Source organism: Streptomyces sp. NPDC039609, assembly GCF_055596705.1.
Map to the genome: position 1 here is coordinate 759,277 of NZ_JBVIUJ010000001.1, position 56,475 is coordinate 815,751.

Here is a 56,475-nt window from a genome sequence, read left to right on the forward strand (position 1 = left end):
ATCTGATCAACGACTACGAGGGCATCACGGGCTACGAGCAGTACCGCGACGACCTGCGGCTGCTCCCCGTCGCCGCGGTGAGGCCCGAAGACGGCGGACTCCAGGAGGTGCGCATCATTCCCCTGCGGGCCCGGCGCATGAGGCTGGAGCACGCCCCCGGCCGGGATGCGCGGTGGCTCCACGACGTACTCGGCCGGACGAGCCGGCCCTACGGCGCGCAGGTCGCCCTCGACGAGGACGGAACCCTCGTCGCCCGTCCCGCCTGACGGGACGCGGCACGGCACCGACCGCGCGCACGCTCCGGACCAGGGAGACGAGCGGGACATGTACTTCACCGATCGTACGGACGCCGGACGGCAACTCGCCGCCCGCCTGGACCATCTGAAGGGCCACGACGTCGTGGTCCTGGGCCTTCCGCGCGGCGGCGTGCCGGTCGCCGAACAGGTTGCCGACGCACTCGGGGCGCCTCTCGACGTCTGCCTCGTACGCAAGTTGGGAGTGCCCTTCCAGCCAGAGCTGGCCATGGGCGCCATCGGGGAGGGAGACGTGCGGGTCCTCAACGAGAACGTGCTGATCGAGACAGGCGTCTCGGACCGTGACGTCGCCGCGGTCGAGGAACGGGAACGGGTGGTGTTGCGCCAACGGGCCGAGCGTTATCGCGGGACGACACCACCGGCCCGCCTCGACGGCCGTACGGCCGTGGTGGTCGACGACGGGCTGGCGACGGGCGCCACGGCACTGGCCGCCTGCCGGGTCGTCCGCGCACGGGGGGCCGAGCGGATCGTGCTCGCGGTCCCCGTCGCGCCGGCCGGCTGGCCGGCCCGTATCGGCGGGGAGGCGGACGAGACGGCCAGCGTGCACGAGCCGGAGTTCTTCTACGCGATCGGCCAGTTCTACGAGGACTTCTCGCAGACCGCCGACGAGGAGGTCCTCGCCTGCCTGGCGCGCAACCGTGCCGCGCGCGGATCCGGCGCGACGGACGCGGAAGTGCGCATCCAGGTAGGGGAGTTGGAAGTAGCGGGGCATCTGGTGGTGCCTCAGGGAGCGGCAGGAGTCGTCCTGTTCGCCCACGGCAGCGGCAGCAGTCGGCACAGCCCCCGCAATCGCGCCGTCGCGGAAGACCTGAACCGAGCCGGCCTCGGCACGCTCCTCTTCGACCTGCTCACCGAGGAGGAGGCAGCCGACCGCGCCAACGTGTTCGACACCGAACTCCTGGCCGACCGTCTGGCCCGGGCCACGGCGTGGCTCGGCGAACAGCCCGGCATCGGCGGGCTGCGCACCGGCTACTTCGGCGCCAGCACCGGCGCGGCGGCCGCCCTCTGGGCCGCCGCCGACCCTGCCGCGACCGTGTCCGCCGTGGTCTCCCGCGGCGGACGCCCGGACCTCGCCGGTCCACACCTCGCAGCCGTACGCGCCCCCACTCTCCTCATCGTGGGCGGCCACGACCCCCTCGTCGTGGACCTGAACGAGGAGGCACAACGTCAACTGCGCTGTGAGAACGAGCTCGTCGTCGTCCCCGGCGCCACTCATCTCTTCGAGGAGCCGGGCACCTTGGAACGCGTCGGTGAACTCGCGGCCGGTTGGTTCGGTGACCATTTCTGAACGACCGTAGCGTTCAGCGCACATCCGTTGCAACGAATAGCGTGACAGTCGTTGCGTTAGGCGGCAGAGCCGTTGCAACGATTTCCCTCAATTGATCTGCAGTGATGGCAATTCTGCGCAACGAGTCTGTTGCCAAGTCTATGAACGCAACGTAGCTTTCCATCATCAGAAACAGCGGGCCGACGGAGTGCACGCTGCTGACACGAGGAGAGCACCATGCAGAAGTTCGCCACCACCGCCGCGATCTCCGCCGTCCTGGACATCCCCGCCGGGCGCGTCCGGTTCGTCGCCGCCGACCGGGCCGACGTCACCGTCGAGGTCCTGCCCGCCGACGCCTCCAGGAGCCGTGACGTGACGGCGGCGGAGCAGACCACGGTCGAGTTCACCGGCGGTGTCCTGCGGATCCAGGCCCCGGAGGCGAAGAGCCAGGTCCTCGGCGGCTCCGGATACGTCGAGGTCACCGTCCAGCTGCCGGCCGGCTCCCGCGTCGAGGCCAAGGGCGCCGACGCCGAACTCCGCAGCACCGGACGGCTCGGTGACGTCGCCTTCGAGGCCGCGCAGGGCACGGTCGAGCTCGACGAGGCCGCGAGCGCCCGCCTGACCCTCCAGGCCGGCGACATCGCGGTCGGCCGCCTGGGCGGCGACGCGGAGATCCGCACCCGGAAGGGCGACCTGAAGGTCACCGAGGCCGTGCGCGGCACCGTCACCCTGCACACCGAATCCGGCGGGATCTCGGTCGGCGCCGCCCACGGCGTCTCCGCCTCCCTGGACGCCGGCACCGCCTACGGCCGGATCCACAACGCCCTCCAGAACACCGACGGCACCCCCGGCCTGAACATCCACGCCACCACCGCCTACGGCGACATCACCGCCCGCACCCTCTAGAAACGCCGGGTCGGCGCGACCTCGATCAAGATCAACACCGATCAACACCAAGGACGGACACGAAGCATGACTACCACTCAGGACTACCAGGCCGCCGAGCAGCTCCTGCGCCGCCCCGCCCGCCCCGGCGAGCTCGTCGTCGGCGACAAGGTCAGGCCGCAGTGGATCGACGATGGCGCCCGCTTCTGGTACGCGGTGAGCAATGGTGTCGGCAGGCGGTTCGTGCTCGTCGACCCGGCGGCGGGCACGCGCGAGCCGGCCTTCGACCACGCCCTGCTCGCCACCGCACTGGCCGATGCCTCCGGGCAGCAGGTCGACCCTGAAGCCCTGCCGTTCATGGCCATCGAATGGGCCGGGAACGCCGTGGAGTTCTTCGCGCTCGGCGAGTACTGGCGCTGTGGACTGGACAGTTATGTCTGCGAGCGGGCCGAGTTCACCCCTCCGGGAAACCCCCTTGAAGTCCCGTCGCCCGACGGGAAGGTAGCGGTGTCCCGACGGGGGCACGACCTGTGGGCGCGTTCGCTCTCCGACGGGCGTGAGTGGGCGCTGACCACCGACGGCGGACCCGACCACGGGTACGGCTACGGCCCGGACTGTACGAGCAACGGCACCCTGCTGCGCAAGATAGGGCTGCCGTACCTGCCGCCGGCGGTGGCGTGGTCGCCCGACTCGACGAAGGTCCTCGCGCACCGCACCGACGAGCGCAGCGTCCGACAGACGCACCTCGTGGAGGCCCGGCCCGCCGACGGCGGCGCGCCCCGCCTGCACACCCAGCGGTTCGCCTACGCCGGGGACGAGAACATGCCGCACGCCGAACTGGTCGTGCTGGACGTCACCGAGGGCACCGTGGTCCGCGCGCAGGCCGACCCGCTGCTCATGCCGGTGATGTCGCCGATCATGGCCAAGTGGGCGTGGTGGGCCCCGGACGGCTCCGCGGTGTACTACCTCGGCCGGCCCCGCGACCTGCGCACGCTCACCCTGTACCGCCTCGACCCGGTCACCGGCGAGGTCACCACGGTGCTCAGCGAGACCGGGGCCACCCGGGTGGAGCCCAACCAGTCGATGTACGAGCCGCCGATCGTGCGGGTCCGTGCCGACGAAGTCCTGTGGTACTCGCAGCGGGACGGCTGGGGCCACCTGTACCGGTACGACCTGCGCACCGGCGCGCTGCTCGGGCAGGTCACGTCCGGGCAGTGGGTGGTTCGGCAGATCCTGCGCGTCGACGAGACCGAGCGGGTGGTGTACTTCACCGCCACCGGTCTGGTGGACGAGGATCCCTACCGGCGCACCGTGTGCCGTGTCGGCCTGGACGGCTCCGGCTTCGCCAAGGTCACGGACGACGAACTTGACCACATCGTCACCATGGGGGACGACCAGGAGTACTTCATCGACTCCGCGTCCACCGTCGACACCGCGCCGGTGACCAGCGTGCGTGACTGGAGCGGGCGGGTCCTCGTCGAGCTGGAGCGTGCCGATATCGGCAAGCTCGTCGCCACCGGCTGGACGGCTCCGGAGCGCTTCCGCGTCAAGGCGGCCGACGGCGTGACGGACATCTACGGCGTGCTGTACCGGCCGCGGGGGTTCGACCCCGCAGAGCGCTACCCGGTGGTGGACAACGTCTACCCCGGCCCACAGGTCACCCGGGTCGCCCCGTGTTTCGACCCCGGCGGCATGGGCCTCGACGCGGAACCCCTCGCGGCACTGGGCTTCGTCGTGGTGGCGCTGGACGGGCGAGGCACCCCGGGGCGGAGCAAGGCCTTCCACGACGCCTCCTACGGTCACTTGGCCGACGCGGGTTGCCTGGCCGACCACGCTGCCGCGCTGCGGCAGCTGGCCGAGACCCGGCCTTGGATGGACCTGGACCGGACGGGAGTGTTCGGCCACTCCGGAGGCGGGTTCGCCGCGGCGCGGGCGATGCTGGACTTCCCCGAGGTGTACAAGGTCGGAGTCGCCCTCTCCGGCTCGCACGACGCCCTCCACTTCAACCTGGGCTTCGTGGAGACGTACGACGGCGCGGCCGATCCCGAGGCCTGGGCACGCACCTCCAGCCTGGAGCTCGCGGACCGGCTGGCGGGCAAGCTGCTGCTCATCCACGGCGAGATGGACGACCAGGTCCACCCCGAGCAGACGCTGCGGCTCGCCGACCGGCTCCTCGCCGCCGGCAAGGACTTCGAACTGCACATCGTGCCCGGCGCCGAGCACACGTTCATCGACTGCCTGGCCCATGTCCGCACCCGCTGCTGGGACTTCCTGGTGCGCGAGCTGATGGGTACGCAGCCTCCTGCGTACCGCCCGGCCCCCATCGCCATCGGCCCCGAGCTGCTCGGCGAGATGTTCGGCTGAGCGTGCCACGTGCCGGAGGAGAGCGTCTTCACTCTCCTCCGGCACAACGGCAATGGGCGAGTCGCACATAGGCCGCTGATGCGCGTGTGATCAACAACCCGTAACCTCCACCCCGCAAGGGGTAGCACGGGGTCCGATCACAGCGGGGGACGTACATGACATACCGGCGCGCGGCGATACCGGCACTGGTGGGTGGGCTGCTGCTCACGGCGTTGCTGTGGTGGGCGGGAGCGAGTGCGCAGGCACTTCATCTGCCGGGCTCCACCGGCGTCCTCGGCGGTCAGGCCACCGCCGAGCTCGAGCGCTGGCTGCTTCCCTGGTCGTACGATCCTCCGGCCTCGGTCCGGTTCGGAGCCGAGGTGGCCGGAGGGGTCGGGGACACGGCCGGGACCGACGCCGGCCGCTACCTCGGGCTGTACGGCACCGGGATGCAGATCCGGTTCTTCGCGGTCTTCGCCTTCTTCGTGCCCGGGGCGCTGCTCCTGATCCGCAGGCTGCCGCCGGTACGGGGCAGGCTGACCGCGGCGCTGCTCGCACTGTGGGCCTGGGGTCTCGTGGCCGGGACGCTCGCGGTCACCGTCTCCGCACCGTGGCTGATCGCCTCGCACGGGCGCGGCAGTTACCGCTTCCTGCCCCAGCTGGCGAGCGTGATCTCCACCGGGCGGCAGGCCTTGGTCGCGACCGCACTGGTCACGGCGGTCGTGACCGTGCTCGTCGCGCGCGTCACCGCGAAGGGTGCCGGTCCGCTGCCGCAGGAGGTGGTCCCCGCGCGGGCCGCCCGCCTCGCCGCCACCGTCGGGACCGCTGCGATCGCCCTGTCCCTGCTGGTCCTCTCGTACCAACCGGTCGCCGCCGCCATCCAGACGGTCTCCCCGGACGGCGGGCTGTTCGCCGAACCGGGCGACCTCCTGCGGCAGTGGCTGCTGCTCGGCGCATGGGACAGCCCGGCGGGCGTGCAGCTCGGCGACTGGCTCCTGTACCGCGCCGCCGACGTGCTGGTTCTCGTCGTCGTGTGGTGGGCACTGCGCCGGCTGCCCGTGCTGCTCACCCGGGTCACCGTCCCCGCGATGGCGGCGGGCGCGGTCTGCGCGACCGTCCTCGCGCTGCTGGCCGGCCAGCTCCTGGGGATCGCGACGGACGGGGCGGGCCTGCGCTGGGGGCTCCTGCACATGTCCGCCGTCCTCGGCGGAGGCGTTCCGGCCGCCCTGACCTGGGGCGTGGTGGCGGGGGTCGCGGCTGCCGTGACGCTACGGGTGGCCGTGGGCCGCACGAAGACCACGGACGCCACCACCTCCGTACCGGAGTCCGCCCGGCCCCGGCTCGACGCCTGACCTGCCGACGTCCGACCTCCCGACGCCCGACCTGTCGGGGTGCGGACCTGGCGTGTCCTGTCCGCACCCTTTACCGGTCAGGGGCGCGGACGCACTCCGGTCCGGCCCGTCCGCGCCCCGATGTCGCCTGCCGCCGCTACGAGCCCGGGGGCACGTACGCCTGTCGGCTCGCGCAGTTCCAGATCACCGGACGGGCGACCCACGACGCGTCGACGGCGACTCCGCCCACCCGGTCGTCGTCCGACACGGCGCGGGCCGTCGCGTCACGGTCCGCCTCGAGCGACGGCAGCGCGAGCACCGGGCCGTGCCCCGGCCACAACTGGGCCTGGGAGGGCAGGAGCGGGGCGCCCTCCCGGTGGGTCGTCGCCGTACCCACCGCGACGCCCGTCGTCGGGCTGATCGCACCGAACTCACCCTCCTCCTGCCCGGCAACGAGGCCGGGGGACGAGCCGTGATCCTGGTACGGGGGCGTCCACGACCAGGGCTCGCTCTCCGGGTCGAACCGGTCGCTGACCGAGACGTACCCGACCACCCGCCCCGCGTCGTCGATGCCCTCGGCCATGTTGTGGACCAGATACTCGGCGCGCGCGACCGGCAGCGCACGCGCCGGACCGCCGTCCCCCGGCCACAGGACCGGGAAGGAGCTCCAGGTGAAACCGTCGGGGCCGTCGTACGACTGCTCGGCCGCGCCGATCACATCGCCGCGCGCGTTGACACTGGTGATCCGCGTCACGACCGTGCCCGGTCCCGCGTCCGGCGGCAGCGCCAGGGTCCGCGTGACCTTCCCGTCCCGCCACACCTTCGCCGTGCCGTCGCTGTCGACGGCCGCGATCCGCCCGGCGTCGTCGACGTCCACATCGGACGCGCCCCGTGGCACCCCGTCGGCGAACAGCCGCACCGACGAGGCCCCGGGGCGGTAGCTGAACAGGGCGGTCGAACCGTCGGAGCGGCGCCCCACCCAGCCGGCCATGAGTCCCTGCCGGTTGACGGCTCGGACAGCACCCTCGTCGTAGCCCTCGGGCAGTGGCACACGGTGCAGCCGCTCACCTCGCCAGTACACCGGCAGGCCGCCGCTCGCGCCCACGGCCAGGCCGCGCGGGCCGAGATCGTGCACGCCCTCGGTGGAGATCCCGCCACGGGCGTCCGGCGGGAGCGAGGGAAGTACGGTCGGGCCGGGCGTGCACCGTGAGGCGGCGGCGGCGGCGCCGGGCGTCTGGGCGACGGCCGGACCGGCAACCGTGAGCAGACCGGCCATGGCGGCGGCGGCCGCGCACACGGCAAGCGTTCTCTTCATACGTCGTTCCCCCCAGGGACGGGATCCGCGATCCCCATCGCGGATCATCAGTCGCCCATGGTGCACGCCATGAACGCGACATGGGGACGGAATGCCCCAGACCGCTTGGCGGGACGCCGAAGCCCCGGCCCATGAGGGACCGGGGCCGGGGCGTGGAGTCGACGCGGAGCGGGGATCAGTACGGCCCGTTGACGTTGTCGATGGAGCCGTAGCGGTCCGCGGCGTAGTTGCAGGCCGCGGTGATGTTGGCGACGGGGTCGAAGAGGTCCATCGACGTGCCCGGCACGTGGTAGGCGAGGAAGGTCGGCTCGATGACCTGGAGGAGACCCTTGGACGGCGTGCCCTTGACGGCGTTCGAGTCCCAGAGGTTGATGGCCTGCGGGTTGCCCGAGGACTCGCGCATGATGTTGCGGTGGATCCCGTCGTACGACCCCGGGATGCCGTAGCGCGCCATGACGTCCAGCGACTCGCGGATCCACCCGTCGAGGTTGTTGGCGTAGGTCTTCGCCGGGGCGGCCTTGGGGGCCGCGGCGGCGGCCTTCCCGGAAGCCGCGGCGGCGGGCTTCGCGGGAGCGGCCTTGGCGGGAGCGGCCTTGGCCGGAGCGGCGCTCCGCTGCTGCGAGCGGTCGGCCCGGTCGGCGTCCGAACGGGCCGAGGACTTCGACTGCTTGGGCTGCTTCGGGGCGGTGGCGGAATTCCCGCTGAGCGTCAGTTCGAGGCCAGGGTGGATAAGTGACGGGTTGTCACCAACGGCGCTGCGATTCGCGCGGTACAGGGCCTTCCAGCCGCCCTGGACGTCCTGCTCGTGCGCGATCACCGAAAGGGAGTCGCCGCGGACGACCTTGTATATCTTGGCGGCAGAATTCTGGGCGGCCGGAATTGATTCCGCGATCTTCGCCGGGGCGCTGAAGACGGTCTTCTCGGCGGGGGCGGTCGCGGGGGCCGTCTGGGGCGTCGCATGAGCGGTGGCCGTGGCGACCAGGGGCAGGGCCAGTGCGGCGCCACCCGTGCTCGCAAGGGCGATACCGCGGGTCAGGGGACGTCGCTTGGGGCGCCGGTGCTTACCGTGTGCGGGCATGATGCATTCCTCTCCGGCGCCTGCGGGGTGAGCTGTCGGGTTCGGGCTGGAGATGCCCGGCCGCACACGTGCGACTTCACCCCGAGCCGCTCCGGAGAAATCCGGACCGGCGAATAGTGGGTCCCCCGCTCCTGCCTTCGGGTGAATGATCGGTCTTTTCGGACGGTGGCAGGATTCGGCGATCCGTCCGGGTCGAGGTGACCGTAGGCGAGAAATGTCGACAGAAACAAGACGTCGCGTACGTGGGTAATTCGCCGAGGGGATTTCCGCCGCGTCCACCCCGCCGAACTTCCTTGAGCGGCAAGGGGACGGAAGGTGCGAGGAGATGGTTGCAGGCCCTTTGCGTGATTCATCTCACCAGGGGTGCCAAATCGGTCATTAGGGTAAATTCAGGTGAGTTGAGAAAAGGGACACAAGGGATGGTAAAGACTCTTGTGTCCCTTTTGATAGGAAGTGCGGCTGTGTGTCAGCCGGTGATGCTCGCGGTGCCGGTCTCGATGTGGCCCGTGTAGCGACGCGACCAGGTGCCGTCGATGTCGGCGAGGACGGTGAAGTCGTACCAGCCGTTGTGGTACGCCACGGCGTTGAAGTAGTCCTCGCGCGAGGAGTTCGCCGCCACCGTGTACGTCCACGGCCCGTCGGAACGATAGGCGTTCGAGCGGATGGTGAAGGTCACCGGAGTGGTGGAGGTGTTCTTCATCGCGAAGCAGATCGCCGTCTTCCCGGTGCCCGGCTCGGTCGCGAAGCGCGCCGCGACCTCGATCGCCTGCCCGGCTTCGAGGCGTCGCCGATGAAGCGGCGCAGGAAGCGGTTGGGGCCCATCATCGAGATGTCGTACTTGCCCGACCCCGAGCCCGTCCCGATGTTGAAGTAGTCCGTGGACGTCGTGCCCGCGTCGACGGTGTACTGCCAGGCCGCCGTGGACCGGTGCTGGTGCGGATGGATCGTGAAGTGCGCCGCGCGCTTCGCCTGCGCGCCCTGGTTCGTCATGGAGAACCAGGCCAGGATCTTGCCCGCGGCACCGAACTCGAACCGGTCGAGGTTGCCGTTCACCTGGTACGGCAGGGCGCGCGCCGGGCGGGTGCCGGCCTCCTGCGCGGGCAGGGCGTTGTCCTGCGGGACCGGGTTGGGCAGGGGGGCGCAGGTCGACTGCCCGATCACCTTGGCGGTGGACGGGAGCCCCGAGGGAACGCCGAAGACGGGGTTCCCGAAGTCGAAGACCCCGGTCAGGTCGCCCGTGACCTTGCGCCGCCAGGCGCTGATGTTCGGGCACGCGGCGGGGGTGCCGAGGGCGGCCGTCCAGGTCTCCATGAACCGCAGGACGGAGGTGTGGTCGAAGACCTCCGAGCTGACCCAGCCGCCACGCGTCCACGGGGACATGACGAGCATCGGGACCCGGAAGCCGAGACCGATCGGGACACCGTCGAGGTACTCGCCCGGGGTGCCGGGCGGGGCGACCGGCGGCGGGACGTGGTCGAAGAATCCGTCGTTCTCGTCGTAGTTGAGGAAGAGGACCGTCCCGTCGAACACCTCGGGATTCGCGGCGAGCGCGCGGTAGACGAGGTCGACGAAGTGCGCGCCGTCGCCGGGCGGGGCGTACGGGTGCTCGGAGAAGGCCTCGTTGGCCACGACCCAGGAGACCTGGGGGAGCGTGCCGGCGACGACGTCGGCCCGGATCGCGGCGGCGATGTCGTCCGGGGTCGATCCGGTGACCTTGGGAACCGACCCCATGCCGCGGTCGTACAGCGGGTCGCCGGGCCGCGCGTCGGTGAACTTCTTGAAGTACGCGAGGCCGTTGTCGCCGTAGTTGTCCTGCGCGTTCTGGTAGACCTTCCAGCTCACCCCGGCACGCTGGAGCGCCTCGGCGTACGTCTCCCAGGTGAGCCCGGACTCGTCGCCGCCGTCCTTGCTGGAGGCGTCGATCCTGCCGCTCCACAGGAAGGTGCGGTTGGGGCCGGTGGCGCTGAGCGCCGAGCAGAAGTACGCGTCGCAGATCGTGTAGTTGTCGGCGAGGGCATAGTGGAAGGGGATGTCACCGCGGTCGAGATAGCCGAGGGTGCGGGTGTTGCCGACGCCGGTCACCCAGTTGTCCATACGGCCCGCGTTCCATGCCGCGTGCTGCGAGGTCCAGCTGTGCGGAAGGTCGCCGTTGCACTGGGCCAGGGTCTCGCCGTCGACGCCCCCGGCGGGCGGGGTGGCGCTGAGCTTCCACGGGTACTGGCGGCCGCCCCAGTTGGGCTGGTTGAACGTGCCCCAGCCGCCCGGGATGTTGCCCGCCGCCCGGTCGCCGAAGCCGCGGACGCCGCGCAGCCGGCCGAAGTAGTGGTCGAAGCTGCGGTTCTCCTGCATGAGGATCACGACATGCTTGACGTCGGTGAGCGTGCCGTTGGCGGCCGCGGCGGTGGCCGATGCCGTGCCCGTGGGGAGGGCGGCGCCCGCCATGAGACCTGCCCCGATCCCGACGAATCCCCTGCGGCTGATGGGAGTCATGCCCCGCCTCTCGCGTCACTGCGTGCCCCAGCGGCACACCGTGGACAGGATGAGGGAGGGTGGCTTAAAGGTATAGATCCGTGCGGTAATTCTTGGGTGAACTTCCGACGGGCGGTTGTTGCTTGGTGGGGATTGGTGGGATGTCGAACCAATGAAGCACGGCGATCGCGTGGGGCTGCGGCACGACGGAGCCTCGCGCGCGACGAGTGAGGCTCTGCCCTGCCCGGTTCGCCTCACGGCCTCCTGACGGGCGGCGCGGACGCACCGACGCGCTCCGTGGCCTCCTCGGCGTGCTTTTCTGCCGTTCGGGCCGCGAGCACCTGCGTCAGGGGGGTCGGTGCCAGGGTGCGGTCCAGGTTCGTGCGCATCGTGGTCGCCGCGTCCAGGACGTAGTTCTGGCGGACCTTCCACGGGCTCCGGTCGCCCTGACGCGGGAAGGCGTCGATCGAGCGCCGGACGTAGCCTGACGCGAGGTCGAGCAGAGGGCGCTCGCGCAGGATGCCCTCCGGCTTCGGCACCACCGCCGCGTACCGCCGCTCGCCCATGTGGTTGAGCACCTTGCAGACGAGGCGCGAGGTCAGGTCGGCGCGCAGCGTCCAGGAAGCGTTCGTGTAGCCGATGCAGAAGGCGAAGTTGGGCACCGACGTGAGCATCGTGCCCTGCCACACGAACTGGTCCGACAGTTTCACCGGCCGGCCGTCCACCGTCGGCTCGATGCCGCCGAAGGCGAGCAGTTCGAGTCCGGTGGCCGTCACGACGACGTCGGCCTCCAGCACCCGGCCCGATGTCAGCCTGACCCCCTCCGGCACGAAACGGTCGATGTGATCGGTGACGATCTCGGCCTCGCCCCTCTTCAGGGCGTGGAAGAGATCGGCGTCCGGAACGGCGCAGAGCCGCTGGTCCCAAGGATCGTAACTGGGCGTCAGATGCTCCCGGATCAGCCCCTCGTCCCGCAGGACACGCTGGTTGAGGCCGCTCAGGACACGCCGTGCCGTCCTCGGCGCGCGGCGGCAGAACTGGTACACGCCGATGGTGAACAGGATGTTCTTCGTACGGACCACCCGGTGCGCCGCCTTCGCCGGCAGCACCGCCCGCACGGCATCGGCCACCACGTCTCTCGACGGCAGCGAGCTGATCCAGGTGGGGGTGCGCTGGAGCATCGTGACGTGCGAGGCCCGGCCGGCCATGGCGGGCACGAGAGTGACAGCGGTCGCCCCACTGCCGATGACGACCACGCGCTTGCCGGTGTGGTCGAGGTCCGCGGGCCAGAACTGCGGGTGCACGACCCGCCCCTCGAACGAATCGATCCCCGGGAAGTCCGGGGAGTGGCCCCGCTCGTAGTTGTAGTAACCCGCGCAGGTGTACAGGAAGTCGCAGGTCAGCGTCTGCCGTGTCACCTCGCCACGCGCGTCCGTGAGCTCCAGCGTGAGCGTCCACCGGGCGGTCGGCGAGGACCAGTCGGCGGCCAGGACGCGCGTGCCGTAGTGGATGTGCCGGTCGATGCCGAACTCGGCGGCGGTCTCCTTGATGTAGCCGAGGATGGACGCGCCGTCGGCGAGCACCTTGGAGTCCCGCCAGGGCTTGAACGGGTACCCCAGTGTGAACATGTCCGAGTCGGAGCGCACACCCGGGTAACGGAAGAGGTCCCACGTCCCGCCCATGCTCTGCCGGGCTTCGAGGATCGCGAAGGAGCGGTCGGGGCACTCCGTCCCGAGCCGGTAGCCCGCGCCGACGCCGGACAGGCCGGCGCCGACGACCACGACATCGATGTGCTCGGGCAGTACGGAGGAGGGAGAGGGCGTGGTGGATGGACCGGTGCTCGTCGTCATGTTCTTAGTGTCGGAAGCAACACGGAGCAGGAATTGACTCCGGACGACAGATTCTTGACCCTGGGCGACATGCCAGTGATCAGGTCGGCCGGCCTGCGGGGCTTCCGCGCGACCGTCGCGGAGCTCGGCGGCGACGCCGAGGAGTTCGTAAGCAGGGTGAACCTGCCCCTCGCGGCCCTCGACTCCGACGACCTGCTCGTCGAGGACGAGGCCGTGGCCACGGTCCTGGAGCTCGCCGCCGCCGAACTCGGCTGTCCCGACCTCGGCCTGCGCATGGCGGCACGTCAGGAGCTCGGAATGCTCGGCGCCCTGGCGCTCGCCATCCAGAACTCGCCCACCCTCGGCGACGCCCTCGCATGCACCGTCCGCTATCTCTTCGTCCACACCGAATCGATGCGGTTCGGCCTGGAGCCGGATCCGTACGGGACACCGGGCATCGTCGCGCTCGGCCTGGGCGTCGCGCCAGGGCGGGAGTTCCCGCCGCAGGCGCTGGACCTGAGTCTCGGCTTCATCCACCGCTCGATCATGTTCCTGACCGGACCGTACGGGCTGTGCACGGTGGAGCTGCCGCACGTACCGGCCGCTCCCCTGTCCGCGTACGAGGACTTCTACGGCGTGCCCGTGCGCACGGGTCGGCCCGCCGCCCTGCTGCGCGTGCCGCACACGCTCGAAAGCCGTCCGCTCGCCGGCGGTGACACGCATCTGCGGGATCTGGCGGTCGCGTTCCTCGCCGAGCACACTCCCGGCGGGAGCCCGGACCTCCCCACCCGCGTCCGGGCCGCGGTCCGTCAGTCGCTGGGCACCTCGGCACCGACGATCGCGACCGTCGCCGACCTGCTGAACCTCCATCCCCGCACGCTCCAACGCAGGCTCGCGGAGCAGAACACGACGTTCGCCGCGCTCCTCGACGAGGAACGCCGGCGCGCCGCCCGCCGCTATCTCACGGCCACCGACCTTCCCTTCGGCCAGATCGCGGGTCTCCTGGCTCTCTCCGAACAGTCGGCCCTGAACCGTTGCTGCCGCAGATGGTGGGGCACGACCCCCAAGGAAGCCCGCCGCCACGGCCTTCCCGCCTGAAGCACGGCCGCCCCGCCACCCGAGCCCCAGCGGTCACGGCGTGTCCCGGCGCAGCATCAGCAGAGCGGCGTCGTCCTCCGCGTGCGGGCCCGGGGTGAGCGTGTCGAGGAGGTGGTCGGCGAGCTCCTCCAGATCGTCCGGGCCCGCCGAGAACGCGGCGCTCAGCCGGGCCAGGCCTCGGTCGATGTCCTCGCCCGGCCTCTCGACCAGGCCGTCGCTGTACAGCAGCAGGGTCTCGCCCGGAGCCAGCCGCGCCGAGGTCGGCGAATACGTCGTGAGGTCCCAGTCGGCGGGGAGCCCCAGCGGCGGACCGCCGGCCAGCTCCAGACGGTCCACCGTGCCGTCGGTACGGCGCAGCAGCGGTGGCGGATGGCCCGCGTTGGCCGCGTGGACCGCGCCGGTGGCGAGAGCGATCCGCAGATACTGGCAGGTGGCGAAGCGGTCGGCGCCCAGCTCGGCGAGAAAGGCCGACGCCTTGGCGAGGACCCACTCGCACGGATGGCCCTCCGCCGCGTACGCGGTCATGGCCACGCGCAGCTGCCCCATGAGCGCCGCCGCCTCGGTGTCATGGCCCTGCACGTCGCCGATGGCGACGCCCACCCCGCCGTCGGGCAGCGTCACCGCGTCGTACCAGTCCCCGCCGACCCGCACGCCCTGCCGCGCGGTCCGGTACCGCACGGTGATCCGTCCGCCAGGGGTCTCGGGGATCCTGCGCGGCAGCATGGCGTTCTGCAGACCGGCGGCGATCTCCCGCGATCGGTCGAGCATCGTGACCCGGTGCAGGGCGCGCGCCACCGCCCTCGACCACGCGGTCATCAGGGTGTGGTCCGCGAGCGAGAACGAGCTCGTGTCCTCGTAGAACATGCCCATGGCGCCGAGCGGCTGCCCCTGCTCGACCAGCGGCAGGAACGCTGCGGCCGTCGCGTGGAAGCCGTGCCGGTGCGGCGCCAGCCGCGGGTAGCGGTCGAGGAAGTCGGGCACCGATGTGAAGAAGAGTGGCCTGGCGGAGCGTACGACGTCGTTCAGCGGCCACGAGTCGGCGAGCCGGGACTTCTGCGGGGGCTCGGCATCGTCCAGGGACAGCACGGTGCGGACGAGCCGGAGCCGGCCCTGTTCGAGCACGGCGAGTGACATGGCTTTCACCCCGAGCCCGCGCAGGCACAGCTCGTCGCCGAGGACTGCGGCGACCTCGTGCACGCTCATCGCCCGGGCCAGGGCGATCGCCGCCTCGCCCAGGGTGTGCAGGTGATCGCTGTCCTCGTCGGCCGGCGGCCGCAGCGAAGAGGGGGACAGATCCAGAGTGGCGTCACGGACCACCCCCACGACCCGCGTGACCCCGTCCGAGCCGTCACGCACGACGTTCCCCCGAACGTGTGTCCAGCGGCTGCGACCGTCGTGGAGGGCGACGCGGAAGTAGGCGCTGTACGCGTCCTTGCGGCCGCCCCGCAGCGCCGCGGAGAGACCCGAGAGCAGTGTCCAGTCGTCCCGGAGGATCTTGGGCCGGAGGTCTTCCGCCAGCCCGCGGTACTCCCCGGGGAGCAGATCGAGCGCGTCGCGGCCCACGGGGTCCAGGATCAGCTGCCCGGTGGCCGGAACCCACAGGAAGCAGCCCACGCCCGTGGCCGCGAGGGCCTCGCCGCGGTCCAGCCGCGGTTCCGTGTCGCCCATGCGTGCTCAGGTCAGCGCCGTAGGCGCCGACGGGCGATGTACAGGCCGAGAACGACTCCCACGAGGAGCGTGACCGTGAGGACGCTCCAGAGAGGCAGGGTGACGGTGGGGATCCACAGCCTGATCGTGACCGACCCCGTGTTCGCGGCGATGAACCAGATCGCCAGACCCGCGAGGATCACGAAGGCGATCGTACGCAGACGCATGTCCCGGCCCTTGTAGGACAGAGTCGAGTGGGGATGGTTCGGAGCTGCTGCCTTACGGCTCATGAGGTCCATTATCGGCTGTTTTGCCCAGGACCTCGACCTCACCCGGACGCGCTGCGCGGAGCGGGTGCCACGGCGGCCGGCGCCGTACGGGCCTCGTCCCGCGCCCACAGGGACCGTACGTGGCTGAGGTGGCGGACCATGCAGGCCTCGGCGCCCATCGCGTCACCCGCCAGCATGAAGTCGAGCAGCTCCAGATGCTCCTCCGCCGACGGCAGCAGCTCACCGCGCTCGTCCAAGGCCGTCAGACCGTAGAGTCGTGACCGTTTGCGCAGGTCGCCGACCGTCTCGACCAGGCGTTCGTTGCCGGAGAGGCCGAGCAGCGTGAGGTGAAAACGGCGGTCGGACTCCAGATAGCCGATGAGGTCGTGGGCGCGCGCCGCCGCCACGATCTCCTCGGCGATCGGACGCAGCGCCCGGAGCTCGTCGCGGTCCGCGGTCAGCGTCACCCGACCCACGGTCGGCACCTCGATGAGCAGCCGGATGTCCGTGTACTGGTCGAGGTCGCGTTCATTGACCTCGGTGACCCGGAAGCCCTTGTTGCGCACCGGCTCGACCAGGCCCTCACGGGCCAGGTCGAGCATCGCCTCCCGTACCGGAGTGGCCGAGATCCCGAAGTCCTCGGCCAGACCCGGCGCCGAGTACACCTCGCCGGGCTCGAGCTCGCCGGAGATCAGCGCCGCCCGCAGAGCGTGGGCCACCTGGTCGCGCAGGCGCTCCCGGGTGGTGATCAGATGACTCTGCTTCAGATGGCCCATGTGCCGTTCTCCGACTTCCGCTTGTCGCGCCGTCCGGCCGCCGGGGCGTGGCGCCGCACCACCGTACAATTTCACGTTTTCACGGCGCGTGACAGCTCACAGCAGGAACCCACCGGGGAACGGGTCCTCCGGGTCGAGGAAGTACTGCGCGGTTCCCGTGAGCCACGCGCGCCCGGTGATGGTCGGCACCACCGCGGGCACACCTCCTACCTCGGTCTCCTCGATGAGCCGACCGGTGAACCGGGTGCCGATGAAGGACTCGTTGACGAAGTCCTGGTGCAGCGGAAGCTCCCCGCGGGCATGGAGTTGTGCCATGCGCGCGGACGTGCCCGTGCCGCAGGGGGAGCGGTCGAACCAGCCGGGATGGATGGCCATGGCGTGCCGCGAGTGGCGCGCGTCCGAGCCGGGCGCGGTGAGATGGACGTGCTTGACGCCGCCGATCTCCGGCCGGACCGGGTGGACGGGGCGCTCGGCGGTGTTGATCGCCTCCATGATCGCAAGGCCGGCCCTGAGCAGCTCGTCCTTGCCGTCCCGGTCGAACGGCAGCCCGAGCGCGTCCAGATCGACGAAGGCGTAGAAGTTGCCGCCGAAGGCCAGGTCGTAGGGGACGGTGCCGAAGCCGGGCACCTTCACCTCCCGGCCCACGGCGGAGCAGAACGCGGGCACGTTGGTCAGCGTCACCGCCTTCGCGACACCGCCCTCGACCCGTACCTCCGCACGCACCAGGCCGGCGGGGGTGTCGAGGCGGACGGTCGTCACCGGTTCGACCACCGGCACCATCCCGGTCTCCACCAGCACGGTCGCCACCCCGATCGTGCCGTGCCCGCACATCGGCAGCAGCCCGGACACCTCGATGAACAGCACGCCGACATCGGCGTCCGGCCTGGTCGGCGGCTGCAGGATCGCGCCGCTCATGGAGGCGTGACCGCGGGGCTCGTACATCAGCAGCGTTCGGAGATGGTCCAGGTGCTCGATGAAGTGCAGCCGGCGTTCGGCCATGGTGGCGCCGGGGATCGGCGTGACTCCACCGGTGATGACACGGGTGGGCATTCCCTCGGTGTGCGAGTCGACGGCGTGGAACACGTGACGGGTGCGCACGACGGGGCTCCTCTCAGTGCCGGCCGTCTGCGACGGCCTTCTCGGTGGCGGCGCGGACCTCGGCCTCGGTGATGCCGGTGAGAGGCGAGCGCGGCGGGCGGCAGGGTCCGCCGGGCCGGCCCGCGATGTCCATGGACAGCTTGATCGACTGGACGAACTCCGTCTTCGAGTCCCAGCGCAGCAGAGGGTGTAGCGCGCGGTAGAGCGGCAGCGCCCGCTCGAGGTCGCCGGCGACGGCGGAACGGTACAGCTCCGCACAGGAGGAGGGGAAGGCGTTCGGGTAGCCGGCGACCCAGCCGACCGCTCCCGCGACGGCCAGTTCGAGCAGCACGTCGTCGGCCCCGATCAACAGATCGAGCTCCGGGGCGCGTTCGGCGATCTCGTACGCCCGGCGCACGTCGCCGCTGAACTCCTTCACCGCGACGATGTGGCCGTCCGCATGCAGCGCGGCCAGCAGATCGGGGGTGAGGTCCACCTTGGTGTCGTGCGGATTGTTGTACGCGACGACGGGCAGTCCGACACCGGCGACCTCGGCGTAGTGGGCGCGTACGGCGGAGGCATCGCACCTGTAGGCGTTGGGCGGGAGCAGCAGGACCGATCCGCAGCCCGCCTCGGCGGCCTGTTCGGTCCAGCGGCGCGCCTCGGCGCTGCCGTAGGCCGCGACCCCGGGCATCACCCGCGCCCCGTCACCGGCCGCCTCGACGGCCGTACGGACGACCCGGGCGCGCTCCTCGGCGGTGAGGGTCTGGTACTCGCCGAGCGAACCGTTGGGCACGACTCCGTCGCAGCCGTTGTCGAGCAGCCATCGGACGTGCGCGGCATAGGCGTCGTGGTCGACGGTGAGGTCGTCGTCGCGGAAGGGGAGGGCGGTGGCGACCATGATGCCGCGCCAGGGGTGGGTGGCGGTCCAGTCGGCGGGTGCGGGGGTGACGGTCACGTGAAGCCCTTCGTCAGTGAAATGTGACATGTTACTGATGTCAGTTGCGTCCCTTGTCGGTACGGGATCCAGCCCGAACGGGATTCAGTCGCCGCCCCACGAACGGTCCGGGTCCGGTTCGAGTGCGGCGAGCCCCCCCAGCGTCACCGGGACGGCCAACGGGCGGCGTTCGGGGGAGCCGGGGAGTGCGACGTCCCGCGCCCCTCCGCGCGCCAGGCAGGCGACGGCGGGCCCGCAGACCCGGCCCTGGCACCAGCCCATGCCCGCCCGGGTCAGCAGCTTCACCGTACGGGCGTCGCCCGCGCCCAGGTACTCGACCGCCTCGCGGACGCGCCCCGCGTCGACCTCCTCGCAACGACACACCTCCGTCTCGTCGTCGAGCCAGCCGCCGGGGCCGTACCAGCCGTCGCCCGGTGCGTGCGCCGTCGCCATCAGCGAGGCGAAGGCCCGCAGCCGGGCACGTGCGCGCAGCAGGGAACGCGTCCGCGCGGGCCACCCTCCGACGGATGATCCGCCCAGCCGTGCGGCGATCGCGGTGCCCGCCAACTCACCCTCCACCATGGCCAGTCGGGCGCCGCCGACACCTGCAGTCTCGCCCGCCGACCACAGGCCCGCGATCGTGGTCCGCTGACCGGCGTCGACCACGAGGGCCGTCGCGCCGTCCGGAGTGGCGCGGGTCGCGCAGCCGAGGGCGGTACCCAGGTCGATCCGGGGAACGAGACCGTGGCCCACGGCCACCGCGTCGCAGGGGATCCGCCGCTCGGTCCCGGGCACCGGGCGCCAGTCGCCGTCCAGACGGGCGACGGTCACCGCCTCCACCCGCTCGGCTCCGTGCGCACGGACCACGGCGTGCCGCGCGTAGGGCCGCACACCGTGCAGCGCCAACGGCGCCATATGCCCGAGCGCCTCCGCCAACTTGCCCGGGCCGGCGGCCAGCACACCGGGCCGCCGTGCGTAGCCGAGATAGCCCGCCGCCTCGACCACGGCGGGCACCCGGGCTCCCGCCGCCACCAGGGAGGAGGCCACGGCGAGCAGTAGCGGACCGCTGCCCGCGACCACGACCCGGCCGCCGGGCAGCACGAGCCCGGACTTGAGCATCGCCTGCGCACCCCCGGCGCCGATCACACCCGGCAGGGTCCAGCCGGGGAAGGGCAGGTGACGCTCGGCCGCACCGGTCGCCAGCAGCACGGCACGGCCCCGCACCACCACGGGCCGGTCACCGTCCCCGTCGGGCCCGGTGACGGCGTGCACGGCCCATGAGGCGCCGTCCGTGCCCGCGCCCGGCACCCCGCTCCGCTCCGAGGCGACGGTCCAGACGTGGTGCCGGGGCAGATGGACGCCCCGGCTCGCCTCCCACCGCCGCCGCAGCCCGTCGAAGGCTGCCCAGTCGTGGTGCAGCGCCTCAGGCCGGGCGGCGCCGAGCGTGGCCGCGGGTTGCCGGTAGAACTGGCCGCCGAGCCCGGCGTCACCGTCGAGCAGCGCCACCGAGAGGCCGCGCTCGGCGGCGGCGACGGCACCGGCGATTCCGGCGGGACCGGCACCGACGACCACGACGTCGTAGCCGGCGGAGGTCACCGCGGGATCCCCATCGCCGCTAGCGGGCGTCGAGTTCGGCACGGCCGTGTCCCTCCTGGGTGGTGACGACATGGCCCGGCTCGGCCGGGACGAGACAGGCACGCCGATTCGGACGGCCGTCGACCGTGACCAGACAGTCGAAGCACTGGCCGATCCCGCAGAACACCCCGCGCGGCTTCCCTCCGGCGCGCGTCGTCCGCCAGGAGAGGATCCCCGCCGCCCACAGGGCGGCGGCGAGCGACTGCCCCGGCAGGGCGGTGACGGGCCGCCCGTCGAACGTGAACGTGATCGCCGGACCGGGCCGGGCGTCGACGAGTGACCGAGGGGTACGGGCCCGGCTCACGCGGTGCCTGAAGCGACGGATCATGCGCAGTCCCAACGGAAGGGGAACGGTGGACGGGTCGTCCCGGGTCATGTGGCCTCTCCGAAAGGCCGGGCGGAGCGCCGCTCCGCGTCGGAGAACCGTTCCGGTCGGAAGGGGCGGGCGTCCATCGACGGCGCGGTCCCGGTCAGGAAATGGGAGATCAACAGGCCCGTCGCCGGGGCCAGTCCGATCCCGGCGCCCTCGTGTCCGCAGGCGTGGAGGAGCCCCGGTACGCGCGGGTCGGGTCCGATCGCCGGAAGATGATCCGGCAGATACGGGCGGAATCCCGCGTACGCCCGCGTCACCCGCACGCCGGCGAGGACCGGGAACAACCGCGCGGCGCCCTGGGCCAGCCGGCTCAGGGCCGGTGTCGAGAGCGTACGGTCGAAGCCGACCCGCTCCCGGCTGGCGCCGATCAGGACCGGCCCCGCCGGCGTCCCCTCGACGACCGGAGAGGTCTGCAGGGCGGCCGAGTCGCTCGCGACGTCCGCGACGTAGTCCGCCGCGTACACCTTGTGCCGCACCACCCGCGGCAGCGGCTCGGTGACCAGCACGAAGCCGCGGCGGGGAAGGACCGGAAGCTCCGCGCCGGCCAGCCGGGCAAGGTCGCCGCCCCAACTCCCGGCCGCGTTCACCACGTACGGGGCGTGCTGCACGCCGCCGTCGGCGGTCCGTACCCCGCGTACGGAACCGTCCGCACCGGTGAGTACGGAGGTGACCTCCGTGCCGGTGCGGACGGTGGCGCAGGAGGCGCGCAGCAGCCGGGACGCTGCCAGCGCCGGTTGCACCTGCGCGTCCTGGGGGTAGTGGAACGCGCCCGCGAGGCCCGGTGCGAGATGGGGCTCCAGGTCGTGGAGCCCTTCACCGGGGATCTCGTACGCCTCGACGCCTGCCGCGCTCTGCGCCTTCGCGAACCGTCGCAGGGCCTCCAGGCCGTGCCCGTCCGAGGCGACCACCAGGCCGCCCTTGGGCTCGAACTCGGCCTCCGTCCGAAGAGCGGGGGAGAGTTCGCGCCACAGGCGGTTCGACAGCAGCGCCAGATCCAGCTCGGGCCCCGGCTCCTTGTCGGAGACCAGGAGGTTGCCCTCGCCGGCGCCGGTCGTGCCGCCCGCGACGGGGCCGCGGTCGAGGACGGTGACGGTGAGGCCTGCGCGTACGGAGTAGTACGCGCAGGCCGCGCCGATCATTCCGGCGCCGACGATGATGACGTCGGTCGCCGCGGAGAGGTGTCTCGTGGGCACGTCGGTAATATTTCACATGCCACCGTGCTCGCCAAGAGGTCCAACATGCGCTGATGGCAACGGCTTTCGTGGGTGTTCCCGCCCTCTCATTCGTTCCCGTGAACCCTCAAGCGGCCCATGGGTAACGGAAACTGACGGTGCGCAAGGCTTCTCAGTGCAATTTCACATTGCTATGTTACATGTCATGTTCAGGGCAGCGTCACGTCAACAGCCCTGCGCTCAAGGGAAGTTCACCACTTCACCCCCCATCACAGGAGACTTCGTGTCCCAGCACAGAGCCGTGCGCACGACCCTTCTCGCCGCAGTGCTCGCGACCGGCCTCACCGCCCCGCTCGCGTACTCGGCCCAGGCCGCCGCCCCCATGAAGACACCGGCCACCTTCGCACCGCGGAACGCCGGTCCGACGGCCCCGGCGGCCTACGCCCCGAACCCGCACGACGAGGTGGACCGCCTCGCCGAGGCGCCCGCGGCGAAGACAGGACCCGCCGCCGCGCCCCGCGGTGTCACCGCCGGACGCGTTCCCGGACCGCAGAGCGACCCGAGCTCCCAGGACCGGGCCCGTATCGGAAGCGCGGCCACCACCCGGGCCGGTGTTCCCTGCACGCTCGACGGCATCACCGGACTGACCCCCGCCCAGTTCGCCGACTTTCTCGCCGACCCCGCCGTCGAGGCCGACGGCTGCCTGCGCGGTCTCATCTGGACCTGGGACGCCCGCCTGGCCCCCGTGATGTCGGACGCACATGTGCAGGCCGTCGCCAAGCGGATCAAGAGCCTCGCCGCCGACCACGACGGCACCAACTCCAGCCACCTCCTGGAGATGTTCACGTACCTCCACGCCGTCGCGTACCACGACTTCAGCCGGTCCGAGATAGACATCACCGACGCCCCCACCGTCGAGACCATGCGCGCGGCCACCGCGGCCTACGCCTATGCCTCGCACACCTTCGACGTCACCCCGGAGAACGCCCAGACGCTCCGCGAGGCCCTCTACACCGGTAGCGCTCCCGGCCTGCGGCAGCACCAACTCGGCCTGATCGCCCAAGTCCTCGCCCGCATGGGCGCCGGCCACCCGCAGACCTCGGGAGACCCCGGCTGGGGCGGTGCGGCCCTCGCCGCGCTCTCCGTCAACTACCTCGGCGTCTACCCCGGCAACCAGGACACCGCCTTCCGTGCCGCCGTCGCCCAGAACGCGGGCTACCGCGCGGCGTTCAAGGACTTCTCCACCCACACGCACCTCAAGAACACCGCCAACGCCTGGGTCGTCCGCGACGCTCTCGGCGAGTACGGGCGCTTCGGCCAGATCGACAGCCTCAGGAGCAGGATCGTCGCCGACCTCGGCGGGCTGCTCGGTCCGGTCGAGACCGGCTTCGGGACGGGAAGCGCCCCCTGGGCCTCTCTCGTCGGCTGGCTCAACTTCTACGACGCCTGCGCCCCGTACAAGGTCTGCAAGGCCGACATCGAGGCGAGGATCTTCCCGTACACGTACACGTACGACAACGGGGCGATCAAGGTCCGCACCGGCCTCGCCCGCGCCACCGTCGACCAGCTCTACTACGCGAGCAAGCAGGTCAAGGCCCAGTTCCACCGGGTACTCGGCACGGAGCAGCCGCTCGCCGGCGATCCCAACACCGCCCTGAACATCGTGCTCTACGCCTCCCGCCAGGACTACGAGACGTACCACCCGATCCTGACCGGGATGGGCACCGAGAACGGCGGCATCTACATCGAGCGCGGCGCGACGTTCTACACGTACCAGCGGCGCGTGCCGCAGGACTCCAGCCTCACGCTCGAGGAGCTCTTCCGGCACGAGTACGTCCACTACCTCAACGGCCGCTTCGCCGTCCCCGGCTTCTTCGGCGAGGGGCCGTGGTACGAGAACGACCGCACCACTGCCATGGACGAGGGCACCGCGGAGTTCTTCGACGGCGCCACCCGCGACGACGGCATCGCGGTCCGCAAGTCGCTCGTCGAGAGCGTCATCAGGGACACCGCCTCCGGCGGCCCGCGCATGACCGTCGACCAGATCCTGCACGCCACCTACGACGGCGACGGCTTCCGTTTCTACAGCTACGCGGGCACGTTCTTCGAGTACCTGTGGACCGAGCGCCCCGCCCTGCTCCGCGCCATGTACGGCTACCTCCGCGCCGGAGACGTCCGGGGCTACGACACCTGGCGCGACACCGTCGGCAAGGACGCGGGGACACAGGCCGCCTACGACGCCTTCCTCGACCGGCAGATCGCCCGCGTCGACGAGCTGTTCGTGCCCGACACCACCCACGAGCCGACCGCCGGCCTGCGACACGCCACCCCCGACCAGATACGGTCCGCCTTCGCGGCCGCCACCGGCAACACGCCCACCTGCACCGGAAGCGGCGACCCCTTGCTGCCGCGCTTCCTCTGCACCGGCCGGATCACCGCCAACCTCGCCGACGCGACCGACCCCGACAAGGTCTTCAAGGACATGTCCGAGACCGTCGACTACTTCGTCCTCGACCGGAGCCGGAGCGGCGGAGACAACTTCAACGACATGAACTGCTCCTTCGGCCCGGTGGAGATCTGGACCGGCGGCCGCGCCGGAACGGCCGGCTTCACCTGTGAGGGTCCGCTGCGCCGCTGACCCCGCCCGCACCCTCCAGGGTCGGACCCGCCTCCTCCAGGGGGCGGGTCGCGGGCCCCTGGAGGACCCGCCCGTCGGCCGCCGCGAAGCGCGAGCCGTGACAGGGGCACTCCCAGGTGTCCTCCAGCTCGTTGAAGCCGAGCTCACAGCCCATGTGCGTGCAGCGCGGCGCCCGTGCGACCAGGTAGTGCCGGGCCACGGACGCCTGCGCCCGCACCACGTCCGGGAACTCCCGCAGGGGCAGATGACGGCGCGGATCGAAGAGTTCGGTCCAGTCCGGGCGTGGGGCGCCGGTCACATGGGCGGCCAGCAGACGGCCCGCCATGACCCCGTTGCTCATGCCCCAGCCGCCGAAGCCCGTGGCGACGAAGACATGCTGCGTGTCCGGGTGCTCATGACCCACGTACGGAACGTGGTCCGCCGACCGCACGTCCTGGGCGGCCCACCGGAAGGTGGTCCCCGACTCACCGAACCCCGGGAAGGCCCGGCGGGCCCACCCGGTCAGCCGCTCGAGCCGGTCGCCCGCGTGATCGGTACCGGGCTCGAAGGCCTCGCCGGTGACGATCAGCAGCCGGTGGCCGTCGTCGTACGGGGCGGTGCGCACCGACCGGGTGCCGTCCTCGGGCGTCAGGTACATGCCCTCGGGCGCCGTCGCCGTGGGGACAGGGGCGGCGACCACCAGTTCCCGGCGAACCGTCAGCCTGGTGATCAGCGAACTGTGCACGATCAGCGGAAAGTTCGTCGCGACCACCACATCCTCGGCGTGCACGGTCACACCGCCCTCCGTGACCAGCTTGCACGCCGCGAGCTCCCGCAGCTCGGTGACGCGGGTGTGCTCGTGGACGGTGCCGCCCCGGGCGACGAAATCCTCGGCGAGACCCAGCAGGAACCTGCGCGGGTGGAAGAGGAGCTGGCCGTCCAGCCGCACCGCCGCCGCCACCGGGAAGGGCAGATCGGTCTCCGTCACGTACGAGGCGTCGAGCCCGGCCTCCAGGGTCGCGGCCGCCTCCGCGCGGATCTCCCCGGCCCGCTCCTCGTCCGTGACATAGGTGAAGGCCGGCGCCCGCTCCAGCTCGGCGTCGATGCCGAGCTCCGCGCACAGGCCCACCACGTGGTCGAGCGCCTCCTGCTGCGCGCGGGCGTACCGGGTGGCGGCGAGGAGGCCGTGGGCGTCGCGGAGCGCCGCGTAGGTGAGGCCGTGCAGGGCGGTGAGCTTGCCCGTGGTGTGGCCGGAGACCCCGCCGGCGACCCGGTCGGCCTCCAGCAGTACGACCTCACGTCCTGCTCGGACCAGCTCGTGCGCCGTACACAGGCCCGCGATGCCGCCCCCGATGACGACGACGTCGGCCGTCAGGTCGTCGGTGAGGGCGGGGCGGTCGGGAGAGGGTGTGCCGTGCATCCAGTACGAGGTACCGATGTGCGCGTCCGCGGGCATGGCGCACTCCTTCCCGAACGGGGCTGCTGCCCCGCGCGTGCCCCGCCCGGGGGCCGACCATGCGCCGCCCGGCCGTCGACCTCCATGAAGTGAGTACGGGTACTCAGGACGACGGCCGGTGGAGTCCCGAGGATGGGACTCTGCCGTCGAAGATCGAGGAACCCCGCATGTACGTCGAGAAGCTGCCCAAGACCTGGACCGTCTTGTGCGTCGCCGTCTACCTGGTGATGGTCGTCCGGCTGGGAGCGGACGCGCTGCCCGAGGACACCGGGGTCTGGCTGCTCGTGTCGGCGGCCTACCTGCTGGTCCTCGTGCCCTGCATCGCGGTCCCGATCTCGAAGGCGATCTACCACCGCGTCCGCATCGACCCGGGCAGCGGCATGCTCCGCGTCGGCCGCGAGCGCATCCCCCTCGCCGAGGTGGACCCCGACTCCGTCCACGCGGCGATGCGACTCGTGAAGCCCCGCGCGGGCCGGCGGTACGCGGCGTCGGCAGGCGCGGTCCAGAGCCCCCTCGCCGGTCTCCAGGCGGCCGACCGCAGCGCGCCGCGGCTGGTCGGCGGCGGCTGGGCCGTGCCGATGGGCATGGACAGCGTGGTCGTCACCACACGCCGGGGCGAACGCCTCATGATCGCGACCCACGACGGCGCGGCGCTGCTCACGGCCCTGGCCCGCGCGCTCGCCCCCACGCCGTGAGCGGAAGCCGTAGGACTCCCTCTGGGCGGTGTCATTCGTTGCGGCCCCAGGGCTCCGGCGCCAGCCGTTCGACCGCGACGAGCGCCGCGTCGTCGCCGAGGTGACCGCCCGCGTACGCGTGGAGGTCGTCCCGGAGATGGCCGAGCAGGGTCTGCGGATCGTCCCCTGCCCATGCCGCGAGCCGCTCGACCAAGGGGTAGAAGGCACGGTCGCGGTCACGCGCCTCGACGACGCCGTCGGTGTAGAGCAGCAGCACGTCCCCGACATCGAAGGGGAAGGACTCCACGGCGACGACGGGGGAAACGACGCCCGCGAGCCCCAGCGGCGGGTTCGGTTCGGCACTGTCGAGGGCGACGACCCGCCCCTTCCGCAGGATCAGTGGTGAGGGATGCCCGCAGTTGGCAAGCCGCACGACCGGCTCGTGATCGGGGATGTCCAGCACCAGTGCGGTGACGAACGCCTCCTGGGCCTCGTCGTCGTTCACGGACATCCCGACTTCGTCCGCACGTTGGTCCGCCTCGGCCGAACCGACACCGGCCTCCAGGTGCGCGATCAGTTCGGGCAGCTCCCGCTCCCGGCGGGCGGTGACGCGGAAGGCGCCGAGCACCAGCGAGGCCTCGCTGATCGCGTCGAGCCCCTTGCCGCGGGCGTCACCGATCAGCAGCCTCGTCCCCGACCCCGTACGTGCGGCCGCGTACAGGTCGCCGCCCATCTGCGCCTCCTCCTCCGCCGCCAGATAGATCGAGGCGATCCGCAGTGGACCCGACCGGCGAGGGAGCGGCCGCAGGACGACGCTCTGCGCGGCCTGGGCGATGAAGCGCAGCTGAGCCACCTTCCTCTCGTGCGCCTCGCGCAGGTACGCGAAGAAGGTGACGATGATCGAGATCAGGATCAGCGCGGCGATCTGGTAGGTGTGGTTGAGGTCCGTCAGGCTCGTCCGCACGATCGCCACCACCGCCTGCGCGAGGACGGCGACCGCGCCCACGAAGGCCGTCATCCGAGGACCGGCGAACGACGCGGTCACCGCCGGCGCGGCGATCAGGAACGGGCCGAGATGGACCTCCGGCGGCAGCAGGATGTCCGCCACCGTGACCGCCGCGATCAGCGCGAAGGGAGCGGCCAGAAGCAGCCGCCCACCGCGCCGGGAGAGGCGGGGAGAGATGCCTCGCCGCCGGGAATCCATGAGAAAGGCATACCGCAGGTGGCGGGGCATGTCCTGTTGCCCGGCCTTCCGGCGCGGTGTGTCGCCCCTGTGGCGACACACCGTGATTCCCGGTCTACCGAGGAGACTGGCATGCACGTTCCCTGTCAGCCCCCGGCGACGGCCGCGGCGAAGTCGGCGAGGGTGCGCCGTGCCCGCCAGCCCTGGCGCTCGGCCCTGGAGACGTCGAGGACGACCGTGTGGGCGAGCTGGTCCACGGCGTACCGGGTCAGCGGGGGCTCGGTGTGCGGCCGGAGGCGGGAGAGGGACTCCGCGGTGGCGGCCGCGGCGCGCGCCAGGGGCAGGGGGAGCCGGCCGATCCGCGCGCGTACGCCATGGGCGCGCAGGACCGTCCCTACGGCTTCGTCACGGTGGTACGGCACCGGGTCCGCGATGTTGTACGCGCCCGGCTGCCAGTCGGCGGCGGAGAGACACGCGTCGGCAAGGTTCTCCACGGCCGTCAGGCTCAGGAGCACGTCGCGGCCGGGCAGGAGCAGCAGCCCGGCGCGGACCCGGGCGAGCAGCCGCGGTACGAGGTGGGGGTCGCCGGGACCGTAGACCGCCCGCGGGCGGAGCACCACCGCGCCGGCAGCGAGCGCGAGGGCCTCGCCGGCCGCCTTCGTACGACCGTAGGCGTTCAACTGCCCGCGTACGGGGTGGTCCTCCGTGATCCGGGACCGACCCGGCCCCGGGGCGTACACGCTGGCGCTGCTCACCCAGACCACCGGCCGGCCCGCGGCCGCCTCCAGGAGGCGGGCGGTGCCGTCGACGTTCACGGCCCGCATCGTCGCCTCGGCCGGCGAACCGGGCACCGGGTCGCCGACGGCCGCCGCGCAGTGCACGACGACATCGGCGCCGCCCAGGTCGGGCGGCCCGCTCTCGGCGTCCCAGCGCACGTGCCGGCCGACGGGTCCGGGCCGCCGCCCCACACACAGGACATCGGCACCGCGCGCGGCGGCGAGCGCGGCGACATGGGATCCGCAGAAGCCGCTGGCTCCGGTGACGGCGATCGTGGTCATGTTCGGCTCTCCGGGTGTGAGTGGGCGGTGGTCGCGCGGATCGTCGGCGGCACCGTGGTCCACCCAGGCCCGCGGGATGCGCGACGAGGTCGTCGGTGCTCGCGGCTCCGATGACGGCGATGACGGTCGGGATCGGGACTCGGTCGGGGGTCGGCGTTGGTTGCCCGGATGGCCGGGACGCGCCGCCCGGCGGTCCACCCGGGCGGGGGCGACGAGGCATCGGTTCCGGTGACGGCGTTCGCCGTCATGCTCGGGTCACCGTGCGGAGGTCGGCCGTCGTCGCGCGGACGGTCAGCTCGCGCCAGCCCGGCAGTGCCGCCCGGCGGTCCACCCGGGCGCGGACCACCGACGGCCGGTGGGGGGCGAGCGTGGCGAGGAGGTCGTCCAGTTGTGCGCGGGCCAGCCGCGCGCCCGGGCACGCGTGGGGGCCTGCGCCGAAGACGAGTTGGGCCACGGCGGGCGGGGCGGGGTGGTGGGCGTCCGGCGGAGTGCCGTGCGCTCCCACGGCGTTGCGCGCCACCAGCACCAGCCGGTCCCCGGCCCGGACCGGACACCCGTCGAGCGTGGCGTCGGCCGCAGCCACGCGTGGCAGCAGCGGGGACGGGGCGACGACCCGGAGCAGCTCGGTCACCAGTGTCGGCCGCAGCCGTTCGTCGCCGGCCTGCTCCCACAGCCCGCCGTCCGCACACCACGCGACCGCGCGCGGCAGAGCGGCGACGGTCGTGTTGACGGCGGCGACGGCGAGCATCGCCCGCAGCCCCGCGTCGTCGTCCTCCCCGCCCGCGAGCAACGCCTCCAGACGCGCCGTCGCCTCGGCCGCCGCACGGGCGGCGCCCGGCAGCCGGGGGCCGGGCAGATGGTCCCGGACCGCGGCCGCCGCCGCGTCGGCGGCGGCCTCGGCCAGGGCCGACGGGTCGGCACCGGTGTCCAGCAGGGCACGGACCGTCGCCCCGGACAAATCGCGCGCCAACGGGACGAGGTCGACCGTGAGACCCGCACCGAGCGGGGCGAGCCGGCGCGCGAGGACGGCCTGCCAGACAGGCCGCAGCCGCGCCACACCGTCCGCGCCCAGCTTCCCGGCCACGCCCCGCCGGGTGTCGCGGTGCCCCGCGCCGTCCTGGTCGAACAGCAGCCCGCCGCCGGACAGTTCACGGGCCGCACCGCCGGTGGTGCCGGCCGCCGCGCGGTCCAGCGGGATCCGGGTGAGGGCCTGGCGGTACGGCTCCGCGCCGCTCACCAGCACGGCCCCGCCCACGCGGACCACAGGCCTGCGCCGGACCGCGGCGAGCAGGGCGAACAGCAGCGGGTGGGAGCGCGTGTACACCCGTCGGTCGCGGCGGCGCGCCGCACGGACGGCGGAGGCCGTCGGGAAGCCGGTCACCGGACGTGCACCTTCCGCGGGTCGCTGGGGCGGTAACGGCGGTCCCAGCACCACAGCAGGGTCCGACGGGCTCCCCACGCCCGCAGCCTGCGCAGGCTCGCCCGCACCACCATCCGCTCGGCCCGCGCGATCCGATCGCTGTGCAGGCGCGCCCGGTTGAGCAGCACGACGTCCTCGGGCGGCCCCTCCAACGGGACCCTCGGCGCGCCACCGCACCGTACGTAGAGATCGGCGGTGACGGCGATGTTGTGCCCGTGACACAGGACGTACGGAGCGCGGTAGCTCGGATGCCGGTGCTCCTTGCGCAGACGCCCGTAGACCGCTGTCGCCCGGACAACGGCCGGCAGGACGTACCGCTCCGCGAAGGACGGGGACTCGTCGGGGCGTGGGAGGCTGCGCCCGCAGGCCAACTCCGTGCCCCCGGCGAACGCCGCCTTCGCGGCGGCGATCCAGTCGCGCGCCGGCAGACAGTCCGCGTCCGTACGCACCAGCAGCGCGGCGCCCCCGGCGATGGCGTACCGGAATCCGGTGTCGGCGGCCGCACCCGCGCCCGGTTCGCGCTCCTCGACGAGATGGACGGGGAAGGGCGCGGCGGCGGCGAAGCGCCGCACGATGTCGGAGGTCCCGTCGGTGGAGGCGTTGTCCACGACGACGAGGGTGAACCGGGTGTCGGACTGCGCCGCGAGGGCGGCGAGCGTCGCGCCGAGGGAGGCCTCCTCGTCGAAGGCGGGCACGACCGCCCACAGAGCCGCCTCCGCCTCCGATGCGGCCGTCATCGGGCGGCACCCGTGGTGCGGGCGGCGGCCAGCTTCGCCGTCGCCGCCCGGTCGGGCTTCGACGAGCGGCCGGACAGCGGGATGTCGGCGAGCAGCAGCGCGTCCGGACGCGCGGCGCCCATCCGCTCCAGCGGCTCGGCCAGCGCGGCGCGCACCTGGTCGTGGTCCGCCGCCCGGCGCGGCTGGACGACGGCGACGAGACGCTCGTCCCCGTCCCCGGCCGGAACGCCCACCAGCACGGCGAGTTCGACACCGGGCACGTGCAGCGCGGGCTCGTAGAGACCCGGGTAGATGTTCTCCGCCCCCCTCAGGACCATGTCCTTGCAGCGGCCCTCCAGGACGATGCGGCCGTTCTCGTCGAGCCGCGCCCGGTCGCCGGTGCCGACCCAGGGCGCCGGCTCCTCGCCGAGGTAGCGGTCGCGGGCCGCCGGACCGGACAGCAACAGCTCCCCGGTCGGCCCGGTCTTGGCCTCCACTCCCGGCAGCGGCGCGCCCACCAGGTCGCCCTCGCCGCCGAACGCGGCCTTGTCCGCCTGCTCGACGGCCGCCGCCGGGAACAGCTCCGTGAGCGCGTACACGCCCCAGGCCTCGTCGGCCCCCGCCCCCTTCACCCGCGTGAGCAGCTCGGCGCTCGCCGGCGCGGAGCCGGTCCACACCCGACCCGTGAACCGCGCCTCCTCGGCCAGTGCCGCACGCAGTTGAGGAGGCGTCAGATAGGTGGCCTGCGGAGCCAGTCGACGCAGCTGCCGTGCCAGGACGCGCGGCGATCGGGCGGGCAGCGCGACGGGCGCACCGCTCGCCAGCGACGGTACGAGGACGAAGAACGTACCGCCGAGGACCGGGCTACCGGGCGCGGGCGCCACGAGGTCGGTGACCGTGGCCATGCCGGCAGCCAGCGAGGATCGGGTGTGCACCACCGCGCGGGGCCGCGAGGTGGTGCCCGAGGTGAAGACGATGACCGCGTCGCCGTCCCCGTCCACCGGACGCGGCAGAACAGCCGTACCGGCGCCGCCGTCCAGCGCGGGGGCGCTGCCCGGCAGTCGCGGGCCGACCGTTGCCACCGGTCCGAGATCGGCGAGGTCAGGCAGTGCGAGACGGGCCCGGCGGGCCAGTGGCCTCGCCCATCCGGCGACCGCCTGCGCCGTCGCGTCGGCCAGGACCACGTCCGGGCGGGCCAGCGCGAGCCGGGCGCGCAGGACGTCCGGACCCGCCGAGGGGTCGAGGACCGCGGCGCGCAGCCCCAGCCGGTGCACGGCGAGCATCACGGCAAGCGCGCGCGGCCCGGGCCGTACCGCGACACCGACCGTGCCGCCGGGCGAGATTCCGCGCGCGTGCAGGGCGGCGGCGTACAAGTCGGCGAGTTCGGCGAGCTCCCCGCAGGTGGCCTTCGTACGGACGGCTCCGGTGCGCGTGGTGCCGAGAACGGCGGGCCGGTCGGGGTGCGACCGCAGGGTGTGGGCGAGTACGTCCAGCATCAGCGCGGGTCCTCCCCGTGACGGCCCGGGCCCTTGTCGAGGTACCAGCGGGCGGTTCCGACGATTCCGTAGGCGCGAAGGCGCCGGGTCGAGTTCTCCACCACCATGTCGCGGGCGTGGACGATGGCGGTCGTCCGCCGCCGCACCCGGTTCAGGAAGAGCCGATCGGTGGGGGAGGGGCGGCGGGGCATCCCGCCGACGGCCTCGTAAAGTCGCGCGGTGATGGCCATGTTGTTGCCCGCGTGCATCCGGTACGGCGCCAGGTAGCCGTTCCCGGCCCGGTGCGCGGGGCGTACCCGACCGAAGAACGCCGCGACGCGCACGAGCGAACGGAACAGGGCCCGGCCCAGCGGTCCGTGCTCGTCCCGGCGGGCGTCGATCCGTCCGCACACCAGCCCGGCGCCGCTCCGCAGCGCGCTCCGGGCCGCCGCCGTCCAGCCGGGGTGCGGCAGACAGTCGGCGTCCGTGCGCGCGAGCAGCGTGGCTCCGCGCCCGATCGCGTACCGGAACCCGGTGTCGACGGCGCAGCCCACGCCCTTGTCCCGCTCGTCGAGCACATGGACGGGGAACGGCGCCCGCTCCGCGAAGGCGCGGGCGATCGCGGCCGTGTCGTCCTCGGAGGCGTTGTCCACCACGACCAGCTGGAAGTCGCGGTCCGTCTGCGCGGCGAGCGCCGCCAGGGTGTCGCCGATGCGCGCGGCCTCCTGATGCGCGGGCACCACCACCCACAGCGCGCTCACGCCATCTCCCAGACCATCGTCATGATGCTGACACCGCCACCGAGACCGACGAACAGGACCCGGTCACCCGGGCGCAACCCCTCGTGGATCCGGTCGAGTTGGACGCCAAGGCTCGCGCTGGCGATGTTCCCGAGCTCGGGGACGGTGACGACGAGCCGGTCCCTGGGGACGCCGGTGATCTCCACGAAGCGCTCCAGGTACGGCAGGGTGACCTGATGGACCAGGACGTGACGGAAGTGACGCCACTCGAGCCCCGTACGGTGCCGGACCCGGTCGATCACCGACGTGCCGACCTTCTCGAACACCTCGCGCAGTTCGCTGCCGTCGCCGTGGAAGTACGTGTGCTCGTCGCCGCGCGGATGACGTGAACCGCCGCCGAATATCCCGCCGACGCGCCAGTGCTCGGAGTGGGTCTCGCTGTCCACGTCGAGGATCCCGCCGCGGTCCACCGCTTCGAGGACCACCGCCGCGCCCGCGTCGCCGAAGGTGTAGCCGGCGAAGCCGTCGCGGAACTGGGCCAGATCGGCAGGGTCGTGCCGGACGGCCCGGGTCGGCGTCTCACCGGTGACGACGAGGGCCCGCCGGGCACGCCCCGCCAGGATCATGGTGCGGGCGAGGTCGATGCCGTTCACGAAGCTGTTGCATGCGTTGGTGACGTCCAGGGCGTGTGCCCGGGAGCCGAGTTCGGCCTGCACGATGTGCGCGGTGGCCGGTTCCACCATGTCGCGCGTGGCGGAGGCGAACACCAGCAGGTCGATGTCGGCGGGCCCGACACCGGCCCGCTCCAATGCCTGGCGGGCGGCCCCGACCGCGAGGGTGGAGGCGTACTCGTCGGGCCGTGCGACCCGACGGGTGAGGATCCCGGTGGCCCGCTCGAACATCCCGCCCGGCAGCGCGAACCCACTGCCGGCGACCACCTGCTGCCGCAGCTGCTCCGAGTCCACCACCTGCTCGGGCAGGCAGGAGCCGGTCCCGGTGATCCCGATGCGGAGGGGGCCGTCGGCGACGGCATCATGACTTTCCATGCCACGGAGGCTACGAGCGGATCCCGGGGCGCGTCCTGAGTGCGCGTACTCAACTCACCTGGGGGAAACCCCCGGTTGCCCGGAGAGGGGAAGCAGTCCGAGCGGCGCGGAATCCGCCGCGTGCGGCTCGGCTCACGGCGAGCCGGAAACCGCTACCGGGGACTCAGCCCAGGGCCGCCATGAACCCGCCGCGGGACACCCCGCCCGTCAGCAGGCTCTCCCAGTCGAGCGCCTCCGGCAGCTCGGGCAGCGAGAGAACGACCGCCCCGCCCGCCCGCTCGACGTCCTCGCACCAGGCCACCATGTCGTCAGGGCTTCCCGAGCCGCCGAACACCGGCGCCATGAGAGCGGGCAGGACGCACCCGGCGTCACCCGGACCGTCCACCACGCACAGCGTGAGCCGGGCCACGACACCCCAGCCCTCGCACACCGGCACCGTCCCACCGGGCGCGGCCACGACGGGCAGGTCGGCGTGGAGAGGTGTACCGCCGAGCAGCAGCGCAGGTGTGGTGCCGGGTACGAAGAGGGCGTTCTCGGGAGGTATGAGCATGACAGCACCCTTTCACGGCGGCGGACCGCGGTGACGGCCGGGAAGTGATCGTCTGTCGCCCGGAAGGCCTCACCGGATACGGTGGTCGGAAGATCGTCCTGGAGGGAAGTGACGGGATCATGCGACTCTTGGCGGCCCCCGGCCCGGCGGAGCCCCTGCGATGACCGCGACCGACAGCCCGCACGTCCTGGTGCGCACCGAAGGGCGGGCCGGGTTCCTCACGCTGAACCGGCCCAAGGCCATCAACGCGCTCACCCACGCCATGGTGCGCCGCGTCGACGAGGCCCTGACCGCGTGGGAGGGCGATCCGGCGATCGAGACCGTCGTCATCCAGGGTGCCGGTGAGCGGGGGCTGTGCGCCGGCGGCGACATCCGGGCGATCCACGACGACGCCCGCACCGGCGGCCGCGCCACCGTCGACTTCTGGCGCGACGAGTACCGGCTCAACGCCCGTATCGCCCGCTACCCCAAGCCCTATGTCGCCTTCATGGACGGCATCGTGATGGGCGGCGGTGTCGGCGTCTCCGCCCACGGCTCCCTCCGCCTCGTCACCGAACGCTCCCGCGTGGCGATGCCCGAGACCGGCATCGGCTTCGTGCCCGATGTCGGCGGCACGTATCTGCTCAGCCGGACGCCCGGCGAACTCGGCACCCATCTCGCCCTGACCGGAGCCCAGGCCGGCGCCGCCGACGCGCTCCTGACCGGGCTCGCCGACCACTTCGTACCGTCGAACGAGCTGCCCCGGCTCGCCGAGGAGCTGACGCGAGCCCCCGCACACGAGGCCGTGGCCCGGTTCGCCCGGCCGGCCCCGCCCGGCGAGCTGGCCGCCCGGCGCGAGTGGATCGACGCCTGCTACGCGGCGGAGACGGTCGAGGGCGTCATCGACCGGCTGATCGACTCCGGGGTCCCCGAGGCCAAGGAGGCGGCCACCACGCTCCTCGGCCGCTCGCCCGTCGCCCTCAAGACCACCCTGGCAGCGCTCCGCCGCGCCCGGCACCTGGACTCCCTGGAAGCCGTCCTGAACATGGAGTTCCGGCTCTCCTGCGCCGCCCTGTCCTCCGCTGACCTCGTCGAGGGCATCCGCGCGCAGGTCGTCGACAAGGACCGCGATCCGCATTGGTCCCCGCCCACGCTCGCCGAGGTCACGGACGAGACCGTCGCCCGCTACTTCGACCCGGCGGGCGCCCCGGAGCCGTTCCCGGCGTGACGACCCTTCTCGCGCCCGCCGCCCACTGGCTGACGAGGCCCACCACCGGTGCGTGAGACCGGCCTTGGGGCGCCGGCGGGGCCGAACCCGCCGGCGCTCCCGTACGCCCGCACCGGCAGGAAGTAAATCGGTGTCACGATCGGGGTCGGCTCCCTAGACTCACGTCACATGCCGCCGGGAACCCGGCGTGGCCGATCATGCGAACCGAGGGGAGCCCGACCATGCGTTGCCGCATCGCTGTCGTCGTCTCCCCGTCACGGTACGACGTGATCCTGATGTCCCGGTCCGACCGGTGTCGGCTGCGCGGCCGCCATCGGACGCCCGTGACGAACTTCTGAGCCCACCCCTTCTCGGGGGCTCTCCACGCCCGCTTCCGGGCCGCCTTCGTCCGGGAATCGCGCCGCCCCGTTCTCGAAACACCTCGAAAGGCCCCGGGCCGTGCGTACCCACCTTCACCTTCCCCTGCCCGACTCCCTGAACAGCGTCAGGAATCTGGGCATCCTCGCCCACGTCGACGCCGGCAAGACCACCGTCACCGAGCGGATGCTGTACCTGACCGGCGCCATCCACAAGCGCGGCGAAGTCCACGACGGCACCACCGTCACCGACTTCGACACGCAGGAGCGCGACCGCGGCATCACCATCTTCGCGGCGGCCGTCAGCTGCGTCTGGGACGACCACCGGATCAACCTCATCGACACCCCCGGACACGTCGACTTCTCCGACGAGGTCGAGCGCTCGCTGCGCGTTCTCGACGGCGCCATCGCCGTGTTCGACGCGGTCGCCGGGGTCGAGCCGCAGAGCGAGACGGTCTGGCGACAGGCCGACCGGCACCAGGTACCGAGGATCGCGTTCGTCAACAAGCTGGACCGTGCGGGCGCCGACCTCGACACCGCCGTGGCCTCGATCCGGGACCGGCTGCACACCGTGCCGCTCGTCGTTCAGCTGCCGATCGGTCAGGAGGACGGCTTCACCGGAGTCGTGGACCTCGTGCACATGCGGGCCCTGGTCTGGGCACCGGGCAGCGACACGTACACCGAGGGCCCCGTGCCCGAGGCACTCGTGGACGAGGCGCGACATCGCCGCCGCGCCCTCGAGGAGGCGGTGGCCGAGCTCCATCCGGACGCGCTCGAAGAGTTCTGCGCGCGCTCGGAGCTCGCCGCGCCGACGCTGACCGCGGCCCTGCGTGATCTCACGCGGACCGGGGACGGCGTGGTCGTGCTGTGCGGATCGGCGTACCGCAACCGCGGGATGGAGCCGCTCCTCGACGCGGTGGTGTCCTACCTGCCCTCGCCACTGGACGTACCCCCGGTCCAGGGCTCCACCGCGGACGGCGCGGTGGAGGAGCGTGCCGCCGACCCGGCGGCACCGTTCGCAGCCCTGGTCTTCAAGGTGAACTCGACCGCCACCGGGCGGCTGACCTACCTGCGTGTGTACGCGGGAACGATCGGAAAGGGAGATGTCGTGCTCGACGTGGCCGCACGGCGCACCGAACGGATCGGCCGCATCCTCCGGGTGCAGGCCGACCGGAACACCGAAGTGGACCGGGCGCAGGCCGGGGACATCGTCGCGGTCGTCGGCGTGAAGGACGCCAGGACCGGTGCCACCCTGTCCGCACCCTCGGCGCCCCTGCTCCTCGAACCGCCCACCGTGGCCGACCCGGTCGTCTCCGTGGCGGTCGAGGCCCGCAGGAGCCTCGACACCGACCGGCTGGCGTCCGCGCTGGCCCGGCTCGTCGAGGAGGACCCCTCGCTGAAGGTCCGCACCGACCCCGAGACCGGCCAGACCGTGCTGTCGGGCATGGGCGAACTGCATCTGGAGGTGGCCGTGGAGAAGATCCGCCGGGCCCAGGGCCTGGACATCGGCGTCGGCAGGCCGCAGGTCGCCTACCGCGAGACGGTCGTCCGCGGGGTCACCGACCTGGTCTACCGACATGTCAAACAGGACGGTGGCGCGGGCCAGTTCGCCCATGTCGTCCTCGACGTGGCGGCGCTGGATCCCGACGCCGGTACGGCGGGGGAGTTCGCCTTCTCCTCCACCGTCACCGGTGGCCGGGTACCGCAGGAGTACATCCGCGCGGTCGAGGCGGGCTGCCGCGACGCCCTGGCCGAGGGCCCGCTCGGCGGCCATCCGGTCACCGGTGTCCGGGTGACGCTGACCGACGGTGCCACGCACTCCAAGGACTCCTCGGAGATGGCGTTCCGCACGGCCGGCCGCTTCGCGCTCCGCGAGGCACTGCGCGCCAGTGCGATGACGCTCCTGGAGCCCGTGGTCGAGGTCACGGTCACGGTGCCCGACAGCGCCACCGGTGGGGTGCTCGGTGACCTGGCGGCTCGGCGCGGCCGGGTCTCCGGCTCCACCGCACGTGCAGGTACGGCGGTGATCACCGCGACCGTGCCGCTGGCCGAGCTGTTCGGCTACGCGTCCCGGCTGCGCAGCCGCACCCAGGGCCGGGGCACCTTCACCACCCGGCCGACCGGTTACGCGCCCGTCCCGGCCGGCCTCACCGCCGGGACGGCGTCCCGGTAGCCGTTTCCGACGGGCCCGCCCTGCTCCGGGCGGGCCCGTCCCACGCCCACACCCGTCGCCGGGCTCGCGAGCTCGGCGCGCATATCATCCGATGGACACGGAGGGGGCGTTGTGACGTCATCGAGGAAGCCCGGGCGAGCCGCCCGCCGAAGCAAGAGGCGCGAGGACGGGGAAGAGGGCTGCTGCTCCGGGATGCTCGACCACTGCGTCGCGAGCCGGCAGTGCTGTCCGGAGATGTGGCTGACCCTCCTCCCGGCGCTGTTCCTGGCTCTGTTGCGCCCTTCGGAGGGTCGGCGCCCGTCACCCGGACGCCCCGCCGGGCGCGTTGCCGGTGCGATGTACACCGCCGTCCAGCACTACCGCGAGGAGATCAGCCCGCGCCGTCCGCCGTGCTGCCCGTACACCCCCAGCTGTTCCACGTACGCCGTCAAGGCGCTGAGCCGCCACGGTGCACGGCGGGGCGCGCTCCTGACGGTGGCTCGCCTGACGCGCTGCAGGCCGGCGGCCGCCCGGCGCCGGGGCTTCACGGACCCGGTGCCGGACTGACCGCCGGTCGGCGCCGCGAGGCTCCGACGGCCCCTGACGCCCCAGCCCCGCCGACCGGCGGCCGACCGCCCCGGTGCCCGGTCAGCCCGCGTTCTCGCGCACGACGACGAACGCGCCGCGGCTGCGGCCTCCGTCCGGGGACTGCCACTCGGCGGTGACCTGACCCCGTGCTTCCGCCGGACCGTCGGAGGCCTGGAGCAGCCGCGTCACGGCGAGGGTGAGGGGGCTGCTGCCGCCGTCCCCGGCCGTCCGTACCGCGAGTTCGGTTCCGTGCCGTCCTTCGGTGACGGCGCCCGGCCCGGTCGCGGCCGCGAGAGCGTCACCTTCGAACCGTCCGGTGACGGAGCGGTCCGGAGTGTCGGTCTCGCTCTGTGCCTGCGGCTCGGCGCGGCCTTCGAGCAGCGCGAGCAGCCGCTCCACCAGGACCGGGTCGTGGATCCCGTCGTACACCCAGCGCGTGCCGAGCACACCGTGCTCGGAAGTGCCGACGAGGGCGCCGGCGGGGGCTCCGTCGAGCGGAGCCCCGCGATAGGTCAGCGGCAGGTGGTACGAGATGGCACCGTCACCGGAGCCGTCCGTGACGACCATGAACTCGATGCCCACCTCCCCCTGCGGGTCGTCGAGCCGGAAGCCCCCGGCCCTGGAGAGCTCCGGTGCGCGCCCGGTGGCGACGTACCACGGCCGGGAGGGGAGCCAGGCGGCGAACAGCTCCAGCTTGGTCGGGTTCATGGTGGTGCGATGAATAACAGCCATGATCAGTGAACTTCCCACCGCGGCGCCCGGTTCCCGTCACCGGGGTGCCGGACCACCTCGACGCACGGGACACGCCCCGTGCGTCACCCGTCGAGGCACGACGGCACAATGAGGATCATGCTGCTGTCGTTCCAGCCGGTCCTCGAGCGCATCGCCGAGGAGATCGGGGACCTCGTCGGCCGGGGCCGACCCGCCGACTACATCCCGGCGCTCGCCGTCGGCGACCCGGGCCGGTTCGGCATGGCCGTCGCGGAGCTCGACGGGACGGTGTACGGGGTGGGGGACTGGCAGCAGCCCTTCTCCACCCAGTCCGTCACCAAGGTGTTCACCCTCGCGCTCGCCCTCGCGCGGGAGGGCGAGGTCCTCTGGGAGCACGTCGGCCGCGAGCCGTCGGGCAACCCCTTCAACTCCCTCGTTCAGCTGGAGTACGAGCACGGCATCCCGCGCAACCCGTTCATCAACGCCGGCGCCCTGGTCGTCACCGACCGGCTGCACAGTCTCACGGGCGACGCCTCGGGCAGCCTGCTCGACCTGCTGCGCGCGGAGAGCGGGAACATGGACCTGGACTTCGACCGGGACGTCGCCGCCTCGGAGACCGCGCACGGCGACCGCAATGCCGCGCTGGCCCACTTCATGGCCTCGTACGAGAACATCGAGAACCCCGTGCCGGTCCTCCTGCGCGAGTACTTCCGGCAGTGCTCCATCGAGGCGTCCTGCGCCGACCTCGCGCTCGCCACCGGCTTCCTGGCCCGCCACGGCATCCGCGCCGACGGCTCACGGCTGCTCACGCGCAGCCAGGCCAAGCAGGTCAACGCGGTCATGCTGACCTGCGGCACCTACGACGCGGCAGGGGACTTCGCGTACCGCGTGGGCCTGCCGGGCAAGAGCGGTGTCGGCGGCGGGATCATCGCCGTCGTGCCGGGCCGCTGCACCCTGTGTGTGTGGAGCCCCGGCCTCGACGAACGCGGCAACTCGGTCGCGGGAGTCGCCGCTCTGGACCGCTTCACCACGATCACCGGGCTCTCCGTCTTCTGACCGTCGCCGCGACGGTCCCTGCGTGCGTCGCGGATCCGGCCCGCCGCCACCGCCGCCGGGGGGGCGCGGCTCCGGCCGACGCCGAGCGCGGATCGCGGCCCGCGCGATAATGGGACGGAGCACCCGGCTGTGACGCGGGAGGTGCCTGGTGACCAGCACGGTCGGTCCGGCCAGAGGCGCGGCGGGGGTCGACAGCATGCTCACGGATACGATCCGCCGCACCGGTGCCGCGATCGGTGCCGTCTACCTTCTCGCGCCGGACGAGCAGGTACTCCGTCTGGAGGTGCTCTGCGGGGTGTCGGCGGAGATCGCCGCCCCGTGGGCGCGGGTCCCGCTCGCCGCACCGGCCGCGGTGAGCGACGCCGTCCGCGAGAACCGGCTGATCTGGGTGGGCAGCCAGCAGGAGATGGTCCGGGCCTACCCCCGTGCCGCGATGGCCCTGCCGTACCCCTTCGCCCTGGCCGCCGCACCGATCACCGGGGCACGCCGCTGGGGCTCCCTCCTCCTGATGTGGCCGGCCGGCCGCTCGCCGCGGCTGACCCGCCGGGAGTACGGCCGGCTCGCCTCCTGCTGCCGCCGCCTGGCCCGGGCGCTGGAGGAGGACACCGGGGACGGCCGGCCGCGGGTCCTCGCGGAGCAGCCCCGCGTCCTCCCGCTGGAAACCGCCCGCCCGCTCCCGGGCCGGACGCGGGCCGCCTTCGACTTCGTCGAGCGCCTGCCCGGCGGCAGTTGCGCCCTGGACCTGGACGGACGCATCGCCTACCTCAGTTCGGGAGGCGCCCGACTGCTCGGCCGCGACGCCGGGGCCCTGCTGGGGACGCTGCCGTGGCAGTCCCTGCCCTGGCTCGACGACCCCACCTACGAGGACCGCTACCGCGCCGCGGTCATCAGCCGCGAGCCCGTCTCCTTCACGGCCTGCCGCCCGCCGGACCGCTGGCTGGACTTCCACCTCTACCCGGACGCCGGCGGGGTCAGCGTCCGTATCGTCCCCACCGGCGGACCGCCACCCGCGACCCCCGCGCCCCGCCGCGAGACGACAAGGGCCACCCCGGTCCGCGCCGGGCAGCTCTACCAGGTGATGCACCTGGCCGCGGCGCTGACCGAGGTCGTCGGGGTCAAGGACGTGGTCGACCTGGTCGCCGACCAGATCGTGCCCGCCTTCGGCGCGCAGGGCCTGATCCTGTCCACGGTCGACTCCGGCCGACTGCGGATCACCGGTCACCGCGGCTACCCCGCCGAGTTCGTCGAGCGCTTCGACGGGATGCCGCTCGGCACCACCTTCACCCCCGCCGGACAGGCGCTCGCCAGCGGCATCCCCTCGTTCTTCGCCGACCCCGAGGAGATGCGGCGGATCTACCCCGAGGGGCTGCCGACCACCGCGAAGCAGGCCTGGGCCTTTCTGCCCCTGATCATCTCCAGGCGATCCGTCGGGCTCTGTCTCCTGTCGTACGACCGCCCCCACGCGTTCCCGCCCGAGGAACGCGCCGTCATGACCTCGCTCGCGGGCCTCATCGCGCAGGCCCTCGACCGCGCCCGGCTCTACGACGCCAAGCACCAACTCGCCCACGGTCTCCAGCAGGCCCTGCTGCCCCACGGCCTGCCCGACGTGACCGGCCTCGACATCGCCGCCCGCTACCTGCCGGCCACCCGCGGCATGGACATCGGCGGCGACTTCTACGACCTGATCCGGCTCGGCGACACCGCCGCGGCGGCCGTCATCGGCGACGTCCAGGGCCACAATGTCGCCGCCGCCGCGCTGATGGGCCAGGTCCGTACCGGCGTCCACGCCCACGCGACCCTCGGCGAGCCGCCCGACCAGGTCCTCTCGGCCACCAACCAGCTGCTCACCGATCTCGACCCCGGTCTGTTCACCAGCTGCCTCTATGCCCACCTGGACCTCGCCCGGCACCGCGTGTGCTTCGCCAGTGCCGGACACCCGCCGCCCCTGGCCCGTCTCCCCGACGGCCGGACGGCCCCGGTCGAGGTGACCCCGGGCCCCCTGCTCGGCGTCGTGCCCGGAGCCGCCTACCCGGTCACCGAGATCCCGCTCACCGCCGGGCTGATGCTGCTGCTCTACACCGACGGTCTCGTCGAGACCCCGGGCGTCGACTTCGACGACTCCCTCGCCGAAGTGGCGACCCATCTCACCGGCGCGGACGACCAGGACCTGAACCTCCTCGTCGACGCCCTCCTGCGGCAGATCCGCCCCCCGCGACAGCGTACGGACGACATCGCCCTGCTGGCTCTGAGGAGCCGTACGGGACCGAGCCGACCATAGGGAATGCGTACTGCGGTGGGCCGGTCGGTCGACTCCGGGCACCACCGGAGCCGCGCCGCGAGGCGAGCGGAGGGCATACGGGTGAGGATGGGAAGGTCGTCACGACCAGGAGCCGCCATGACCGATCGACCCACCCGCCACGACCCCGCCCGCCGGCAGGCCCCCGCCCCGTGGGAGGCCTGGCCCGCCGCCGCGCCCGGCCAGGGGCATCCGGCCCACTGCCTGACCGCCGGGGACTACTGGTACGACCGCGGCGCGGAGAGCGCGGGCGCCGGCGCGGCCTTCGGAGCACGTGCCCGGACGGGCGCGGAGTAACCGCACGGTGGTCGTCACGCGTGCGCTGCTGATCGGCGGCGGGGAGGTACCCGCCGCCTCCGGCCGCACCACCGAGGACCTCGACCCGTACACCGGCGAGGTGTACGCGACCGTTGCCGCCGCCGGACCCGAGGACGTCACCCGGGCGGTCGACGCCGCCCACGCGGCCTTTCCCGCCTGGGCGGCGCTCGCCCCCTTCGCCCGCCGGGCGGTCTTCCTCAAGGCGGCCGACCTCCTCGACGCCAGGAGCGAGGAGGCCGCCGCGCTCATGGCCCGCGAGACGGGCAGTACACGCCCGTGGGCGTACTTCAACGTGGGGCTCGCCGCGAACATCCTGCGCGAGGCCGCCGCCGCGGTCACCGCCCCCCGCGGCGAGGTGCTCAGCGCCCAGGAAGAGGGCGCGCTGGGCCTCGCGGTGCGTGAACCGCTCGGTGTCGTGGCCGCGTTCGCACCCTGGAACGCGCCCCTCATCCTCGGCGTACGGGCCGTCGCCGCCCCACTGGCCGCGGGCAACACGGTCGTGGCGAAGCCGAGCGAGAGGGCGCCCATCGCCGCCGGGCTCTTCGTCGCCGACGTGCTGCGTGAGGCCGGGCTGCCCGACGGCGTCCTCAACGTGGTGACCAACGCCATCGAGGACTCCGCCGAGATCGCCGAGACACTGATCGCCGATCCCCGGGTCCGGGCGGTCGACTTCACCGGCTCGACCCCCACCGGCCGCCTCATCGGAGCGCATGCGGCGCGGCACCTCAAGCCGGCGGTCCTCGAACTCGGCGGCAAGAACTCCGTGATCGTCCTCGACGACGCGGACCTGGACTACGCCGTCGACGCGGCGACGTTCGGCGTCTTCATGAACGCCGGCCAGATCTGCATGTCCGGCGACCGCATCCTCGTCCACGACAGCGTCGCCGAGGAGTTCACACGACGGTTCGCCGCCCGCGCGGCGGCGCTCCCGACCGGCGACCCGGGCCACCCGGACACCGTCATCGGCCCGTTGGTCAGCGAGGCCGCGGCCCGCCGGGTCGCCGCGCTCGTCGCGGACGCGGTCGCCGCGGGAGCCACCGTGCTCACCGGCGGCGGGAAGCCGCAGGGCGCGGTGCACCCGCCGACCGTACTGAGCGGTGTGACGAGGGAGATGGAGCTCCACTACGCGGAGGTCTTCGGGCCCGTGTGCGTGGTCGACACCTTCACCGACGACGAGACGGCCGTCGCCCTGGCCAACGACACCGAGAACGGGCTGACCTGCGGCATCATCACCGAGAACGCCACCCATGGACTGGCCGTCGCCCGCCGGGTCCACTCCGGCATCGTGCACGTCAACAACCAGTCGGTCGCCGACGAGCCCCACGCCCCGTTCGGCGGCGTGAAAGCCTCCGGCTACGGGCGCTTCGGCGGGCGCTGGGGCATCGAGTCCTTCTCCAATACCCGTTGGATCACCATCGCCGGCCGACAGGCCCGTTACCCCTTCTGAGGCGGCGCGACGAGAGTGTCCGACTGGCCCGCCCGCCGCAGTGCGTCGGCGACGAACCCGTCGGCCTTCAGCTCCTCGACGAGGTCGGACAGGAACCGGACGGTCGCGGGACGCCGGGACAGGGTGGTGCCCACGGCCTGCCGGATCTCCATGAACCGTTCCTCGATCAGCCGGAGTTCGGGACGGTACGCGACGTACTCGGTCATCGGCTGCCGGATGCCGGCCGCGACCTCCAGGCCCTCGGACCGGAAGACGTCCACGCCCTCCTCCCCGCGTACGACGGAGGCGTGGCGCAGGGTGCGTGAGAGGTAGAGATCGTAGGCGGACCCCTGCTTCACCCCGATCCGTACACCGTCGCGGTCGACGTCGGCGACCGTGGTGAGGGACGAGTCCCGGTCCACCGCGAACACCCCCTCGATCACGACGTACGGCGCGGTGAAGGCGACCTCGGCCTCCCGCGCGGGTTCGACGGCCAGGAAGCAGAGGTCGGCACGGCCTGTGGCCATCGCCTCGTACGACTTGCGTGCCGCGTCGAAGCAGACGAGCTCGACCGGCACCCCCAGCCGCGCGCCGATCTCCCGCGCGAGGGCGACCGTGACCCCAGCCGGGGCCTCGGGCGTGCCCGCGGCCAGGACCGGGTTGCCCAGGTTGATCGACGCCCGCAGTACGCCGGTCGGTGCCAGATCCTTGCTGATGTCAGCCGTCGCGCTCGTCATGGGGCGGAGTCTAGGACACCGCCTCACACCGGGTGCGTGGCGTCCGGGCGCGGCCAGGGGCGCCCTTCGAGGCGCTCGATGTCGCTGTTGAACCGCTTGAGATACGCGGCGAAGTCGGCCACCTCGTCGGCCGTCCAGTCGCTGAGGACCCGCTCCAGGCCGTGGACGTTCTCCGCACGGTCCGCGTCGAGGCGGCGCCGGCCCTCGGCCGTGATGCTGAACTTGCGGGCGATGCCGCCGTCGGGGTCCGGGATGCGCTCGACGACCCCGGCCTTCAGCATGGCGGCGGTCTGCCGGTTGAGCGTGGAGGCGTCCAGGCCGAACGCCTCGCTGAGCTCGCCGATGGACATGGGCCCGTCGATCCGGATGCGGCTGAGCACGACGTAGGCGCTCCGGTCGAGCCGCCCGCCGGTGCTCCGCGTCCGGGGGTTGAACAGATGCGAGTGCCGACCGACGAGCATGGTCTCGAACTCGATCAGGTGCGTGGGCTTTTCCATGGGTGCCATCCTCCCAACCCCGCACGGCCGTCCGCCAACCACGGGCCCTTCCTGTGCAGGATACATGCAATATGTATTATGCATCTGATGTGTATGATGCACATCGCTCGCGCAAGCCCCGAGGGAGAACCACGTGAACAGCTCAAGGACCGACGCCCGCCCCGGTGGTGTCGTCGGCGTACTCGCCTTCGCGGGCATCGTGGCCGCGCTCATGCAGACCCTGGTCGTCCCACTCCTCGGCGACCTGCCGCGCCTCTTCGACACCAGCGCGTCGAACGCGTCCTGGGTCGTCACCGCGACCCTCCTCTCGGCCGCGGTGGCGACGCCCGTCGCGGGCCGCCTCGGCGACATGTACGGCAAGCGCCGTATGTTGCTCGTCTCCGTGGCACCCCTCGTCCTCGGCTCGGTGGTCTGCGCCCTGTCCTCCTCCGTCGTCCCGATGATCGTCGGACGCGGACTCCAGGGCATGGGCATGGGCGTGGTTCCCCTCGGCATCAGCCTGCTGCGCGATGTACTGCCGGCCGAGCGGCTCGGCGGATCCATCGCCCTCATCAGCGCCTCCATGGGTGTGGGCGGCGCGCTCGGTCTGCCGTTCTCCGCCGCCGTCGCCGAGAACGCCAGCTGGCGCGTGCTGTTCTGGGTCGCCGCGGTCCTGAGCCTCGCGGTCGGCGTGCTGATCCGGCTGCTCGTCCCCGCGGGCCGAACGGACTCCGCCCCTGGCAGGTTCGACGTACCCGGAGCCCTCGGCCTCGGCAGCGCCCTGGTCTGTCTGCTGCTCGCCGTGTCCAAGGGCTCCGGCTGGGGCTGGGGGAGCGCCACCACGCTCGTCCTCTTCGGCGCCGCCGTCGTCACCCTGCTGACCTGGGGGTGGTGGGAGCTGCGCACCGCCGAGCCGCTGGTGGACCTTCGCGTCACCGCCCGCCCGCAGGTGCTGATGACGAACGGCGCCTCGATCCTGGTCGGTTTCGCGATGTACGCCCAGTCGCTGGTCGTGCCGCAGCTCCTCCAGCTGCCCGAGGCCACCGGCTACGGCCTGGGCCAGTCGATGCTGGCGATGGGGCTGTGGATGGCCCCCGCGGGCCTGATGATGATGGTCCTCGCCCCGCTCGGAGCCAAGCTCACCGCCGCCCGCGGCCCCAAGGTCACCCTGGCCGTCGGCAGCCTGGTCATCGCGCTCGGATACGCGTCCGCCCTGCCGCTCATGGCGTCCACCGGCGGTCTGCTCGTCGTCACCCTCGTCTGCAACACGGGCGTCGGCCTGGCGTACGGCGCGATGCCCGCGCTCATCATGGGAGCCGTGCCCGTCTCGGAGACCGCGTCGGCCAACAGCTTCAACACGCTGATGCGTTCGATCGGCAGCTCGGTCTCGGCTGCCGTGATGGGCGTCGTCCTGGCGCAGATGACCACGGACTTCGGCGGCCATCTGCTGCCCTCCGAGAGCGCCTTCCGTGCCGCCCTGCTGATCGGCAGCGCCGTGGGCCTCGCGGCGGCGGCGGTCGCCATCCTCATTCCGGTGCGCCCGGGAGCGGACACCCCCCGGACCACCGCCCCCTCGCGCCCCGTGTCCGAGGCGAAGGTCTGACCGACGGCCCGTCCCCGCCGGAGCGCGCGACCCGCGGCCAGGACTCGGCCGTCCTTCATCGCACGGCCACCGGAAGGTCCTCCGAGGTTCGCAGGGGTACGGCAAGACTGATGTGGGCATGCCAGTCGCAGCCGCGCACCCCCATACAGCGGCCCATCAGGAGGACACAGGTGAAGACGAGTTCGCGGATCCGCAGGGTCTCGCTCATCCTCGGCAGCAGCATCGCGCTGGTCGTCGCCGTTCCGAGCAGCGCCCTCGCCGCGCCGCCCACGGCGCTGCCCGCGTCGGCGGACGGGCTGGAGCAGACGTTCCAGCCCGCCTTCGACTACGACACGGACGGCTGCTACCCCACGCCGGCCATCGGTCCGGACGGAACCGTCAACGGCGGTCTCAATCCGTCCGGTGCCCTCAACGGCCAGTGCCGGGACTCCTGGGACCTCGACAACACCAACGGCTACGCGCGCTCGAAGTGCAACAACGGCTGGTGCGCCGTCATGTACGGCCTCTACTTCGAGAAGGACCAGGCCGTGGCGGGCAGCGGGCTCGGCGGGCACCGCCACGACTGGGAGCACGTCGTGGTGTGGATCCAGAACAACGAGGCCCGGTACGTCTCCACCTCCGCGCACGGAAACTTCAACACCTACGGGCGCGACCAGATCCGGTGGGACGGGACACACCCCAAGGTCGTCTACCACAAGGACGGTCTGAGCACGCACTGCTTCCGGCCCGCCAACTCCAACGACGAGCCGCCGGAGAACCACAAGCACCAGTGGCAGTTCCCCGCCCTGGTCGGCTGGAACGGCTACCCCGCCGGGCTCCGCGACAAGCTGAGCCAGGCCGGCTTCGGCAGCGCCGTCTTCGGCCTCAAGGACGGCAACTTCGCCGGGCATCTGGCGAAGGCGAAGCCGTCCGGGGTCCCGTTCGACCCCTACGCGTGACGGGCTGCGCCTGACGAACCACGCCTGACGGGCTGCGTCCGACCGGAGGTCACGCGGGGGCGGCCCGTACGGGCACGTCGTGACTCTGGTGGCCTCCGCTGGCCAGTATCCGTACGTTGCCCTGCTCGTCGATCTCGGCCTGCACGATGCCGGTCTCGTCGGCGTACACCGGGTGCCCACCGGCGCCTTTGCGGTCCGTGCGGGTGACGACGATGGAGTCACCCGACACGGGAAATGTCAGCTCGTAGCGTTCGACGCTTGCCATGCGCCCTTTATAGGTGAACCGCACGCCGGTCAGCCGTTCCGACACCTCCCACAGGCGGTGGCCGATCTCCGGCTCCGTCGCCGCGGAGGACAGCCGAACCTGCGTCGGTCCGCCGCGCAGTTCGCCGCGGCCGTCCGGCCCGATGAACTCGCCGCTCGACACGCTCGGGTCGGTCGCCGCGTACAGCTGTGGCAGCGCACCACGGGCCGGCTGCCGCGCGAGCGGCCTGAGCGGGCGGCCGAAGACCAGCCGCGCCGGACCGACCGGCGCACCGGTCTGGAGACCGGTGGCGGTGTAGCCGGGGTGGGCGAGCACGCTTCGCACCGGGCTGCCGCCTCGGCCGAGTCAGCCGTCGGCCTTCGTGAAGTAGGCCGCGCTCTCCGCGTCCGCCGGGTAGTACGACTCGATCGTGACGTCGGCCAGCGTGATGTCCATCGGATTGCCGAACGTGGTGGTGGTCGAGAACAGCCGGAGTTCTCGGCCTCGTCCGCCGAAGCGAAAGATCATCGGAATCACCGTGTCGGATTCGACCGCCAGCCTCGCCGTGTCCGCGGACGCGGGCGTCAGCAGTTCCTCGTGGAGCGCGGCCAGTTCGGCGTCGGGAGCCGTGGCGAGCTGACGCGCGACGCGGGAGCGGAACACCGCACGTACGTCGGCCAGGTTGACGAGCCGCGGAGCGAGCCCGTGCGGGTCAAGTGCCAACCGCACCATGTTGATCGGCGGTCGCAGCAGGTCGGGGGCGACGTCCGCGAAGAAAGGGCCGACCGCGCGATTCGTCATCACGACGTTCCATCGGCGGTCGAGGACCAGCGCCGGGTACGGCTCGTGCGCGCGGAGCACCCTCCCGACCGCGTTCCGGGCCGCCGACAACGCGTCGCTGTCGAGCGGGCGCTCGGCGTACCGGGGTGCGAAGCCGGCGGCGAGCAACAGCTGGTTGCGATCACGCAGCGGCACATCGAGCTGATCCGCGAGCCGAAGGACCATCTCGGCGCTCGGTCTGGACTTGCCGGTCTCCACCAGACTGACGTGACGCGCCGACACGTCGGCGGCGATCGCGAGGTCGAGTTGACTGAGTCGCCGGCGATGCCGCCACTGCCGCAGGAGCTCCCCGACCGTGTACATGACCGCCAGGATGGCGCATACGGGAGCCGTACGCCATGACATCGGAGTTCATCGACAAGCCTCGCAACCGCCGAACACACTGCGTCCATGACCACGGACACGGAGAACAAGAGCATCGTCGAACAGGCGCTTGCGCGGCTGGTCGGGACGGGTGACGTCGATGCGCTCGCGCCGTTGCTGAGTGACGACTTCGTCCATCACCGGCCGGACTCGACCTCGTCCACCAAGGCGGAATGGCTCGCCGCCGTACGCGCCGTGCCGCTGGACGACCTGCGCGTCGAGGTCCATCACGTCCTGGCCGACGGTGATCACGTGATGATGCATTCGCGGCGCCGGATCGCGGGCGACGCGGGGCCGGGGATCGCGGGCGTCGACATCTGGCGGTTGGCCGGTGGGCTGATCGTCGAGGGCTGGGAGATCATCGAGCCGGTCGCCGACGCGGCAGCCCATGTGCTGTGGTGGGAGCAATCCACACCGACCGGGCGGTAGCCGCGTCCTCGACGGCATCTGGCCGCGGACCGCGACCCGTGGCGAACTGATGGGTGTCGCGATCGGTGTTGTCGTGGGGCGTCACCGGTACGAGGAGAGCAGACGTGCCAGATGCCGCCCCGCGACCTCCAGTGGTTCCACGCTGCGGGCGACCTGGGCCGCCAGTTCCGCGCCCTCCAGCGTGGCGATCACCGTGTGCGCCAGCTCCTCGGCGTCGGCTTCGGTGAATCCCGTGTCGCGCAGCTTCTCGGCGACCACCGCCCGCCACCGTGCGAACGCCTCGGCCGCCGCCTGCTGGATGTCCGGGGCACTGGTCGCCGTGCCGACGACGGTGGACGTGACCGGGCAGCCGTCGAGCCAGTCGGAGTCGCGCAGCCCTTCGGCGAGGGACGCGGTGAGCGCGACCAGGGCCTTCTCCGGCTCCGGCTCCGCGTCGAGGGCCTCGCGCAGAAGCTCGGTGAACTCCTCGTCGCCGAGGCGCACGGCGGCCGTGCCGAGCTCCTGCTTGCCGCCGGGGAAGAAGTGGTACACGGAGCCGAGCGTCGCCCCGGCCTCGCGGGAGATCTGCTTGATGCCGGTGCCCTCGTAGCCCTGGCGCTGCATCAGGCGTGAGGTCGTACGGATGATCCGCTCACGGGTTCCGGCGGTCTCGGGATCGTGCGGGGCCTTGGTCTTCACGCCTCCACCCTACCGAACTAGAGCGTTCGTTCTAGCATCGTGCTACGTTCCTCTCCAGATAGAGCGTTCGTTCTAGCGATTCTCGGGGAGAACTCTGTGAGCACGTCTGCTGTGAGTACGTCTGCTGTGAACACCTCGTCCGTGACGGTCATCGGTCTCGGCCCGATGGGCCGGGCGATGGCCGGCGCCTACCTGGACGCCGGCTATCAGGTCACCGTCTGGAACCGCACCGCGAGCCGCGCCGACGCCCTCGTCGCCAGGGGCGCGGTGCGCGCCGCCACCGTCGGGGAGGCGCTGGCGGCCAACGAGGTGGTGGTGCTGAGCCTCACCGACTACGCCGCGATGTACTCCATCCTGGAGCCCGCCGTCCCGGCACTGGAGGGTCGTGTCCTGGTCAACCTCAGCTCGGACACCCCGGAGAAGGCCCGTGAGGGGGCCGCCTGGGCGGCGAAGCACGGGGCGCGCCATCTGACCGGCGGAGTGCAGACGCCGCCGTCCGGCATCGGCTCCACGGAGTTCGACACCTTCTACAGCGGCCCCCGGGAGCTCTTCGAGGAGTACGAGCAGGTCCTGAAGGTGATCACGGGTACGGATTACCGCGGCGAGGACCCGGGGCTGGCCGCGCTCTACTACCAGCTCCAGATGGACCTCTTCTGGACCGCCCTGACCGCCTGGCTGCACACGCTGGCTCTGGCGAACGCGAACGGCATCAGCGCCTCGGAGATCCAGCCGTACGCGGCCGAGACGCTGGGCGGGATGGGCCAGTTCATCGACTTCTACACGCCTCGGATCGAGGCGGGACAGCACGCCGGCGACGTCGAGCGCATCTCGATGGCCGTGGCGAGCCTGGACCATGTCGTCCACACGACGCGCGACTCGGGCGTCGACCCGGCACTGCCCGCCGCGCTGCTCGAGTCATTCCGGAGGGCGGCGGCCGAGGGGTACGAGGAGGACAGCCTGACGCGGCTGGTCGCTCTGTTCGGGCGGGGAGCGGCGACGAAGTAGCCGCTCCCCGGCGGGAGACGGCCCGCCTCACGAAAGCGCGAGTCCGGGACCGGCGCCGAGGTCGACACCGGCCGCGCCGTCGCCGGCGAGTGCGGCGACCTGGTCGGTGATCAGGTCGAGGATCGTCGCCGAGGCCTCCGGATCGTGGCCCAGGACGAGGAAGTTCAGGGTCAGTCCGTCGGTCACGGCGGCCAGATAGCGGGCCAGGACCGGGACGGAGACCCGGAGTTCGAGCCCCATACCGGCGCTCACCTCCTCGATGAGGCCGTGGTAGATCTCGGCGTACCGCTCGTGCTGGCGGCGCGCCAGCTGCTCGAACCCCGGTGTGCGCAGGGCGTACTGGGTGAGCTCGTACGTGAGCATGTGCTCGCCCGGGTGGGCGCGGACATGGTCCCAGTAGGCGTCGAAGCCGGCCCGGATCGTCTCCCGGAAGGTGGCTCGCGGGCGCAGCGCCTCCTTGACGACTCCCACGTAATGGTCGGTGATCGTCGTGATCACGGACTCCAGGAGCGCCTGCTTGGAGTCGAAGCAGTAGTGGAAGACGCTCAGCGACACGCCCGCCTCCGCGGCGATGGACCGGGTCGTCGTCCTCGGGACGCCGTCCCGGGTCATCGCCCGGATCGCGGCCTCGGTCAGTTGCCGACGGCGTTCGGCGAGCGGCCTGCGGGACATAGGGTGGATCCTTTCGGTTCTGCGGTCTGCCGCCCCCGGGGAGCGGCGCGCGGGCCGGGCGGGGTGGACCCGATCGGATCCACCCCGCCCGGCCCGGCGGCCGTGCCCTGTCGCTCTGTCTCGCTGCGGCTCAGCCGCTGTAGACGCCCACCTCGTGGAGCGAGTACCCCCAGTCGGTGGCGCGCTGTACTCCCTGGATCCGTACGTACCGGGCGGTGGTGCCGGCGAATCTGGCCGTGTCCAGGCCGCCGTCGCCGGCCTCGGTCGACCAGACGGTACGCCACGCGGCGTCGTCGTCGGACACCTCGATGCGGTACGCCCTGCCGTACGCCCGTTCCCAGTCGAGGGTGATGCGCTTGACCAGCTGCGGCTGCCCGAGGTCGATCCGCAGCCACTGGCCCTCCCGCCACTCGCTCGCCCAGCGGGTGCCCGGGTTGCCGTCCACGGCCCGGCCGGGCGCGTAGGTGACGAACGGGTTCCACCACTCCGTGGTGGAGGCGGAGGCCGCCGCGCCCGAGGCCAGGTTCACCCCGGCCCGATGCTGCTCGGAGGCGCCCCAGGTGTCGAGGTAGGACTCGGCGCCGCGGAACAGGTCGTCCACCACGTCCTGACCACCGACCTTGCGGATGTCCTCGATCCAGTCCGGCACGAGTCCGACGTGCGAGGCGCCGTCGGTGTTGAGGTCCCAGGTGCGCTGCCCGGTGGTCTGCCGGTCGATGACCGAGCCGCCGTCGACGCTGCGGAAGGGGTACGTGACCTTGTTCGGCGCGTCGGCGCCGCGCGGGCCGGGCCAGCCGCCGACGCCGTTCATGTCGGTGCCGTAGCCGTAGCCGACCCCGTACTTGTCGCGCAGCGCGTCCTTGGCCTTGGCCTCCGCGCTGAACGCCTCGGACCCGTTCATGTACTGGGTGGCGAACCCGCCGAGCTTGTACAGCCGCTCGGTCCAGCTGCCGTCCATCCAGCTGTGCGAGGAGATCGCGCCGGGGTAGGACTCCGACTCCATGATGTCGAAGGCCCGGCCGGCGGCCTTCACGCTCATGTGGTCCAGTTCCAGCATCATCTTGCGTTTCATCATCCCGCGCACCGCGTACTCGCCGAGTTCGGTGAGCCCGCGGGTGTTGCACCGGGCGTCCTGGTTGTACCCGGGCACGCTCACGCCGGCCGGCAGCTCCTTCTGTGCGTTCGGCGCCGCGGCCAGGCCGATCGGGTTGTCCTGCTGCGGGCCCGCGCACTGCTCGGTCTTCCAGAAGGTCCCGGTGGAGAGGAACTGACCCACGTTGATCGCCGTGCCGAGCGCCCCGGAGTCGAAGCGGACCCCGCAGAGCGCGTTGTCGAACTTGTGGCACAGGAACATGCTGCGCACGCCGAGCCCGTGCAGCTCGTCCAGGCCGCGGTCGATGTCCGCCCGGGAGCACTGCGCGATGTCGAGGATCTGCTTGCAGCCGAAGGGCTCGGAGGTCTCGACGCCGAGCACCACGGCCAGCTTGCCCTGCGCGATGACCTCGCGGGCCTGGGCGCTGTCGGTGACGATCCGGAAGAAGCCCTTGCCCGGTCCGCCGTACATCTTGTCGATGAAGGCCTGCATCTCGTACGTCTTCCTGGCCTGCAGACGGATGGAGTCCATCTCGTCGCAGCCGCGGTCCTTGAAGAAATACACCGAGCAGATCACACCGTTGGTGACCAGGTCGTTGACGAGCACCCGCTGCCCGCCGCGCCAGGCCCGCTCCACCCAGGCGTAGTAGTTCTGCTGGTGGGTCAGCGAGTCATGGGCCGGCCAGTCCTTGAAGGTCGGCCAGCCGTTCGGGTCGTGCTTGCCGTCGCCGCCCTTGGTGATGAAGTCGAAGATCGCGAGCGAGCCGTCGGGGTAGTGCTCGGGACAGTCCTTGAGCGCGTCGGCGACGCCCAGTTCGGAGAAGGTCTTGCCACAGATAAGGCGGCCGCCGAAGGCCTCGTTCGACATCAGGTGGTTGTGCGCGTCGACGAACCCGCGCACCTCGCCCTGGGCGTTGGTGCCCTTGAAGGGCTCGCCCGTGATGTTGATCTCGGAGTCGGGCTGGGGCCGGGCGACGGGGTTCCACCAGGTGTCGGCGGCGGAACCGGGCGCGGGGCCGAGCAGCATGGCAGCCATCGTGGCCAGGAGCAGAGACAGCACGGTCAGGGCTCTGCGCCTGCTGGTCGTGGCGCTGCGTGGGGGGCGCGTCAGGGACATCACTCACGTCCTCGGTCGGCTGGTTGGCGGCGCGGTGTGTGAGTTGTCATGTTCCGCGCTGAGGGTGTGTCGAGAATCCCGACTGCCACGACCCGAGTCAAGAGTCCGGGACAGTTGACCTGATGGACCGTCGGATCGGGTGGGCGCGTGGAAGGAATCCCGGTTCGACGGCAACCTTCGGCCGGGCGGCGGCGACAAGGAGGCGCAAGGACCGTACAGACCCCCCACATCGAAGGCATGGGATTCATGAGCAGACACAAGAGACGGCCCAAGCGCGTCGTCGTCCTCTCCGCGGCCGCCGCCACGCTCGGGCTGACCACCGCCGTCCTGGCGACCACCCTGACGAGCCCCGCGGGCGCGGCCGGCGCCTGGCCCAAGGCCAAGGGAGACAAGCCGGTCACCAGCACGATCGAGGTCTCCGGTACGTACGACGGGAAGCTCCGGCGTTTCTACGGGAGCGGCGCTCTCGGCGGGGGCGGGCAGGGCGAAGGGCAGGCCCCGCTCTTCAAGCTGAAGGACGGCGCCGTCCTCAAGAACGTCGTGCTCGGCTCACCGGCCGCCGACGGAATCCACTGCATGGGCAGTTGTACGATCCAGAACGTCTGGTGGGAGGACGTCGGCGAGGACGCCGCCACCTTCAAGGGCACCTCGGCGGACTCCGTGTACTCGGTCTACGGCGGCGGCGCCCGCAAGGCCTCCGACAAGGTGTTCCAGTTCAACGGGGCAGGCAAGCTGGTCGTCACCAAGTTCCAGGTCTCGGAGTTCGGCAAGCTCGTGCGCACCTGCGGCAACTGCTCCAAGCAGTACCGCCGTTCGGTCATCGTCAACGACGTGGACGTGACCGCCCCCGGCAAGTCGCTCGTCGGCATCAACGCGAACTACGGGGACACCGCCGCCCTGCGCAACGTCCGGATCCACGGCGACAGCAGCAGGAAGATCAAGCCGTGCGTCCGCTTCCAGGGCAACACGACGGGCAAGGAGCCCGTCGAACTGGGCAGCGGACCCGACGGCACGCACTGCAAGTACACCGCCTCGGACATCGGTTACGACTGAGAACGCGACGCCACCGGCGCCCTGCGCGCCGGTGGCGTCCGACCGTCGCCCGTCGCGTCTTCGTCGGGGCCGACGGGCTGATGACGCTGCGCCCAGCGGACGGCCAGGGGCGCGGCCATGCCCGTCAGGGCGAACAGCGCACCCACGACGTACCACCCGGGTCGCCCCCAGGTGATGCAGAGCGCGATGAGCAGTCCGGGCCCGAGGGCCTCGGCGAGACCGGCACCGAGGCCGAACACGCCCAGGTACTGGCCGGTGGCATGTCTCGGCGCGAGGGCGAACGACACCTCGAAGCCCCCGGCGGCGTGCCAGAGTTCGCCGATCGTGTGGACGACCACGCCGGTCATGAGCAGCGCCACGGCGGCCCA

49 protein-coding genes, 2 pseudogenes and 1 riboswitch (2 of these 52 cut by a window edge) are annotated in these 56,475 nt (G+C 72.1%); of the genes and pseudogenes, 20 read left to right on the forward strand and 31 right to left on the reverse strand.

Annotated elements, in window-relative coordinates; genetic code table 11:
- The 5 genes from ACZ561_RS03370 to ACZ561_RS03390 form a co-directional block, all read left to right on the forward strand.
- A protein-coding gene (locus ACZ561_RS03370; RefSeq protein WP_470989048.1) for a CapA family protein crosses the window boundary here: on the forward strand, positions 1–266 show its 3' portion. 847 nt of this gene lie to the left of the window's left edge; only the last 266 of its 1,113 coding nucleotides appear in the window; its start codon lies off the left edge, out of view; it ends in the stop codon at positions 264–266.
- Between the two features lie 58 nt (positions 267–324).
- A complete protein-coding gene (locus ACZ561_RS03375; RefSeq protein ID WP_470989051.1) occupies positions 325–1,602 on the forward strand; it encodes a phosphoribosyltransferase family protein in 1,278 nt (425 codons plus the stop codon).
- 216 nt (positions 1,603–1,818) lie between these two features.
- Complete coding sequence (locus ACZ561_RS03380) at positions 1,819–2,487, forward strand: DUF4097 family beta strand repeat-containing protein (RefSeq protein WP_470989054.1); 669 nt, start codon at positions 1,819–1,821, stop codon at positions 2,485–2,487.
- Positions 2,488–2,553: 66 nt separating this feature from the next.
- Positions 2,554–4,830, forward strand: coding sequence for a S9 family peptidase (locus ACZ561_RS03385; RefSeq protein WP_470989057.1), 2,277 nt, complete (start codon positions 2,554–2,556; stop codon positions 4,828–4,830).
- A 155-nt stretch (positions 4,831–4,985) separates the two neighbouring features.
- Positions 4,986–6,161: a hypothetical protein gene (locus ACZ561_RS03390; RefSeq protein ID WP_470989060.1), complete on the forward strand. Its 1,176-nt coding sequence runs from the start codon at positions 4,986–4,988 to the stop codon at positions 6,159–6,161.
- Positions 6,162–6,297: 136 nt separating this feature from the next.
- Here the strand turns inward: ACZ561_RS03390 and ACZ561_RS03395 are convergent, their stop codons facing one another.
- The 4 genes and pseudogenes from ACZ561_RS03395 to ACZ561_RS03410 form a co-directional block, all read right to left on the reverse strand.
- Positions 6,298–7,455, reverse strand: coding sequence for a hypothetical protein (locus ACZ561_RS03395; RefSeq protein WP_470989063.1), 1,158 nt, complete (start codon positions 7,453–7,455; stop codon positions 6,298–6,300).
- A 175-nt stretch (positions 7,456–7,630) separates the two neighbouring features.
- Positions 7,631–8,533 (reverse strand): LysM peptidoglycan-binding domain-containing protein, encoded by a 903-nt coding sequence (locus ACZ561_RS03400; RefSeq protein ID WP_470989066.1) that lies wholly within the window; start codon positions 8,531–8,533, stop codon positions 7,631–7,633.
- A 2-nt stretch (positions 8,534–8,535) separates the two neighbouring features.
- Positions 8,536–8,687: riboswitch (cyclic di-AMP (ydaO/yuaA leader) on the reverse strand.
- Between the two features lie 312 nt (positions 8,688–8,999).
- Positions 9,000–11,023, reverse strand: a pseudogene (locus ACZ561_RS03405) (phosphocholine-specific phospholipase C).
- A 233-nt stretch (positions 11,024–11,256) separates the two neighbouring features.
- Complete coding sequence (locus tag ACZ561_RS03410) at positions 11,257–12,852, reverse strand: flavin-containing monooxygenase (RefSeq protein WP_470989069.1); 1,596 nt, start codon at positions 12,850–12,852, stop codon at positions 11,257–11,259.
- 69 nt (positions 12,853–12,921) lie between these two features.
- Between ACZ561_RS03410 and ACZ561_RS03415 the strand changes: the two genes are divergently transcribed.
- The gene (locus tag ACZ561_RS03415) at positions 12,922–13,929 is read left to right on the forward strand and encodes an AraC family transcriptional regulator (protein WP_470989072.1); all 1,008 of its coding nucleotides are present in this window, start codon (positions 12,922–12,924) and stop codon (positions 13,927–13,929) included.
- A 33-nt stretch (positions 13,930–13,962) separates the two neighbouring features.
- Here the strand turns inward: ACZ561_RS03415 and ACZ561_RS03420 are convergent, their stop codons facing one another.
- The 8 genes from ACZ561_RS03420 to ACZ561_RS03455 form a co-directional block, all read right to left on the reverse strand.
- Positions 13,963–15,597 (reverse strand): PP2C family protein-serine/threonine phosphatase, encoded by a 1,635-nt coding sequence (locus tag ACZ561_RS03420; RefSeq protein ID WP_470989074.1) that lies wholly within the window; start codon positions 15,595–15,597, stop codon positions 13,963–13,965.
- A gap of 11 nt (positions 15,598–15,608) precedes the next feature.
- The gene (locus tag ACZ561_RS03425; RefSeq protein WP_470989076.1) at positions 15,609–15,866 is read right to left on the reverse strand and encodes a LapA family protein; all 258 of its coding nucleotides are present in this window, start codon (positions 15,864–15,866) and stop codon (positions 15,609–15,611) included.
- A 38-nt stretch (positions 15,867–15,904) separates the two neighbouring features.
- Positions 15,905–16,621 carry a GntR family transcriptional regulator gene (locus ACZ561_RS03430; RefSeq protein WP_470989079.1) on the reverse strand — a complete coding sequence of 239 codons (717 nt, stop codon included), beginning with the start codon at positions 16,619–16,621 and terminating at the stop codon, positions 15,905–15,907.
- 96 nt (positions 16,622–16,717) lie between these two features.
- Positions 16,718–17,719 (reverse strand): proline racemase family protein, encoded by a 1,002-nt coding sequence (locus ACZ561_RS03435; RefSeq protein ID WP_470989082.1) that lies wholly within the window; start codon positions 17,717–17,719, stop codon positions 16,718–16,720.
- Between the two features lie 13 nt (positions 17,720–17,732).
- The gene (locus tag ACZ561_RS03440) at positions 17,733–18,599 is read right to left on the reverse strand and encodes a dihydrodipicolinate synthase family protein (protein WP_470990047.1); all 867 of its coding nucleotides are present in this window, start codon (positions 18,597–18,599) and stop codon (positions 17,733–17,735) included.
- Positions 18,600–18,740: 141 nt separating this feature from the next.
- The gene (locus tag ACZ561_RS03445) at positions 18,741–20,303 is read right to left on the reverse strand and encodes an FAD/NAD(P)-dependent oxidoreductase (RefSeq protein WP_470989085.1); all 1,563 of its coding nucleotides are present in this window, start codon (positions 20,301–20,303) and stop codon (positions 18,741–18,743) included.
- Complete coding sequence (locus ACZ561_RS03450; RefSeq protein WP_470990049.1) at positions 20,251–20,598, reverse strand: (2Fe-2S)-binding protein; 348 nt, start codon at positions 20,596–20,598, stop codon at positions 20,251–20,253. Before ACZ561_RS03450 ends, ACZ561_RS03445 begins: the two co-directional genes overlap by 53 nt.
- A 44-nt stretch (positions 20,599–20,642) precedes the next feature.
- Complete coding sequence (locus tag ACZ561_RS03455; RefSeq protein WP_470989088.1) at positions 20,643–21,836, reverse strand: NAD(P)/FAD-dependent oxidoreductase; 1,194 nt, start codon at positions 21,834–21,836, stop codon at positions 20,643–20,645.
- Positions 21,837–22,098: 262 nt separating this feature from the next.
- Here ACZ561_RS03455 and ACZ561_RS03460 point away from each other — a divergent pair, with 262 nt between their 5' ends.
- Entirely contained in the window at positions 22,099–24,453 is a 2,355-nt protein-coding gene (locus tag ACZ561_RS03460; protein WP_470989090.1) for a collagenase, read from the forward strand.
- Here the strand turns inward: ACZ561_RS03460 and ACZ561_RS03465 are convergent.
- Positions 24,425–25,888 (reverse strand): FAD-dependent oxidoreductase, encoded by a 1,464-nt coding sequence (locus ACZ561_RS03465; RefSeq protein WP_470989093.1) that lies wholly within the window; start codon positions 25,886–25,888, stop codon positions 24,425–24,427. The genes ACZ561_RS03460 and ACZ561_RS03465 overlap by 29 nt on opposite strands.
- 167 nt (positions 25,889–26,055) lie before the next feature.
- Between ACZ561_RS03465 and ACZ561_RS03470 the strand changes: the two genes are divergently transcribed.
- On the forward strand, positions 26,056–26,583 hold the full coding sequence (locus tag ACZ561_RS03470; RefSeq protein ID WP_470989096.1) for a hypothetical protein: 528 nt from the start codon (positions 26,056–26,058) through the stop codon (positions 26,581–26,583).
- 31 nt (positions 26,584–26,614) lie between these two features.
- Here ACZ561_RS03470 and ACZ561_RS03475 read toward each other — a convergent pair whose 3' ends face one another.
- From ACZ561_RS03475 to ACZ561_RS03510, 8 genes are all read right to left on the reverse strand, one after another.
- Complete coding sequence (locus ACZ561_RS03475) at positions 26,615–27,766, reverse strand: PP2C family protein-serine/threonine phosphatase (protein ID WP_470989099.1); 1,152 nt, start codon at positions 27,764–27,766, stop codon at positions 26,615–26,617.
- A 125-nt stretch (positions 27,767–27,891) separates the two neighbouring features.
- Positions 27,892–28,803, reverse strand: a complete 912-nt coding sequence (locus ACZ561_RS03480; protein ID WP_470989102.1) for an NAD-dependent epimerase/dehydratase family protein — start codon at positions 28,801–28,803, stop codon at positions 27,892–27,894.
- A 244-nt stretch (positions 28,804–29,047) separates the two neighbouring features.
- A complete protein-coding gene (locus tag ACZ561_RS03485) occupies positions 29,048–30,184 on the reverse strand; it encodes a cytochrome P450 (protein ID WP_470989105.1) in 1,137 nt (378 codons plus the stop codon).
- Positions 30,181–30,960, reverse strand: coding sequence for a glycosyltransferase family 2 protein (locus ACZ561_RS03490; RefSeq protein WP_470989108.1), 780 nt, complete (start codon positions 30,958–30,960; stop codon positions 30,181–30,183). The genes ACZ561_RS03485 and ACZ561_RS03490 overlap by 4 nt, the downstream gene beginning before the upstream one ends.
- Positions 30,957–32,435, reverse strand: coding sequence for a class I adenylate-forming enzyme family protein (locus tag ACZ561_RS03495; RefSeq protein ID WP_470989111.1), 1,479 nt, complete (start codon positions 32,433–32,435; stop codon positions 30,957–30,959). Before ACZ561_RS03495 ends, ACZ561_RS03490 begins: the two co-directional genes overlap by 4 nt.
- Positions 32,435–33,175: a glycosyltransferase family A protein gene (locus ACZ561_RS03500; protein ID WP_470989114.1), complete on the reverse strand. Its 741-nt coding sequence runs from the start codon at positions 33,173–33,175 to the stop codon at positions 32,435–32,437. Before ACZ561_RS03500 ends, ACZ561_RS03495 begins: the two co-directional genes overlap by 1 nt.
- Positions 33,172–34,200, reverse strand: a complete 1,029-nt coding sequence (locus ACZ561_RS03505; protein WP_470989117.1) for a 3-oxoacyl-ACP synthase III family protein — start codon at positions 34,198–34,200, stop codon at positions 33,172–33,174. The genes ACZ561_RS03500 and ACZ561_RS03505 overlap by 4 nt, the downstream gene beginning before the upstream one ends.
- A 163-nt stretch (positions 34,201–34,363) precedes the next feature.
- Positions 34,364–34,750, reverse strand: a complete 387-nt coding sequence (locus ACZ561_RS03510; RefSeq protein WP_470989120.1) for a hypothetical protein — start codon at positions 34,748–34,750, stop codon at positions 34,364–34,366.
- Between the two features lie 160 nt (positions 34,751–34,910).
- On the opposite strand from ACZ561_RS03510, the gene ACZ561_RS03515 reads away from it, so the two are divergent.
- The 3 genes from ACZ561_RS03515 to yidD all read left to right on the forward strand — a co-directional run bounded on the left by ACZ561_RS03515 (position 34,911) and on the right by yidD (position 39,032).
- Entirely contained in the window at positions 34,911–35,957 is a 1,047-nt protein-coding gene (locus ACZ561_RS03515) for an enoyl-CoA hydratase/isomerase family protein (protein WP_470989122.1), read from the forward strand.
- Positions 35,958–36,395: 438 nt separating this feature from the next.
- The gene (fusA, locus tag ACZ561_RS03520) at positions 36,396–38,486 is read left to right on the forward strand and encodes an elongation factor G (RefSeq protein WP_470989124.1); all 2,091 of its coding nucleotides are present in this window, start codon (positions 36,396–36,398) and stop codon (positions 38,484–38,486) included.
- A gap of 111 nt (positions 38,487–38,597) precedes the next feature.
- Positions 38,598–39,032, forward strand: coding sequence for a membrane protein insertion efficiency factor YidD (gene yidD / locus ACZ561_RS03525; RefSeq protein ID WP_470989127.1), 435 nt, complete (start codon positions 38,598–38,600; stop codon positions 39,030–39,032).
- An 81-nt stretch (positions 39,033–39,113) separates the two neighbouring features.
- Here the strand turns inward: yidD and ACZ561_RS03530 are convergent, their stop codons facing one another.
- Positions 39,114–39,785, reverse strand: a complete 672-nt coding sequence (locus ACZ561_RS03530) for a maltokinase N-terminal cap-like domain-containing protein (RefSeq protein WP_470989130.1) — start codon at positions 39,783–39,785, stop codon at positions 39,114–39,116.
- Positions 39,786–39,893: 108 nt separating this feature from the next.
- On the opposite strand from ACZ561_RS03530, the gene ACZ561_RS03535 reads away from it, so the two are divergent.
- From ACZ561_RS03535 to ACZ561_RS03550, 4 genes are all read left to right on the forward strand, one after another.
- Entirely contained in the window at positions 39,894–40,820 is a 927-nt protein-coding gene (locus tag ACZ561_RS03535; protein WP_376436682.1) for a glutaminase, read from the forward strand.
- Positions 40,821–41,016: 196 nt separating this feature from the next.
- Positions 41,017–43,098: a SpoIIE family protein phosphatase gene (locus tag ACZ561_RS03540; protein WP_470989132.1), complete on the forward strand. Its 2,082-nt coding sequence runs from the start codon at positions 41,017–41,019 to the stop codon at positions 43,096–43,098.
- A 117-nt stretch (positions 43,099–43,215) separates the two neighbouring features.
- The gene (locus ACZ561_RS03545) at positions 43,216–43,413 is read left to right on the forward strand and encodes a hypothetical protein (protein WP_470989135.1); all 198 of its coding nucleotides are present in this window, start codon (positions 43,216–43,218) and stop codon (positions 43,411–43,413) included.
- A gap of 7 nt (positions 43,414–43,420) precedes the next feature.
- The gene (locus tag ACZ561_RS03550) at positions 43,421–44,881 is read left to right on the forward strand and encodes an aldehyde dehydrogenase family protein (protein ID WP_470989137.1); all 1,461 of its coding nucleotides are present in this window, start codon (positions 43,421–43,423) and stop codon (positions 44,879–44,881) included.
- Here ACZ561_RS03550 and ACZ561_RS03555 read toward each other — a convergent pair.
- On the reverse strand, positions 44,869–45,597 hold the full coding sequence (locus ACZ561_RS03555; RefSeq protein WP_470989139.1) for a transporter substrate-binding domain-containing protein: 729 nt from the start codon (positions 45,595–45,597) through the stop codon (positions 44,869–44,871). The two genes, ACZ561_RS03550 and ACZ561_RS03555, sit on opposite strands and share 13 nt — an antisense overlap.
- A 23-nt stretch (positions 45,598–45,620) precedes the next feature.
- Complete coding sequence (locus tag ACZ561_RS03560; protein ID WP_470989140.1) at positions 45,621–46,094, reverse strand: MarR family winged helix-turn-helix transcriptional regulator; 474 nt, start codon at positions 46,092–46,094, stop codon at positions 45,621–45,623.
- Between the two features lie 133 nt (positions 46,095–46,227).
- On the opposite strand from ACZ561_RS03560, the gene ACZ561_RS03565 reads away from it, so the two are divergent.
- Positions 46,228–47,676, forward strand: coding sequence for an MFS transporter (locus ACZ561_RS03565; protein WP_470989142.1), 1,449 nt, complete (start codon positions 46,228–46,230; stop codon positions 47,674–47,676).
- 170 nt (positions 47,677–47,846) lie between these two features.
- Complete coding sequence (locus ACZ561_RS03570) at positions 47,847–48,614, forward strand: NPP1 family protein (RefSeq protein ID WP_470989145.1); 768 nt, start codon at positions 47,847–47,849, stop codon at positions 48,612–48,614.
- Between the two features lie 49 nt (positions 48,615–48,663).
- Here the strand turns inward: ACZ561_RS03570 and ACZ561_RS03575 are convergent, their stop codons facing one another.
- From ACZ561_RS03575 to ACZ561_RS03585, 3 genes and pseudogenes are all read right to left on the reverse strand, one after another.
- Positions 48,664–48,879 carry a DUF6296 family protein gene (locus tag ACZ561_RS03575; RefSeq protein WP_470990052.1) on the reverse strand — a complete coding sequence of 72 codons (216 nt, stop codon included), beginning with the start codon at positions 48,877–48,879 and terminating at the stop codon, positions 48,664–48,666.
- 9 nt (positions 48,880–48,888) lie between these two features.
- Positions 48,889–49,224 (reverse strand): annotated as a pseudogene (locus ACZ561_RS03580) (SDR family NAD(P)-dependent oxidoreductase); the annotation flags it as partial.
- Positions 49,225–50,001 (reverse strand): helix-turn-helix domain-containing protein, encoded by a 777-nt coding sequence (locus ACZ561_RS03585; protein ID WP_470989147.1) that lies wholly within the window; start codon positions 49,999–50,001, stop codon positions 49,225–49,227. It lies immediately after the preceding pseudogene.
- Between the two features lie 87 nt (positions 50,002–50,088).
- Here ACZ561_RS03585 and ACZ561_RS03590 point away from each other — a divergent pair, with 87 nt between their 5' ends.
- Complete coding sequence (locus tag ACZ561_RS03590) at positions 50,089–50,490, forward strand: nuclear transport factor 2 family protein (protein ID WP_470989149.1); 402 nt, start codon at positions 50,089–50,091, stop codon at positions 50,488–50,490.
- A gap of 81 nt (positions 50,491–50,571) precedes the next feature.
- Here the strand turns inward: ACZ561_RS03590 and ACZ561_RS03595 are convergent, their stop codons facing one another.
- On the reverse strand, positions 50,572–51,168 hold the full coding sequence (locus ACZ561_RS03595; RefSeq protein WP_470989152.1) for a TetR/AcrR family transcriptional regulator: 597 nt from the start codon (positions 51,166–51,168) through the stop codon (positions 50,572–50,574).
- A 111-nt stretch (positions 51,169–51,279) separates the two neighbouring features.
- Here ACZ561_RS03595 and ACZ561_RS03600 point away from each other — a divergent pair, with 111 nt between their 5' ends.
- Complete coding sequence (locus ACZ561_RS03600; protein ID WP_470989155.1) at positions 51,280–52,173, forward strand: NAD(P)-dependent oxidoreductase; 894 nt, start codon at positions 51,280–51,282, stop codon at positions 52,171–52,173.
- 27 nt (positions 52,174–52,200) lie between these two features.
- On the opposite strand, the gene ACZ561_RS03605 is transcribed toward ACZ561_RS03600, so the two are convergent.
- Both ACZ561_RS03605 and ACZ561_RS03610 read right to left on the reverse strand, forming a co-directional pair.
- Positions 52,201–52,845: a TetR/AcrR family transcriptional regulator gene (locus tag ACZ561_RS03605; protein ID WP_470989158.1), complete on the reverse strand. Its 645-nt coding sequence runs from the start codon at positions 52,843–52,845 to the stop codon at positions 52,201–52,203.
- 130 nt (positions 52,846–52,975) lie between these two features.
- The gene (locus tag ACZ561_RS03610; protein WP_470989161.1) at positions 52,976–55,054 is read right to left on the reverse strand and encodes a galactose-binding domain-containing protein; all 2,079 of its coding nucleotides are present in this window, start codon (positions 55,052–55,054) and stop codon (positions 52,976–52,978) included.
- Between the two features lie 246 nt (positions 55,055–55,300).
- Here ACZ561_RS03610 and ACZ561_RS03615 point away from each other — a divergent pair, with 246 nt between their 5' ends.
- Entirely contained in the window at positions 55,301–56,107 is an 807-nt protein-coding gene (locus tag ACZ561_RS03615) for a pectate lyase (RefSeq protein ID WP_470989163.1), read from the forward strand.
- On the opposite strand, the gene ACZ561_RS03620 is transcribed toward ACZ561_RS03615, so the two are convergent.
- Positions 56,098–56,475: the 3' portion of an MFS transporter gene (locus ACZ561_RS03620; protein ID WP_470989166.1), read on the reverse strand. It continues 894 nt past the right edge of the window; only the last 378 of its 1,272 coding nucleotides appear in the window; the start codon falls outside the window, past its right edge; the stop codon is at positions 56,098–56,100. The two genes, ACZ561_RS03615 and ACZ561_RS03620, sit on opposite strands and share 10 nt — an antisense overlap.

What these genes read in the sequence shown, in the direction of transcription:
- ACZ561_RS03375 (WP_470989051.1), top strand. Translation starts at nt 325, where the DNA reads ATGTACTTCACCGATCGTACGGACGCCGGACGGCAACTCGCCGCCCGC.
- ACZ561_RS03380 (WP_470989054.1), top strand. Translation starts at nt 1,819, where the DNA reads ATGCAGAAGTTCGCCACCACCGCCGCGATCTCCGCCGTCCTGGACATC.
- ACZ561_RS03385 (WP_470989057.1), top strand. Translation starts at nt 2,554, where the DNA reads ATGACTACCACTCAGGACTACCAGGCCGCCGAGCAGCTCCTGCGCCGC.
- ACZ561_RS03390 (WP_470989060.1), top strand. Translation starts at nt 4,986, where the DNA reads ATGACATACCGGCGCGCGGCGATACCGGCACTGGTGGGTGGGCTGCTG.
- ACZ561_RS03395 (WP_470989063.1), bottom strand. Translation starts at nt 7,455, where the DNA reads ATGAAGAGAACGCTTGCCGTGTGCGCGGCCGCCGCCGCCATGGCCGGT.
- ACZ561_RS03400 (WP_470989066.1), bottom strand. Translation starts at nt 8,533, where the DNA reads ATGCCCGCACACGGTAAGCACCGGCGCCCCAAGCGACGTCCCCTGACC.
- ACZ561_RS03410 (WP_470989069.1), bottom strand. Translation starts at nt 12,852, where the DNA reads ATGACGACGAGCACCGGTCCATCCACCACGCCCTCTCCCTCCTCCGTA.
- ACZ561_RS03415 (WP_470989072.1), top strand. Translation starts at nt 12,922, where the DNA reads ATGCCAGTGATCAGGTCGGCCGGCCTGCGGGGCTTCCGCGCGACCGTC.
- ACZ561_RS03420 (WP_470989074.1), bottom strand. Translation starts at nt 15,597, where the DNA reads ATGGGCGACACGGAACCGCGGCTGGACCGCGGCGAGGCCCTCGCGGCC.
- ACZ561_RS03425 (WP_470989076.1), bottom strand. Translation starts at nt 15,866, where the DNA reads ATGAGCCGTAAGGCAGCAGCTCCGAACCATCCCCACTCGACTCTGTCC.
- ACZ561_RS03430 (WP_470989079.1), bottom strand. Translation starts at nt 16,621, where the DNA reads ATGGGCCATCTGAAGCAGAGTCATCTGATCACCACCCGGGAGCGCCTG.
- ACZ561_RS03440 (WP_470990047.1), bottom strand. Translation starts at nt 18,599, where the DNA reads ATGGTCGCCACCGCCCTCCCCTTCCGCGACGACGACCTCACCGTCGAC.
- ACZ561_RS03445 (WP_470989085.1), bottom strand. Translation starts at nt 20,303, where the DNA reads ATGTCGTCACCACCCAGGAGGGACACGGCCGTGCCGAACTCGACGCCC.
- ACZ561_RS03450 (WP_470990049.1), bottom strand. Translation starts at nt 20,598, where the DNA reads ATGATCCGTCGCTTCAGGCACCGCGTGAGCCGGGCCCGTACCCCTCGG.
- ACZ561_RS03465 (WP_470989093.1), bottom strand. Translation starts at nt 25,888, where the DNA reads ATGCCCGCGGACGCGCACATCGGTACCTCGTACTGGATGCACGGCACA.
- ACZ561_RS03470 (WP_470989096.1), top strand. Translation starts at nt 26,056, where the DNA reads ATGTACGTCGAGAAGCTGCCCAAGACCTGGACCGTCTTGTGCGTCGCC.
- ACZ561_RS03475 (WP_470989099.1), bottom strand. Translation starts at nt 27,766, where the DNA reads ATGGATTCCCGGCGGCGAGGCATCTCTCCCCGCCTCTCCCGGCGCGGT.
- ACZ561_RS03480 (WP_470989102.1), bottom strand. Translation starts at nt 28,803, where the DNA reads ATGACCACGATCGCCGTCACCGGAGCCAGCGGCTTCTGCGGATCCCAT.
- ACZ561_RS03490 (WP_470989108.1), bottom strand. Translation starts at nt 30,960, where the DNA reads ATGACGGCCGCATCGGAGGCGGAGGCGGCTCTGTGGGCGGTCGTGCCC.
- ACZ561_RS03495 (WP_470989111.1), bottom strand. Translation starts at nt 32,435, where the DNA reads ATGCTGGACGTACTCGCCCACACCCTGCGGTCGCACCCCGACCGGCCC.
- ACZ561_RS03505 (WP_470989117.1), bottom strand. Translation starts at nt 34,200, where the DNA reads ATGGAAAGTCATGATGCCGTCGCCGACGGCCCCCTCCGCATCGGGATC.
- ACZ561_RS03510 (WP_470989120.1), bottom strand. Translation starts at nt 34,750, where the DNA reads ATGCTCATACCTCCCGAGAACGCCCTCTTCGTACCCGGCACCACACCT.
- ACZ561_RS03515 (WP_470989122.1), top strand. Translation starts at nt 34,911, where the DNA reads ATGACCGCGACCGACAGCCCGCACGTCCTGGTGCGCACCGAAGGGCGG.
- ACZ561_RS03530 (WP_470989130.1), bottom strand. Translation starts at nt 39,785, where the DNA reads ATGGCTGTTATTCATCGCACCACCATGAACCCGACCAAGCTGGAGCTG.
- ACZ561_RS03535 (WP_376436682.1), top strand. Translation starts at nt 39,894, where the DNA reads ATGAGGATCATGCTGCTGTCGTTCCAGCCGGTCCTCGAGCGCATCGCC.
- ACZ561_RS03540 (WP_470989132.1), top strand. Translation starts at nt 41,017, where the DNA reads ATGCTCACGGATACGATCCGCCGCACCGGTGCCGCGATCGGTGCCGTC.
- ACZ561_RS03545 (WP_470989135.1), top strand. Translation starts at nt 43,216, where the DNA reads ATGACCGATCGACCCACCCGCCACGACCCCGCCCGCCGGCAGGCCCCC.
- ACZ561_RS03555 (WP_470989139.1), bottom strand. Translation starts at nt 45,597, where the DNA reads ATGACGAGCGCGACGGCTGACATCAGCAAGGATCTGGCACCGACCGGC.
- ACZ561_RS03560 (WP_470989140.1), bottom strand. Translation starts at nt 46,094, where the DNA reads ATGGAAAAGCCCACGCACCTGATCGAGTTCGAGACCATGCTCGTCGGT.
- ACZ561_RS03575 (WP_470990052.1), bottom strand. Translation starts at nt 48,879, where the DNA reads ATGGCAAGCGTCGAACGCTACGAGCTGACATTTCCCGTGTCGGGTGAC.
- ACZ561_RS03585 (WP_470989147.1), bottom strand. Translation starts at nt 50,001, where the DNA reads ATGTACACGGTCGGGGAGCTCCTGCGGCAGTGGCGGCATCGCCGGCGA.
- ACZ561_RS03590 (WP_470989149.1), top strand. Translation starts at nt 50,089, where the DNA reads ATGACCACGGACACGGAGAACAAGAGCATCGTCGAACAGGCGCTTGCG.
- ACZ561_RS03605 (WP_470989158.1), bottom strand. Translation starts at nt 52,845, where the DNA reads ATGTCCCGCAGGCCGCTCGCCGAACGCCGTCGGCAACTGACCGAGGCC.
- ACZ561_RS03610 (WP_470989161.1), bottom strand. Translation starts at nt 55,054, where the DNA reads ATGTCCCTGACGCGCCCCCCACGCAGCGCCACGACCAGCAGGCGCAGA.
- ACZ561_RS03615 (WP_470989163.1), top strand. Translation starts at nt 55,301, where the DNA reads ATGAGCAGACACAAGAGACGGCCCAAGCGCGTCGTCGTCCTCTCCGCG.